This is a genomic window from Haloimpatiens massiliensis (assembly GCF_900184255.1).
Classification (GTDB): Bacteria; Bacillota; Clostridia; order Clostridiales; family Clostridiaceae; genus Haloimpatiens; species Haloimpatiens massiliensis.
In genome coordinates, this window is sequence record NZ_LT854640.1 from 2042059 (window position 1) to 2099729 (window position 57671).

A 57671-nucleotide genomic window follows, 5' to 3' on the forward strand; every position below is an offset into this window, starting at 1 on the left:
AATCTCCTGATTGGACAATATAAAAACTAGCAGGTATATAAATTTTCTGTCCAACATATATTGAATTACTTTGTAAATTATTGTACTCCCTTATTCTACTAGGAACTAAATTAAATTTTATAGCTATGGAATAAAGACTATCTCTAGGTTTAACATAATAAATAACTGGCAGCATGCTATCCTTCCTAAAAAATTATTACTCCTTACTATACTATGCTTTTATAGTAAAATAAGATACATGGAAAGAAATAACAAGTCAAAGATACTGGTATATTTTGTGTCAGACAAAGAAGCAGGTTCCGCCGCTAGTAGGACTATCGGTGGAACCTGCTGACGCAATATGACGCAAAATAGACTAGCATACTGACTTGTTATTTATTTGAATGTGCCTAAGTTATATTATGAAGTAAAACAATATTATTTTCTTAAAAATTCATTATGAAAAAACTACTGCCAACATAGCAATTATAAAACAAAATAATGCTATTTTCTTGAATTAGATGGTTCAAGTCTAACTTTATTTCCTTTAATTTTTATCCCATTAACATTTTTAATAACTCTTTCACTTAATTCCTCTGGCACTTCTACAAAAGAGTATTTCTCATATATATCAATTTTTCCTATTTCTTTACCCTTTATCCTAGCTTCTCTAGCTATGTTATTTACAAAATCTCCTGTAGTAACCTTTTGCTTTCTACCTAAGTTTACAAATAATCTTATCATGCCCTCTTCTGCACCGGTTTGCTTTCTTTCATCTTGAATATTATTTTCTAATTCTTCACTTTTATTATCCTGGTATTCCATATACATTTTTAGAAGTCCCGCAGCTAAAACTGTTTCATTAAAACCGTCCTTAGTTAACTGTTTAATATAATTGTAATATCTATTTGGAATTTGCTCTTCTGCAGCTTCTTTTACATCTTGAAGAAAACGCTTCGCTTTTATTTCTTCCACTTCTTCTTTATTAGGAACTTTTGCTTCACTTACCTTCATTTTAGTATATCTTTCTATTTCCTTTAACTTTCTTATTTCCCTTGAAGATATAAAACTAAAGGCTTTTCCTTCTCTTCCTGCACGTCCTGTTCTACCTGTTCTATGAACATAATACTCATCAAATTGTGGTAAATCATAATTAAATACCACTTCCACATCATCTACATCTATACCTCTAGCCACCACGTCTGTAGCTACTAGTATCTGTATTATTCCTTTTCTAAATTTATTCATGACCTTATCTCTTTGGTTTTGGCTTAAATCACCATGAATAGCATCTGCAAAAAATCCTCTTGACTGCAATTCAACTACTAATTCATCCACCATTTTCTTGGTATTGCAAAATACAACTGCAAGTTTCGGATTAGATATAACCATTAATCTAGTTAAAAGTTCTAATTTATCCTTTTGCTTTACTACAAAATATTTTTGCTCTATATTAGAAACAGTAAGTTGCTTTTTTATTACCTTAATTAATTTAGGCTCTTTCTGATATCTTTTAGTTATATCTAAAATAGCTTTGGGCATAGTAGCTGAAAATAATAGAGTTTGTCTTTCTTCTGGTGTTTCTTTAAGTATTGTCTCTATATCATCTACAAATCCCATATTAAGCATTTCATCTGCTTCATCTAAAGCTACTATATTTATATCTTTTAACTTAAGAGTTCCCCTTCTCATGTGGTCCATAACTCTTCCTGGAGTTCCTACAACCACTTGAGTTCCTCTTTTTAATTCTCTTATCTGTGCATCTATTGATCCACCCCCATATATAGGTGTTACTTTTAAATGCCTTTTATGACTAGAAAGTTTTTTCATTTCTTTTGCAAACTGTATTGCAAGCTCACGAGTAGGACAAAGTATTATACTTTGAAGTTTTTTACTCTCATCATCTATTTTCTCTATAATAGGAATTCCTATAGCTGCCGTCTTACCTGTACCTGTTTGTGCTTGACCTATTACATCTCTTCCTTCTAATACATATGGAATAGCTTTGTATTGAATAGGGGTTGCCTCTTTATATCCCATTTTCTCTATGGTCTTTTTCATTTCACTAGATAATTGTAATTGTTCAAAATTAGTATTTTCCTTCATTCTATATTTCCTCTCCAAATTTATTTGCATACACTAGAGCTTGGTTAAACTATAAACACCGCTATTAAGCACTATTAACTCTTATTGGATGTAAATCATACCCTACGCTCCATTGTTCAAAAGCTTTTGGAAATACTTTCTTATTTCTAATAACCTCCAATAAGATCACCACTATTTAAGTAAATTTACTAATATTCTATAATTTACAAAATTAAAAAACGATACTCAAATGAACATCGTTTTTATTTTACATAAATAAACCAAATATATTCACTTTAAATGCATACTAATTTAAAATAACATATTGAAAGCTTCGTGTCAATGTTAATCCAAAACTGTTTCTGTGTCATATATATTTTTAACTTTATACAAATAAAAGCTTAAAAAGAATCTTATTACTAAATCAATTCCCATAGCTATCCACACCATAACTATATTAGTCTTTAATACATAAGCTAAAAATAGTGAAGCTGGTATCCTTATACACCAAAGTCCTATGCCCGATACAATCATAGGAACTTTTGTATATCCCGCTCCCCTTAAGGCACCATTTAAAACTCCTGAAGCATTTTGTGCTATTTGCACTACACCCATTATTATTAAATACTTAACTCCTAAAACTATTATATTTTCCTTATCTGTAAGCATTCTTAAAACTCCATGAGGGAAAAATACTAAAATAATAGTAGTTACTGCAGTTATCATCATAGAACCCTTCATTATCTCTTTTAAATATTTTTTTCCTTTTTCTCCATCCCTAGCTCCTACACACTGTCCTATAAAAGTAGTAGCTGCTATACCAAACCCCGCAGCTGGCATAAACGATATGGATTCTGCTTGAAGTCCCAATTGATATGCGGCAAATACAGTATTTCCATACTTAAGCATTATCCTAGTGAGAATTATAGCTGATAATTGCCAAAATAATGATTCCATGGAAGAAGGAATTCCCACTCTATAAATACTTTTAACTTCCTGTAAATTAAGTTGAAAAAAATTCTTATTTAAAAGTGGATTTAACACTCCATTTTTTCTAAAAAACACATAAAAAGCTATGCAAGATCCTACAAATTGTGCCAGGACTGTAGCTACTGCTGCCCCTCTAAGTCCAAGCTTGGGAAATCCTAACTTTCCAAATATAAAAAGAAACCCAAATCCAATATTAACTATATTCATAACTAAAGCCATATAAAATGGTGTTTTTGCATCTCCCATACTTTGAAGCACTGAAATAGCTATGAGCATTATGGCTAAAAAAGGTAGTCCAAAAGATACTATCCTCAAATACTGTGCGGCATTACTTAAAAGTACAGCATCAGGCTTAAATATAGATAAAATTTTAGGTGCATTCCAAAATATAATCTGTTGTATTACTATAACTAATATTAAAGATGAAAGTATGGTTTGTTGTATTACATTTCTCAATTTATCCATCTTTTTTGCTCCATAGGCTTGAGCTACAAAAACTCCAGCTCCTATGGTTATGCCTTTAAAAATCGCCCAGACTATGTTAGCAATTCTAGACCCTATACCTATGGAACCTATGGCAATCTCCCCTAGCCTACCTACCATGGCCATAGAGAAAAGTCCAACAGACATCTCTAGTATACTTTCTAAAGTAATAGGTAGTATTAGATAAAAAATCTTTTTTCTTATTTCTTTTAATTCTTCCTTTTCCCTACATATCTCCACTTTTGAACTCCCCTTCCATGAATAAAACTAAACTTCAAAATAAATATACATATCCAAAATACTCTTTTCTCAAATTTAAAAATTCTAAGTTAAATTCCTTTCCATATTACTTACCCAGCTTTGGCACATAATTCTTAAATTGTATATTAGTTAAATAAAATAACTACAGATATAATTTTATAACTGACAAGGCTATATTATTCATTAACTGCATTTTCTGATTCTAAATTCTTCTGTTTTTTCTTAAAAAAATCCCATCTAGTCTCTGCTGTTATTATTGATAAGAATATAAATACACATCCTATTATTATTTTAACTGTAAGCTCTTCTCCAAGAAATATAACTCCAAATAAGCATCCAAAAAATGACTCTAAAGAAAGTATTATTGCTGCATGAGTCGAGGATGTGTACTTTTGAGCAATATTTTGTACAAGGAAGGCTATCAATGTACTAAATACACTTAAATACACTATAGATAACATAGCATCAGTACTTAAATAAGATAATTTAGGCTCAAATATTAAAGCAAAAATATAAGATAAAATTGCTGCCACACCAAATTGAATTACCGTAAGTACTATTGGATCTAATTTTTCAGCATAAAAGCCTATAGCTATTATTTGAGCAGCAAAAAACACTGAACATACGAGTGTAAGAGCATCTCCTAAATTAATTTTTAAATTTCCATGCATAGTCAACATTCCTATGCCTAGAAAAGCTAAAAAAGCTGCTGCAATAGAATAATTATCTGGTTTTTTCTTAATAACAATCCAACACAAAAAAGGAACTTCTACCACATATATTGCTGTAAGAAAAGCTTGCTTTCCAGCTGTAGTATATTGAATACCTATTGTTTGAAATGCAAAGGCTAAAAATAAAAATATACCTATTACACTTCCACCTATTAGATCTTTTTTACTAATTTTTTTAACCTTTTTCCAAAATACTAAACACATAAGTAAAAAAGATAAACTAAATCTCATAGCCATTATATAAAAAGGAGTTATTGAGTTAAGCGCATCCTTAACAACCACAAATCCTCCACCCCATAGCATTGCTACTAAAAGAAGCGATAAATCTGCAATCAGATTCTTTCTTTTTTCTACTTTTACCATGTAAATCTCTCCCTCCATTTTAAAATTCAAATAAAACATTTTAGGTACATGAAAATAAATAACAAGTCAAAGATGCTGGTATATTTTGTGTCAGACAAGGAAGCAGGTTCCGCCGCTAGTAAAACTATCGGTGGGTTCTGCTGACGCAGTATGACGCAAAATAGACTAGCATACTGACTTGTTATTTATTTGAATGTGCCTTATAGTGCTGCAATAAAAAAGAACTACTATTTCAACATAAAAAAATATGTACAATATGTTTATATTATAAAAAACTAATAGCATGCTTTAATCGTATTAATATTATCAGATAATGCATTGAAAAATCAATCTAAATTATTATAATATTATGATTTTTATTTCATAGTTATATATTCTTTAATTTAAATTTAATGGTACTAATTAAAATGGTATATTCATCTCCATCCTCCTAAATTATTAAAAAGATTAGAGCACACAAACATATCCTCTAATCTTTAGCATAAATACGCATACTATTTTAATATTATTAGTTCCTTAGTAGAATTAGTTAATATTTCATATCCTTTCTTCCTAACCACTATGGTATCTTCTATTCTAACTCCTCCCCATCCAGGCATATACAGTCCTGGTTCCAATGTAATAACACAATTTTCCTGTAGCGTCCTATCACAATACTTACCTAAGAAAGGCTGTTCATGCAATTCTCTTCCAACTCCATGCCCTATACCTGCATAATAATATTTTTCATAGTCTTTAATTATCTCTCTTATTCTATCATCTGGTGTTTTTCCATTTACCCCTGCTTTAATAGTTTTTAATCCTTCTTCTTGTGCCTGCTTAACTAAATTATAAATTTCTATTTTTTTATCATCTAAATGTCCTACACCTATAGTTCTTGTCATATCTGAAATATATCCATTATATAATGCCCCATAATCTAAAGTTATTAAATCTCCATCTTCAATAACTTTATTATCTGGCTTACCATGAAGAAGTGATGTTTTCTTACCAGATATTAAAATAGTATCAAATCCTACACCTGAAGCTCCTTCCTTTCTCATATAATATTCCAGTTCCAGAGCCACTCGACTTTCTGTCATACCAGGCTTTATAAAATTTAATATTTTCTCAAAGGCCACATCTGCAATTCTACAAGCTTCTCTTATGTTAGCTATTTCCTCTTCATCTTTTATGAATCTTAATTTTTCTACTAATCCAGAGGTTGGAATCAACTCTACACCATTTATTTTTTCTCTAAAATCTTCATAAAGTCCATAGGTCATCTTATCCTTTTCAAATCCTACAGATTTTAATTCTAACTCTTTAACTATCTGATTAACAGTATCACCCAAAGTTCCAACAGGTTTACCCCATTTTATAACTTTATAATCTGGACACTGTTTTTGAGCTTGTTCAATATACCTTCCATCTGTTATGAAAAAGTTTTCTTTCTCAGTTATGAAAACATATGAATCAGAGTCAGTAAATCCACTGATATATCTAACATTAGCTTCTCTCATTAAAAAAAGGCCTTCTATACCACTTTTTTTCATTTCAACTAAAAGGTTTTCTATCCTATTATGTATCTCCATAATAATTATCTCCCCCTTTTTAGTGTTAAAACCAAATTTACTATACTTATATCTTCTTATTTGTAACATTTTATTATGTTTTAAATATACTTCTCAACTATTTGGACATTTCTCTAGATTTGTCTGCACAAACTCTCATAGCTTCTATAACCGCACTTCTAAATCCTCTTTCTTCTAAAGCTGCCACTGCTTCAATAGTGGTTCCCCCTGGAGAACATACCATATCTTTTAAAGCTCCTGGGTGCTTTCCTGTTTCCAAAACCATTTTAGCTGAACCTAATACTGCTTGAGCTGCCATTTTGTAAGCTTTATCCCTTGGAATTCCCTCTAATACCGCTGCATCAGCCATAGCCTCAATGAACATAAACACATAAGCTGGTGATGAACCACTTACTGCTGTAACAGCATCCATGTATTTTTCCTCTAAAATTTCCGCCTTTCCAAAGCTCTCAAATATATTAACAGCTTCTTGAAGTTCTTCCTTTGTGACCTTACTGTTTGGAGCTAAAGCTGCCATTCCCTCTCCAACTAACGCAGGAGTATTTGGCATTACTTTTATAACCTTAATATCCCTTCCAAATAATTCTTCTGTTTCTTTTATTCCTTTTCCTGCCGCTATAGTTATTATAACAACATCTTCCTTAATAGCATCCTTTAAACCATCTATAACTATTTTGTATATATTTGGCTTTATTGACAATATAAGTATGTCTGCTTCCTTTGCTACTTCTCTATTATCTGTAGTAATCCTAATTCCAAATTCTTTTTTAGTTTCTTCTAGTCTCTTCTCATTTAAATCTCCAACTATAATATTTTCTGGAGCTGATATTCCTGCCTTTATAAGCCCTGCCATCATAGCTCCACCCATATTACCACAACCTATAAATCCAATTACCTTATTCATCCTAATAATCCCCTTTCAAATTATAAATTTCAGTGATTTTAACTTATAAAATTAAAATCATTTATTACCTTGTATTTATTTACATTTCAAATATTCTTTGATTTTCAGGTATATTACCACCTAATTAAGCTTACAATTAGGCGGCATAACTCTATATAATTAAATATTTTGCTCCGTCCTATCTATAATTTCATCTTGTAAATCCTTATTTAAATTGTTGAAATAATCACTATAACCAGCAACTCTAACTATAAGGTCTTTATATTTTTCTGGATGTTTTTGGGCATCAAGTAAAGTACTCTTGTCCACAACGTTAAATTGAATATGGTGACCATCCAATTTAAAGTAAGCTCTTACAAGACTTGCTAAACTATTTATTCCATCTTCACCATCTAAAACTTTAGGAGTGAACTTTTGATTTAAAAGAGTTCCTCCAGTCTTAATATGATCCATTTTTGCTGCTGATTTTATAACAGCTGTAGGTCCTAATTTATCTGCACCTTTAGATGGAGATATACCTTCAGAAAGCGGCTCTTTTGCCTTTCTTCCGTCAGATGATGCTCCCATAACAGAGCCAAAGTACACGTGGCAAGTGGTTGGCAACATATCTATTCTATAGTGACCACCTTTCATACTTTTTCTTCCAGTAACCTCTTCATAATAAGCATCAAATATTTCTCTCATTATGCTATCTGCATAATCATCATCATTTCCATACTTAGGGGATTTATTAAATACCAAATTGTGTACAACTTCATGACCTTTAAAGTTGTCTTCTAAAGCTTTTAAAAGTTCCTTCATAGTTATATTTTCTTTGTCAAATACTTGATATTTTATAGCAGCTAAACTATCTGATATAGTTCCTATGCCTACCCCTTGAATATAGTTAGTATTGTATCTTGCTCCCCCTGCATTATAGTCTCTTCCTTTTTTAATACAATCATCTATTATTATTGATAAAAATGGAGCTGGCATATATTCCATATACAATTTTTCTATAACATTATTTCCTCTAATCTTAATTTCAACAAAGTGATGAAGTTGTTTCTTAAACGCTTCAAAAAGTTCTTCATAACACTTAAATTCTGATGCTTCTCCCGTTTTGAGACCTATTTGTTCTCCTGTCAAATAATCTTTTCCATTCATTAAAGTTACTTCTAATATCTTTGGAAGGTTTAAATATCCCGTTAATATATAAGCTTCTTTACCAAATGCTCCTGTTTCCACACAACCGCTAGTTCCACCACATCTGGCATCTTCCAATGTTTTTCCTGCTCTTAACATTTCAGAAATAACTTCATCTGCATTAAATATAGATGGTTGTCCCCATCCCTTTCTAATTATTTCACAGGCTTTCTTTAGAAATTTATCTGGGTTCTTCTTACTTAATTGAATATTAGAACTTGGTTGCAAAAGTCTCATCTCATCTATAACTTCTAAAACCATGTAGGTTACATCATTAACCCCATCTCTACCTTCTTTGGTTAATCCACCACTATTTATATTAGCAAAATCAGTATAAGTTCCACTTTCAGCCAAAGTTATTCCTACCTTTGGAGGAGCTGGTTGATTGTTAAACTTAACCCAGAAAAGTTGAAGTAATTCTTTTGCTTTTTCTCTATCTATAGTTCCTTCTTCCAATTCTTTTTTGTAAAATGGATATAAATGTTGATCTAATCTTCCTGGGTTAAAGGAATCCCAAGTATTTAATTCAGAAATTACTCCTAAATGAACAAACCAATACATTTGTAGAGCTTCATAGAATGTTCTTGGAGCATTTTCTGGCACCCAATTACAAGTTTCTGATATTTTTAGAAGTTCTTCTTTTCTATTTGAATTCTTCTCTTTATCTGCCATCTTCTTAGCTAGTTTAGCATATCTTTTTCCATAAATTATAATGGCATCACAACATATCTTCATAGCCTCTAATTCATCTTTCTTATCTAGGGCTTCCACATCATTTACATAATCTATATTATTTAAAGTTTCCTCTATGTCTTTTTTGAAATCTTTAAATCCTTTATGATATATTTTTTCATCTGCCACTGTATGACCTGGTGCTCTTTGCTCCATAAATTCAGTAAATATACCTGCTTTATAGCAATCTTGCCACTGCTTAGTCATTCTTTCAAAGATTTTATGTCTCATAGATCTTTCTTCCCAAAAAGGTATTATTACCTCTTCTTGTATCTTTCTAGTTTTTTCATCTACTTTAAAAGATATCTTTTCACGCTTATCCATAATATCCAAATCTTCTAGGGTGTGACAGCAAAGCTCTGGGTAAGTTGGCGTAGCTGCTGGCTTTTCTCCTCTTTCTCCTACTATAATCTCATCATGATTTATGCAAAGTGTCTTTTTCTCCATTATATTTTTAAAAACCAAAGCTCTAAGTACTGGATTGGAGACCTTACCCTGATATTTTTGATAAACTTCATTCACAAGCTGGGCTCTTTCCATAGTTATGTATGGAACAGCCATTAAACTTTCCTCCTTCAATTTTCTAACTCTTTCATTCATGTATATATTACCCCCCTATCTTTACGTTTAATCCATAGCATTTAAAAATCTCTAAAATATCTTCCATTTCCTCTTTTGTTGGTTCCTTCTTATCTTTAAGCTTGTATTCCAGTCCCAGCCTATTATATTTATCCATACCGTATTTATGATACGGCAATAAATTAACTTTACTTATATTTAAATTTCTTAAAAATTCTGCACTTTTCTTTAAGTTCTCTCCGTCGTTTATGCCTGGTATTACAGGTATCCTAACATAAACTTCCTTGTGCATGTCTGAAAGCATTTTTAAGTTTTCAATTATACTCTCATTAGGAACACCTGTGTATTTCTTATGTTCATCACTGTCCATAAATTTTAAATCATATAAAAATAAGTCCGCCATAGAAGCTATCTTTGTAATATTTTCTGCTGTGGTAAATCCAGTGGTATCTATAGTTACATGAATTCCTCTATTCTTACTAGCTTCTACTAAAGCCTCTAAAAAATTCATTTGAGAAAAAGGCTCCCCTCCCGAAAAGGTAACCCCTCCCCCTGATTCATCATAAAAAACTATGTCTTTTTCTACTTCCTTCATAACTTCTTCCACAGTATATTCTTTACCACTTATATCTCTAGCATTATTTATACAAAAGTCTATACACTTTCCACACAATGTACATTTATCCCTATGATTAATAAGCTTGCCATCTTTTATCTCCACAGCTCCATTAGGGCATTTTTTAACACACATCCCACAGGATGTACATTTGTTTTTCCAGTATAAAATTTCCTTTTCCATACATTGACTTTCTGGATTGTGACACCACCAGCAATTCAATGGACACCCTTTCAAAAATACAGTAGTTCTTATACCAGGACCATCATGTATAGAATATTTTTGTATATTTATAATTTTCCCCCGTAACACCAAAATTCCCTCTCTTCCATATGTCATAATATAACCGTTACCTAATAACTTACATTTATTTAATAAATTTTTTACATTTATTACCTTTAAAGTGATTTGGTGTATTAACTGCTAATAGTTTTACCAATTTATTTGTATAGTTAGCCCAATTATGAGGAGTAGTAGAATTTATATGAATACTGTCCCCTGGGTAAAGTTCATATTTTTCATTGTCAAGATAAAGAGTAAGTATCCCCTCTAACACATATACAAATTCTTCTCCCTCATGGTTATAATTTGTTACGTCTTCCTCTGTATTACTAGGAAGTATTTGAACAAGTCTTGGAACCATAACCTTATTTTCCAGGTCATTGGTCAAATGATAATTTATAAATTGAGAGTTAACAACTTGAAAAATTTCCTGTTCATAACTTCTTAAAATACTTTTATTATTACTTTTTGGTATAGAAAAAAAATAAGACAAGTCTACCTCTAAGGCCTCTGCTATCTTTTCTAGTGAATCTACAGCTACATTTGTAAGACCTCTTTCTAATTGAGATAAAAATCCTATAGAGAGCTGCACCTTTTCACTTAGTTCTTTTAAAGTTAAGTTTTTGCTTACTCTAAGTTCTTTTATTTTTCCTCCTATATCAATTGCCATTTTACCCACCTCTTCTTATATTTCACATTTCTGAAATACTATTCTTATCTATAATTAAATTATACTATATTAATGTAATCATAACCACTATTATTTATTATTTTTTCACAAATATAAAAAAAGTTTAGTATGATGAAATAAATAGTATGATAACCTTTTATCTGAATAAAACACATTATGAGTTCAATAAATTAAGAATATTTTGACATTTGATTTAGAGCTGATTTTCTGATACAATTTATTATAATTATTTTTCGACATAATTAGTTAAGCATTATACTATACATGCTCTATTCATATATTACTTAAATAATATTTAAGTTTTTTTCTAAAATATTTTGCTTCACCTTTCTAACTACTGAATATCCATCTTCCATTTTATTCATTTCACTGTTTTTTAAAACTTTTATGAAATTATATAAATAACGAAAGGAGAATACAATAAATGATAAATACTTTACAAAATTTTATTTCTTTTGGAAACAACATACTTTGGTCTTACGTTCTAATAATCTTACTTATATCTGTTGGAGTTTATTTTAGTTTCAAATGTAACTTTGTTCAATTTAGATTTATAGGTGAAATGTTTAAATTACTAGGAGAAGGCGCTTCTAAATCTGTAACTTCTAAGGATAAAAAAGGAGTTTCTTCCTTTCAAGCCTTCTGTATAAGTACAGCTTCAAGAGTGGGAACTGGCAATTTAGCAGGTGTTGCTATAGCTATATCTATGGGTGGTCCTGGAGCAGTATTTTGGATGTGGTTAATAGCTCTAATAGGTTCCGCATCTAGTTTTGTAGAAAGCACATTAGCTCAAATTTATAAAGTAAAAGACAAAGATGGATATAGAGGTGGGCCCGCTTACTACATGGAAAAAGCCCTAAACAAAAGATGGATGGGAATTATTTTTTCAATACTTATAACAGTATGTTTTGGGCTTGTATTTAACTCTGTTCAGGCTAATACAATCTCTTTAGCTTTTGAAGGAGCCTTTGGTGTAAATAGACTAACAGTTGGAATTATTTTATCCCTATTAACCGCTTTAATAATTTTTGGTGGTGTTACAAGAATTGCAAAGGTTGCAGAGGTAATTGTTCCTATCATGGCAATTGCTTACATTTTAGTAGCTTTATTTGTTTTAACTAAAAATATTGCTCACATACCATCCATGTTCAAACTTATATTATCTGATGCTTTTGACTTTAATGGTATAATTGGCGGCGGTATAGGTGCTTCCGTAATGATGGGAATAAAAAGAGGTCTTTTTTCAAATGAAGCTGGTATGGGAAGTGCTCCAAATGCTGCTGCTACAGCAGAAGTTACTCATCCTGTAAAGCAAGGCTTTATACAAACTTTAGGAGTATTTACAGATACCATAATAATATGCAGCTGTACTGCTTTTATAATATTACTTTCAGGAAATTATACCGCAGAAGGACTTACTGGTATACAACTTACACAAAATGCTTTAGCTTCTCAAGTAGGCTCATGGGGAAATATATTTATAGCTGTATGTATCCTATTATTTGCCTATAGCTCTATAATAGGAAACTACTACTATGGAGAAACTAATATAGAATTTATCAAAGCTAATAAAATTTGGTTATTTATATATAGATCATTTGTAGTTATTATGGTTCTATTTGGTTCATTAACTGGAATACAATTAGTATGGGATATGGCCGATCTATTCATGGGATTTATGGCACTTATAAACTTAATAACTATAATCCAATTAGGTGGCATTGCATCAGCAGCATTAAAAGATTATGTTAATCAGAAAAAACAAGGAAAAGATCCTGTGTTTACTAAAGATTCTATAGAAGGATTAACTGGCTTAGAGTGCTGGGACGAATAAATTTGACAATTATAAGAAATAAATATCAATGAAAATCAAATAATGAATCTTAAAAAATAATAAGGAACATCCATAGATTTGTGTAAACCAATCTATGGATGTTCCCATTTTTAAATCCTAAATTTTCACTATATAATGGTCATTATCAAATTAATCATTAATAAACTTTTGTATAGAAAGTAAGGTTTTCACATCTATTTTCTTATGAGATTTAATAAGCTCCTTAGCTTCCTCTTTAGATAAAAGCATAACTTCAATATCCTCATCTGCTTCTAAATAATCCTGTGACATTTTTCCTGTACAAGTACAGTAAACCACTGCCACACATTCATCTGTCATACCTGTTGATACATATGCCTTATCCTTTGTATTATCATAATCAATTTCAACCAAATCAAGTCCTGTTTCTTCCTTTAATTCTCTTCTCACAGTATCTTCAAATTCTTCTCCACTATCTACAAGTCCAGCTGGTAATTCATATACATAATCATTAAGAGGTATCCTAAATTGTTTTATAACAACTAATTTATTCTCTGCCACATGATTAGCTACTATTATTACTGCATCTATCTTATCCTCTTTACCATAAAAAAATCTATCCTTCAATGTGCTTAAATCTTTCCTAGATGCAATAGACCAATTTCTATCATCACCATTTTTGTTTACATACTCTGCATCATATAGTTTTAAATATTTTGTATCTGCTAATGTTTTGATATCTTTTACTCTTGGTTTAGTCATAATTATCTTTAGCGAAAAGGATTTTAACGTACCAAAGTCGCTAAAATATTCACTTCCTTCCTATATAATGATTAACCCACAATAAGGTACAATGTAGTGGAATTATGAAATTTCTCCTCCATAACTTGCATAAGAGCTCGGAAGAATTTCTAAAATTAAATTTAAACAGTTCTTTTGCTTCTTATGCAAGTCATTCCAGAGAAATTTCATAATTCAGGTAATGTAATGCTTTTTGTGGGATAATCATATAATGTATTTATCTTTTATTGTGTATATATAATATTATAGCAAATATTTTCATCAGTTAAACATATTAAGCATATTAATCTTATACGTTTTAGCCTTGTTTCTATAATAATTATACTGGTGCCAATGCACATCATTTCTATTAGCATCTTCCTTATGTCTCTTAAAGTAATCTTTAACCTCTTCCTTTATATTAGAGTCCTTTACCTTTAAAAGTCTTTGTATTTGTGGAGCTGCATCATATGAAAGACTAATTAAATATTCTACATCTATCTTCGCAGTATTTTTATATCTTTCTATATTCTTCTTTGCTACCATTTTATCCAAATTAACAAAATTCATGATACAATACATAGTTATACCTATTATAAAGCTATATTTTAATATAGGAACTCCACATTTCCATATGCCTAAAAGTACCACTGCAAATATTAAAGAAAGCAATAATATAAATAATTCTACAAACACTCTAAGTTTAGTGTATCCAAATGCCCCTTCGTAAAGATTCATTCTATAATGTGCTGAAAATAACATATTATAAGTAAATACTATTAATATACTATAAAGAATATTGCACCAAATACTTATCTTTACATTGTCACTTTTAACATATTTTTTATTCAATAGAACTATAGTTAAATTAATTAGAGTTACAAGTATTAGTTCAAAAAAACCTTTTCTAGCATACTGTGCATAAGTAATCCCTTCCGGTAATATACCACTTCCCCCTGCATACAAATAGGAAAATTGCACTACAGAAAATATGCAGTAAACAAAATTAATAGTTACTACAATAGTTATAACAGTTATAGCTTCCCATTTACTCTTTTTTTCCATACTATTTTCATTTTTAAGTTTATCTTCGTACTTTAATCTAAAAAACAACCCAAATGTATAAACAGTAACCAACATTATTATACATAGATGACGTATAAAATTTTTAAAAGTCATATTTAAAAATAAGTCCTCTATATTGCTAAAATATCCTGCAAAAACCATATCTGCAGAAGATAATAAAAATATAATTACAAACAATAAAGGTATAGAAATTAACATTCCTTTAAAAATGTACTTTAGGTTGGAATTTTTATAGTTTTTCCTATTTTCATTCTTTCTTCTATCTTTGAAGCTTTCTATGCAAAATCTATAAAAAATAGTTATGGATAGAAAGACAGTTTTAAATATCTTGTCTAACACATTACTTATTAAAATATTGTCTAAATCACTTTTACTATATCTTATAGAAATAAGATATCCAACTCCTAAAACAGGAATCACCAAAAGATTTAGAAATGCCAATTCTCCATTATTAAAAATAGTATAGCTAAAAGATAATACTATACATGGAATTAAAAACACATAACTTATCTTTCTTTTTAAATTAACATTAGGATACAATAAATTAACACCAGCTATTAAAAAAATAGTATTATATATGAATACAGAGATTCCAATAGAGTAATCTTTAAAAAAGTAATCATACAAAACCCCTATAACTAAGCACCAAATTATAGTTTTGTACTTTATATTAGCCTTATCAAACTCATCACCAAAACCAGTAAAATATTTATAAAGTTCACCCTTAGGCTTTTCAGATTTTTCTCTATTATTTTTTCCAAATTCAATATTCATATTTTCACCCATCTTTTGCTCATATTCATTATTTGCATTATGCTCTACCTTTTGTTTATATTCATTATTTGCATTATCATCTATATTGTTCTGAAATTTACTATTTTCATTTAAATTACCATATATATTATCCCCCAAGCTTCTCCCCTCCCAATTCTCAATTACTAATTATCCCCTCTCCGTAATCTTTTGTTACTTTTTCATATTAACCATTAATTCAACTTTAGCAGTTATAAAATCACAATTTAAAATTTGAAATTTACAGGTAAGTAATAGGTAATAGCTAAGAACTAAGAAGTAAAAGCTAAGAAGTAAGAGTTAAGGATAAAACTCAAAGAGTTTTTTATAATTAATTTGTAAGTAACAGGTACTAAGTAATAGTTGTGGTGAAAATTCAGCTTTGCTGAATTTTTTAAAGAACCTCTTACCTTTACCTATTAGTTCTTACTTTTTCACTCTTACTTCTTACTTTTTACCTCTTACCTACTCTACAAATCCCTATTTTACATTCTAAATTTTAAATTAAAAACCCTTATTAATCTGATGTAGAGCTTGAACTTTATGTGTGAAAGTTGAGTTATTAATTATTACAAATTAGTTTTCTTCCAAGTATTCTAAAATATCTCCCGGCTGACAATTAAGGGCCTTACATATGGCTTCCAGTGTAGAAAATCTTATAGCCTTTGCTTTGCTATTTTTAAGTATAGATAAGTTAGCATTAGTTATACCTACCTTATCTGAAAGTTCTGACAAAGATATCTTTCTTTTAGCCATCATTACATCTAAATTAACAATAATAGGCATATGCATCCTCCTTAAATAGTAAGATCATTTTCTTCCTTTACCTCTACAGCTTTTTGAAAAACCTTAGCTAACACCAAAATAAAACAACCTGCAAAGAAGAAAATTAAAAATTCCATATCTGTGTGTATACCTGCTTTATCTATAAATATAAAATGATAGCTTCCATATTTTACATTTATGCAAAAATTAATAAGATAGCAAAAAGCAATTATAAAAGAACTTATAGATATAATTGTCAAACTTTTTACATTTTGCCTTACAAAAGGTTCCACCTTAATAACAGAATCCATTATTTTTCTCAAATTATATAAAATAGCCATAAGAGCAGTGGACCCTATTAAAAATAAAGAATATATAACTATTTTTTTGCTTAAATTTATTGAATTAAAATCTTTAACAAGGGTATTAATAGATATCCATATAAAAAGACCTATGCCCACAATCAATAATACATCTAATATTATTTTTAAAAAACTTGATAGAGATTCTTTTCCGTAATATTTCATTTTATACCTCCTTTTAATTCAGCTTCATTAATCTTTAACCCTATTGTGATTATATACCTTTTTTTCTCTTAAATCAATATGTTTTTATTGTTTATCAATAATAATATATTGATTTTAAATATGCTTTTTTACTACTTTTTTACTACTAAATAATAAAATATGCTTTAACAATAATATAGAATAAATTAGTCTATCTATTATTTTCCTCATTTTTCTTTATGTTTTAATATATTCTAATAAAATTTGACTTTTTTCTACTTTTTGCTATAATTATTATACAAAATATTGTTTAAAAAACAATTATAAGGAAGAAAATTGGTAATACATATACGTATAAGGAGGGAGCCTTAATGAAATTTTTAAAGGATTTAAAAATATCTGTAAAACTCATATCTACTTTTGTAATAACATGTCTATTAATGCTATGTATTGGCTTAGTAGGTGCATCAAGTATGAGCAAAATCAACAAATCTTCAAACTCATTGTACGATGATAACATAGTAGCAATTACATCTATTAATTATGTAGATAAAAATTTATCAACTATTTATTCAAATTTGGAACTAATGCTTTACATAAATGATAAAAATGAAATAAAAAAATTGGAGAATGAAATTAATGAACTCACAGATTATGACAATAAAAAAATAGAGTTGTATAAATCTAGTTTTACTAGAGATGCAGATAGAAAACTTTTTAGTGAATTAGAGCAAGACCTTAAAGAATACAGAATCATTAGAGAAGAATTCATTAAATTAATTATGGATGATAAAAAAAATGAAGCAATAAATAAATTTTCTGATGTTACACAAGTAAGAAATAGTCTTAAAACTAAAATGGATAATTTAGTAGAATTAAATAATACTTGGGCAAAGGATACTTTGGAAAACAATAAATCTATTTTTTCAAACTCACTAAAATTATCTGTTTTTATTAATGCTATTGCAATTTTGCTCTCAATAATATTTGCATTCTTAATAGTAAAAGCTATTAAAACACCTTTAAATAAAATAAGAGAGTTAGCAAATAGATTATCTAATTACGATTTTTCAACTTCTATAACTTTATCTAGTATGGATGAATTTGGACAAACAGCTCTTGCTTTAAATAAAGCTCAAGAAAACGTAAGTAACCTTGTAAAAAATATTATAGATGATGCTAGCGATATAAGCGCCTCTAGTGAAGAATTATCTGCAACTGTCGAAGAAATGACTTCAAAATTTGAAAACATAAATGAAACCACAAAAGAAATCAATTCTGAAGTACAAGAAACTAGTGCAGCAGCAGAAGAAGTATATGCATCTATACAAGAAGTAGACTCAAGTGTATCTATTTTATCAACTAAAGCTGTTGATGGAAGTAGCAATGCACTTCAAATGAAAGAACGAGCTGTTAAAGTTAAAGAAAATAGCGAAGCTGCTATTAAAAATACAAAAGCAACCTATGATAATATGGAAAAACAAATTTTAGATGATATAGAAAAAGGCAAAGTTGTTGAAGATATTAAAATTATGGCAGATACCATAGCAAGTATAGCTGAACAAACTAATCTACTAGCACTCAATGCAGCTATTGAAGCTGCAAGAGCAGGAGAACAAGGAAAAGGCTTTGCAGTAGTTGCAGAAGAGGTAAGAAAACTTGCTGAACAATCTTCTGTTGCAGTAAAAAATGTTAAATCCACAATAGAAAAAGTACACTCAGCTTTTAAAAGTTTGTCTGGAAACAGCAATAGTTTACTAACATTCATGAATGATACAGTAGTTCCTGAATTTGAAAAATTTATATACATAGGAGAACAATATGAAAAAGATGGCATATTTGTAACTGATATATCTGAGGAGTTAGCTTCCATGACAGAAGAAATTACAGCTACAATAAATCAAGTTAGTGAATCAGTTCAAAGTATGGCACAGATGGCTCAAAATTCATCAGGAAACTTAAACGAAATATATGGAGGGGTTAACGAATCTAGTCAGGCTATGACTCAAGTAGCATCTACAGCTCAAAGCCAAGCGGAACTTGCACAAAAACTTAATGAAATAATCCTAAAATTTAAAATATAATAAAGGAGCTCACTGTAAGCATTTATGCATCTACAGTGAGCCTTTTATAACTATACCAAATTAACTCTCCCGCTAACTATATTCACCTACCTTTTTCATAAATTGTAAAAACACTTTCTCTATAGGCTATACCTAATAAACCCTAACTTCTTCACCAATTTTATTTTTCTCAGGAATTAATTCCTCAAGGTAGAAACTAACTTCCAACTGTTTATCCGTATTCACATTATCAAATTCTATTACATACCCCTTATCATCATTGGAATCTCTATAGGCACATGAAAAATATTGTTTTACACCATAATTATCTGTGCTCGTGTCTCCAAAATACTCATGTAATCTAACATTTGTTGCAAATTCCTTTGCGTATTTATCGCTTCTAAAATATAGCTTAACTTTATTGTTACTTCTTTCTATCTTATAAAACTCTCCTTTAGTGCCATCAGTAAATGTTAAATCTTTATTATATTTAATGTTTTTATCTAAACTTTCATTTTCCAAACTTTTTTGTATTCTTTTATTAACCTCTTCATGTTCCTTATCACTAAATTTCATATTATTCTTTACAAGTATCACGCTAATTTTGTTTGCGGACTTTATCTTCTCATAAGTAGCTGCTGGAAAGGAAATATGACCCTTGCCTTCTTTAGCACCTCCTTCATTTAAAGTATATATCTTATCATCTAATTTAAGAAGCAAATCCCCTTTCGTTAAGCACTGAATATGCTATTTTAAAAATTAAATTAGCATATTTGTCTACTAAAACATCCAATGATTTTGTATCCTTATTTTTAAGCCTTTTTATCAATTCCTTATCATTCATAATTTTTATCTCTCCTAAATATATTGAAAGTACTTTCAAACTCTTCACTAATTAAGTCGTATAAAAAACTAACATCTCTCGCTAAATTTAAAAATTTATAAAAAATCATACTAAATCTTGTATTTTATAAGCTTCATGATTAACTGATGAATCATAACATTTATATAATTACTAAATTATAAATAAAAAAGTCAGCATGCTTTTATAAAGCATGCTGACTTTTTTATTTATTCTTTTATTTATAAAATATGCAGTGAAAACATTAAAAATTTATTTTAATTCTGGAAAATATCCTTTATTCGCTTCTATATAATCATCTAGTATTTTTTTAGCAATATGAACTGAAGGAACTAATGGATTTAATGATAATGCTTTTAATGCTTTTTGGTATGAACCTTCTAACGCTGCATCAACTGTTAATTTTTCATAGGCATTTACAACTTCCATTAATCCTTTTTGGAATGTTGGAATCTCACCTACAGCAATTGGCTCATATCCTTGCGCATTAATAATTGCAGTACATTCTACTATTGAATCACTGGAAAAGTTTGATATAACTCCATGGTTTGGAACATTGATTATAAACTTTTCATTTGTATTGTTAGCTATTGCCGATGCAATATCCACTATAAAATCTCCATGAATTGTGTCTGTAAGTACATTTCCTTTTGCTGTTCCCTTCTTTACCCCTTCTCTACACAAATCAAAAGTTTCTTTTTCTCTGTGATCAATACAGTAATCTGCTCTCGTATAATTCGGATCTTCTTCTGCAAACATTTCGTCTTTATAATAGTAATATTGTAAATAACTTGTTGGTAATGCATCATCGAAATGTCCTACAAATTGCTTTAATCTCTTAGCTGTTTTTTCCCAGTACGGATCCGTATAAACATCTGCTTGTAATCCTGTTTCTTTTATCATATTAATAAGTTCTGGTAATTTATCATCACCATTTCTATCATACATATGAGTAAACCATCCTAGATGATTTAATCCAAAATAAGTATATTGGAAATCACTTGGTTCACCACCTAACATATGCGCCATATCTTTTTGTTGCCATGGTGGTACATCACATATACAAATATCTTTAACCTCTGGAACGGCTCTTTTTATTGCTTCAGCAACTATAGCTGTTGGATTGCTATAGTTTATTATCCAGCTATTAGGAGCATATTTTACTACATCTTTAGCTATAGAAATCATTTCTGGTATTTCTCTCATAGCAAATGCAAATCCTCCAGGACCACAAGTTTCTTGACCTACTACTCCATACTTCATTGGAATCTTTTCGTCAATGCTTCTCATTTTTAAACACCCTGATCTAATTTGTGCTAAAAGAAAATCCATTCCTTCAAAAGCTATTTTTCTGTCTGTTGTTAGTACCAATTCAACTTCTGGCGCTCTTTCTTTTACTAAGATATCCATAAAGTCTCCTATAATATGAAGTCTTTCCTCATCATTGTCTATCAGTGTTATTCTTTTTAATGGTAACTTGTTTCGTTTTTCCAACAAGCTATTTACCACACCTGGAGTATATCCACTACCAGCACCGATGATTGTAACATTGTACTTTTTCATTTAAACTTCCTCCTTAATAGTTAATTTTTATTAAATCAACATATCCTTTCAACAGCTTGTACCTTTAGCTGTGAAGTTGAATCATTAATTTAAAAAATTTATATTATAACACTTACTAAGGAGTGAGCAAAAGATACACTAGAAAATGATTTAAGTACATACCACCTTTATCCGATATCTAGCTATTTTCTCACATGTTAGTTAAAAAGTGTATAAACCTTAATATTATCTTTTATCAATTATTTCAAATATATCCACTAGTTCGCTTACCAATGAATGTGCAAAAGATGCACTAGAGTAATGATCCTCAGCATGAACAACTAAGAAATTTACTGCATCGTTTTCATTATTAGTAGCTGAAGTTAACACCTTCATATGAACTTTTGATGCTTCCATAAGTTTAGCTGATGCTTCTTTAAGAAGTTGTTTAGCAGCATCATAATTTCCTTCTTTTACTTTTTTTAATGAATACATTACATCACTTTTAGAATCACCTGCTTGAGATATTATTTCAAATACTTGCTTTTCTAGTTCCTCATTCATTATATTCATCCCTTTCATTACTCTATTAAAATTAGAAATCAAAATCATCATTAATTGCTGATTCTACTACCTCTTTTTCCTTCTGCAATTCTTCTTTTTCCATCATCTTAAAGAATGGATAGTATATTGCTGTCATAATAAAGATATTTAAGAAAACTACTACAACAGCTTTCCAATCTAATGTTAGTAAAAATGCCCCTACTCCTGGTGGCATAAATCCTGGTGGTTCCATTGTTGGTTTACCAATTAATCCACTGGAAAATGCTAAGAAATCCATTATTCCAACTATTACTGGTCCAAATACAAATGGTATAAACATAAATGGATTCATAACTATAGGTGTACCAAAGATTACTGGTTCATTTATACCAAAGATAGATGGTACTATTGCTACTTTACCCATACTTTTTAAACTTTTAGATCTGCTTTTCATCATAAGTAATACTAAGCCTAATGTTATTCCTGAACCTGTTACCTGAAGGAAACTATAGTAAAATCCTATAGTAAAAATATGTATTGGATCTTGACCTGCTGCTATTCTTGTTGCATTTTCAGCCATATAATTTGCAGCTATTGGCATCCATATACTTGAAGTTATCGCTGCTCCATGTAATCCAAAGAACCATAATAACTGAGTAATTAATAATATTATTATCACGGCTGTAACACTATCTAAACTACTTATTGCTGGAGCAAGAATGTTCATTACTAATTTAGGGAATGGCTGCCCAGTTGTATTTCTAATAATCACCGAAAATGTTGTAAACAAAATTATACAAACTATCATTGGAAGTAAGTTATTAAAACTTTTACTTACTATACTTGGTACTTCTTTAGGTAATTTAAATACCAAATTCTTTTCATTCATAAATCTTGTAATTTCTACTACTAAAAGTCCAACTATTATACTTACAAATAGTCCTTGTGCATCTAAATACCCTGTCTTAATAGCTCCATCTGCCACTTCTGCACACAATATAAATTGTATAATTACTGATGTTATAGCAACTTCTGTAGCATTCAATTTATATTTTCTGGCTAAAGATAATGCTATAAAAAAAGCTGCATAAAGTGATATAATTCCCATAGTGAAATTAAAAGGGAACATAAATACACCTAAATTATTGCCAATAAAATCTTTTACGGCTCCATTTGGCAGCATGTTCTTCAATGCTATAAATAAAAGACTTAAAGAACCCACTATAAATATTGGGACTATGCTCATCATTCCTTCTTTAACAGCTTGAAGATGAATTTGTTTTTCTACCTTTTCTGCTATGGGCACTAAATACTTCTTTAGGGTTTCTTGAACTCCCCCATTTTTTTTACTCATTTTTTCAACTCCTTTACATTTATTCATATAAATCTATTTAGTTTTCAAAATAGCCTATTATATTTTAATATTTCAATGCAAAGCTTTTCATTTTTCCTAGTAAAACTTTTTTGTATGCACCGTTTACATCAAATAAAAGCACATTAACATCAGCTGATTTTATATTTTTAATTAATCATTAATATTCTTAGCAAGTACTGTGCCAATATTATAATAACTTTTAAAAGTAGCTTATACTGTACACTTTGTTTAATTTATATATAATGTGTTTATGCTTTTAATAATTTGTTTAACAATTATAATGCTTTTTAAAACACATTTTATATTTGTGTTTATATTTTGTTTTAAACAAAAATAAATACTCTACTGCTTGTAATCTATTATTTAAACAAACAATAAAGTATTTATCATAAATCTTGTTTTTTATTTATTAAAATTTATTATTAATACTGCCATGAATTAAATTTAAATGCTGACTCAACAGTATTTTCTGGATCATATTTATTTAAAATCTCTTCATAACGTTCTTTATAATCATTATCTATTTCCTTTTGAGGTGTTACAACACTTGCTTCATGTAAGAAATGTAATGAACCACGTCCCATAGCAGCTCCTCTTACTGTATGTTTATCTAATGCATAATCAGGAATTTCTGGTACATATCCCATAGCAAAACTTTTAATTACAATATTCTTTAGTAAGTCACTTGAACGATCTTTTTCACTTGCACATAAATAACGAATTGCATGAATAAAATATATAGGGCGATCTCCGTCAGCATAACCATATTCTTTACGCATTTGATTTAAATTATTAAGCAAAATAGCTGCACTAGGATCTCCCATACCAATGTCCTCTACTGATATTGTTATTAATCTTCTCCATAGCTTTTCTTCCATTTCTGGAGATGTTATATACATTTCATAAGCAAATTCACATGCTTTTTCTGTTAAACCTCGTCTAATTGATTTCTGCAAACCTGAAATTACCTCATCTGCATTTAAACCATTCCTTGTTTTAATTCTAGCCCATGGGTCTTTAATAAATTTTTTTTCCATAACACAACGTCTCCTTTATATGTTATTAATCAAAATGCTTGACTATCTATTATTTTTATATAATTGAATTGCAGCTTTTAAAACAGCTGGTGCATCCATTCTTCCATAATCCTGTGTATTTATAACAGCTACCCCTATAGAATATGGTGAGCATATTTCTCTTACTTCGTCTTCCTTAAACCTTATTTGTGGTCCTATAAGAACTACGTCCATTTTACTAGACTCAAGATAATTTTTTAAATTTTCAATAGATGTTGCGTCTATATTAAATTCCTTTGTTTTTAGTTTTTCATGTTCTTTGGTAAAAGCTTTCATTTTACTTACTAAAACTCCTGTAGATGCTCCATTAGCGCAAACTAAAAGTATGTTCATATTAGCTCCTCCTTTTCGTATTTGTTAGTGTAAAGTTTTTTTACACTATTTTTATAAAATTTCTTTATATATCAAGGGTTACAGAGTTTTTTAAATAAAAAAACAATGACCCCCTTTTTTATGCTATAATTGAATCGCCAAAACACAAAAATAACATGAAAGGATGTCATTGCTATGGATTCAATTATAACTTATTTAATTTCCTATAATCAATATCTTTTAAAAATAATTTATCAATTACTTATGTTTATTTGTAAATACATTCCTCTTAAGCAGTGGGCTTTTGAGGATTCACATAGTCCCGAATATCAAAAATTCAAAGTGGATAAACTACCTAAAATTGTTCGTTTTGAAAAGGTAGACTATCAACTTCTTTTAGCTTACTATAAACATAAATATAATAAACTAACCAAACCTGTTCAGAGACGTAATGGGAAGTCCGTCCCTGAAAATATCCTATGTCCTAAATGCGGTGCCCCTCACCAGTATATCTACGATAATAATGGCTCTAGAGGTCAATACCAGTGCAAGGTTTGTGGTCAAAATTTTAATGAAAGTAACCACACTACTAAACCTATAGTATTTAGTTGTCCTTATTGCGGACAAACTCTTTCTCCAAAGAAAGATCGTAAGCATTTTAGAATACATAAATGTGTTAATCCTAAGTGTTCCTACTACCGCAAGAACTTAGACAAACTGCCTAAAGACTTAAGTGACGCTGATAAACACAAGTACAAGCTCCACTACATCTATCGTGAGTTCACCATAGATTTCTTCAAAATGGACTTACATGAACTTCCTTCTAGAGCAATTAACTTTAAGTATAAGAAGTTCAATGCCCACATTATGGGGCTTTGCCTTACTTATCACGTTAATCTTAAGCTATCTACTAGGCAGACAGCACATGCCTTGGAGGAAGTACATGGTATAAAGATTTCACATACAATGATTGCTAATTATGCTATGACTGCTGCCGCAGTTATAAAGCCATTTGTAGATACTTTTGACTATAATCCTTCTAACATCCTTTCTGCTGATGAAACATACATTAAGGTAAAAGGCATAAAGCATTATGTTTGGATTATCATGGATGCTTGTAAAAAGTCTATTCTTGGCTACCAAGTATCCGATACTCGTGCTGTAGGTCCATATATCCTCGCTATGCGTATGGCTTTTGAGAAGTTTAAAAACTTCCCTAATAAAGCCTTAAAATTCATTGCAGATGGCTATAGTGCCTACCCTCTTGCAAGTCAGCAGTGTAAACTCGTTAATGGCTGGGACTTTGATGTTACTCAAGTTATCGGACTCACCAATAATGATGCTGTATCCACCGAATTTCGTTGGGTAAAGCAAGTAGTAGAACGGCTTAACCGCACCTTCAAGTCTTCTTATCGCGTTACCTGCGGTTATGGAAGCGAGAATGGTGCACTTTATGGCGTTTCCCTTTGGGTTGCCTATTATAACTTTCTACGTCCTCATCCTTATAACTACTGGAAGCCACTAAATGAGATAGATATTTTAACTAATGCGGGCAATATGCCTGCTAAGTGGCAATTACTTATTTACCTTGGTCAACAAACAATATTAAAGATGCAAACTGAAAATTCTGCTTAATTTAGTTGTAAAGTAAATATGGGATATTTATTAACCACTACGTGAATAACTCAATGTAGAGATTACTAATATCAAAAATTTTCCTTCACTCAAAAGGATTTTTTGTCATGCCTAAAATTCGTTATTTCATCTTCAAATCACAAAGTATTTTATTATTCTGCGCCCTTCGGGCAAAACATTTTTAAACTTAGCTTTTTCATATTTCACTTTACACTATCTCGTATTTTCTAAAATATTAGTAATAACTATTTTAGCAATTATTGTGCCAAAGTAATTTTATACTCATAGAATCACTCTATATAGTATCTTTTTATTACTCTAAGCAAAATGTGTTTAAATCCTTGTACTATTCGTTTAATAAAATTTCTACTTTCTTAAACAAATTAATACTAAGTGTTTAAATAAGGTACATGAAAATAAATAACAAGTAAAGTTAATTTTCACTAAATAAAAACCAACCTTACTTGTTATTTACTATATAACGTCAGATAAAATACATAAAATTCCATAGCACTCATTCTCATCAATTTGAATTTTATATTTTTTCTCTAACTTATTCATTTCTTTTTTTATTATATAAAGTTTCTCCTTATTTTTCTTTAGCTTTTCAGCTGAAAATTTCTCACTTATTCTTGTATTACCAACTAAACTATCTATCATAAAAGAAATATGCATTGCAAGACCAACAACCATATCATACTGTTTTTTTATACCAAATACATATAAAAGATTATCAATAGTTTCTTTAACATCATCTAATACTTTAGAATAATTTGTGTAATTCAATGAGCTTTTTAACCCTTCACAAATATCATTATAACCCATACTTATCTTAATAATATTCTTTAACTTATCAATACCTTTAGCACTTTTTAATTCATTCGTTTTAAAATACTCTACACCATCTATATTTAAAGAATATTCATCTATAATTACTATAACATTTTTCTCTTCAATAATCTTGTTTACAGCTTTACAAAAATTCTGTTCATTTTCGTGAGGAATAAGTACTATATCTATATCTTCGATGCATGTAGCTAAATTTTCTTTTATAATTCTTTTACTTTCTTTATCCAAACCTTCAGAAATATTATATCCTATAATTATTATATTCTCCTTCCGCTCTTTACTAATCCTTCTAATAGCACCATTTTTCATTATTTCTATTATAGAATTATATACCTCTGCAAGTGAAAAACCTACATTTAATTTTTGCATAGCCTCTAATACTATTAAAGTGGTTACCATAGGAATAGACCTAACCTCTATACCAAGCTCTTCCTTAACAATGCTATCAAAAGAATTTAGTGAACCCATATCCGTTAATAACAACATACCATCTTTAGCATTAATAGTCTTTATAGTTTTTTTAAATTCCTCAATAATTTGCTTATAACTTTTATTAAGGTTCATATCAAATGAATAAATATTTCCTTCACCTAATATATCTTTAACAACCTTTACCATACTGCTTGCTGTACTATCACCATGCATAGCTACAATAACACTTATATTATGATTAATTATTGTATTTTCTTCTGCTAAATCTTTAGCTAAAAATAAAGTAATATACGCGGCATCCTCTATAGATAAAAATATATTAAATTCATTTTCTATTATATTAACTATTTTTAAAGCTACTTTAAATTGCTCTTTATTCTGCTGTCTTACTTCATTTATATCCAGCTTATTAGGATTATTTTTAAACAAATTATTATCAATAATGTAATTTATATAAATTGCCATATGATAAAACTTTTTTTCGCTTAGTACTACTGATAGTTCATTTTGTATTACATCTTTTATATTCTGACAAAGCTCAAAAAATTTTGTATTCATAAATAATTTTTCTATAAGAGCATTATCTACTATACCTTCTCTAAAAAGTGATAATTGTACTTTACTTTCATCATCACTTTCTTCTTTTTTTACTTCTTTAAATCCAAGATTTTCTTCTTTTCCTGATGGATAAAATATATAATAATCTATATCCTTTGGAATTAAAATCTCTACCTCATATGCTTTACCTCTATAGTTGCTTTTTATCCTGCCTAATGAGCTACTAAAATAATTTGAATTCAACTCTAAAACTTCACTAAAATTCTTTATGCAATTAAGATATGCATTTGCTACAGCTAATCTAATATCACTTTGCAATTGACCTACATTATTTTTGCATTCATAAAGCAATAATGACTTCATAATTTGTCTGTGTGCCTTAATAGGCTTATTTACCCTTAAAGCCTCTTTTTTTAAAAAGTACTTAACAAGCTCAATCCTCTCAACTAAGCTTCTCTCTCTTAGTGGTGGAATTTCAATAACCATAGGAATTCTTCTATTAAATGTATCTAACATAGTGGATTCAGGATTTTCAGTGGTTGCTGCTATTATTAATACCTCTGAACTTATTTCCTTAGAAGACTGTCCCATTCTTTTAAAAACACTCTTATCTATAAATGTAAACAACATTTCCTGACCTTCTGGTGGTAGTCTATGTACTTCATCTAAAAATAAAATTCCTTTATCTGCAACTTCTAAAAGTCCTTTTTTAGAATTCTGCGCCCCGGTATATGCTCCTTTTTCTACTCCAAAAATGTGGGCCATTAAAAGCTGAGGATTATTAGCATAATCAGCACAATTAAATGTAACAAATGGAGCACCTTCATCTCTAACTCCAGCTTCTATCGAAAAATCATACATATACTTTGCCAGCATACTCTTTCCAACACCAGTTTCACCATAAATAATGGAGTGTAGTCCATATGGAGGATATAAAATTGCGGCCTTAGCCTTTTCTACTACCTTTTCTAAACTATGCCTCTTACCAATAAGAGTAGAAAAGCAACTCTCACTATAGCTCTGTTTCTCTCTGTTTATTTTTTCAATTGGAATGAAATATACTGGTCTGGATTTAATTTTTTCAACTAATGCATCTTTACACAATTGATTTAAATAATTACTTACATTAGCCCTGCTAATTTTAAGTTTGCTTGCAATATCTTCAGCAGTTATTCCTTTATTAGAACCTTTATACAACTGTTTTAAAATATTATATACTTTTTCTTTATTCCTCATTTGCTCCACACCTTTTAGTAAAATATTTAAGTATAGCTGAATTAAACTAAAAGCACTACCAAAATATATTAAAAATTTCGATAGTGCCTATTTTATTAGTATATTTATCAGCATTTATTATGCCAATATTTGATTATATTATCCGCTATTACATATTACTATCATTCACATTATTTAACCATTTTTTAACTGGCCCTATAACACTTTGGATGCATCCATCTTCAAATGGATTCTTTAGGTTTGCAAGTTCTACAAGTTCTAAGAACGACTTACTTCCGCCAGCTTTACATAATGTTAAATAATCTTCCCAAGCCTTTTCTCTATTTTCATTAGCCTTAACCCAGAATTGTAGAGCACAAACTTGAGCTAATGTATAATCTATATAATAGAAAGGTGATTGGAATATATGACTTTGTCTAAACCAGAATCCTCCTCTATTTAAGAAATCACTATCTTCATAATCTTTACTTGGCAAGTATTTTTTCTCAATTTCTCTCCAAGCTTTCTTTCTCTCCCCTGGAGTAGCTTCTGGGTTTTCGTATACAAAGTGTTGGAATTCATCTACAGTAACCCCATAAGGTATAAATGTTAAAGCACTTCCTAAATGAGAGAATTTATATTTTAACTCATCTTCCTTAAAGAATAATTTCATCCAAGGCCAAGTGAAAAACTCCATGCTCATAGAATGTATTTCTGCTGCTTCATAAGTTGGAAATGCATATTCTGGTACCTTAAAGTTTCTACTTGAATATGCTTGAAATGCATGTCCTGCCTCGTGAGTAAGTACATCTACATCTCCAGAAGTTCCATTAAAGTTAGAAAATATAAATGGTGATTTAAATTTACCTATGAAAGTGCAATATCCTCCACCAGCTTTTCCCTTCTTGCTAACTAAATCCATAAGCTCGTGTTCTACCATAAATGTAAAGAACTCATTAGTTTCATCTGACAATTCTTTGTACATTTGCTTTCCATTATTTAATATCCAATCAGGATCTCCCTTCGGTACTGCATTACCTGTTAAGAATTTTAATGGTTCATCATAATATTTAAGCTCTTTAAATCCTAATCTTTTAGCTTGTCTTTCCTTCAATTCTTCTGCCACAGGAACTATATAATCTAATACTTGTTTTCTATAATTAGCCACCATCTCTGCATTATAATCGGATCTCATCATTCTTATATATGCAAGCTCCACGAAATTATTATATCCTAATTTTTTAGCCATTCTATCTCTTACTTTTACCAATTTATCATATATTTCGTCAAACTTGCTTTCATTTTCCACATAGAAATTAGTAGAAGCTTCGTAAGCTCTCTTTCTCATTTCTCTATCTTTTGACTGTATGAAAGGTTCAAGCTGAGATAAATTTCTCTCTTCTCCTTCAAACATTATCTTAGCTGAAGCCTTCAGTTTATCGTACTCTGTAGTTAATTTATTTTCTTCCTTTAAATACTCTATTATCTTTAAATCAAAAGATTTTAACTGCATTTCTGCCAATGTGAAAAGCTGTTTTCCCCATTTTCCCTCTAATTCTTTTCTAAATTTTGAATTTACTAAGGTTTCATAGTACTTAGATATTAATCCTTCGTACTCTGGCATATTTTCATCCATAAACTCTTTTTCTTTTTCATAAAATTCATCTACTGTGTTTATGGAGTTTCTTATGCCAACTAATTCAGCCATAGATTCTACATCACTTCTTAGGGAGTTTATTTCTTCCATTATTTTATCTTGCTCTTCTAAAGATGCTGCTTCCCTAAAACTACTAATTAGTTTTGTAAAATCTTTTTCTACTTTTTTCATATCTGGTCTTACATATTGGTAATCTTTAAATTTTAGCATAAATTATTCCCCCTCTTTATTAAACTTTACAATGATACCATTTTACCACACTTAAATCTTTTTTTAAATTTCTATTTTCAGTTATTTTCTCTAAATTCATATTATTTTCACAATTCACGCATATTGGACTTTTATTGGAACCATAAAGACCTTAATGGAAGGACTGAAATGGACCGAATTTTTAAGGATAAATTATAAATAAAGAGATACTAAAGTATTATCCATGTATATCCCTAAAATATAGACAATATGACCATTGTCATACCTCATATAGGGATGTACAATAAAGATGAAATAGAGATAAAACTAAATAATAAGTTTTTGGTTTTCTTTTGAGAAATTAAAAGGGAATGTGGTGAAAAACCACAGCAGCCCCCGCTACTGTAATAGTGGACAACTCTTAACAGCCACTGGTTAAAACCGGGAAGGCAAGAGGCGGAAGAAACTAGAGCCAGGAGACCTGCCTAAAACTTACTGTTAAAATTTTTCGGAGGGAAGAATTACAGAAGTATAATGGTAACATTGTGAGCCAATTTATAGAGTTCTACTTTGTGCTTTATAAAATTATCTCCTAAATGATTAACTGTTATCTGCTGTAATGACTTCGCTTAGAAGTCTTTTTATTTTTCAATTAGTTAAAATAGCACATATAAAACAAAGAAGGAAGGAATTTTTATGAATATCAAAAATTTTAAAAGACTACTATGGGTAAGCTTAGGAAGTTTAATATACGCTTTAGCTATAAATATCTTTATATCTCCACATAAATTATTAAGTGGAGGCATAGCCGGTATATCATTACTAGCTCAATATATGAGCAATATTCCCTCAGGTTATTGGGTATTCATATTAAATATACCTGTGTTTATATTAGGACTCAAAAAGATAGATAAAGATTTTATATTTTTTAGTTTAGTAGGAATGTTAACTATGTCTCTTTTCTTAGTACTAACAAAAGACATCTCTTCTTTGGTAACAATAGACGATCTAGTAATGTCAACCGTATTTGGTGCCGTACTAAGTGGCCTAGGCATGGGAATCATATTTAGAAATAGAGCTTCTCAAGGTGGAACAGACATAATAGCTGTAATCATAAGACAAAAAAACGGTGCTAAAATGTCCACATTATATTTTATACTAAATGGCCTAATAGTAGTTATGGGAGTATTTGCTACAAATTTAAAATTAACATTGTACACAGTATCTCTAATGTATATAAAATCTCTAGTAATTGATAAAGTTATAGAGGGGTTTGACCAAAAGAAAATAGTCATGATAGTTACTTCTAAAGCAGAACAAGTATCTCAAAAAATTATGAACAACATAGGCAGAGGTACCACTTATCTATATGGAGAAGGTGCTTATACTGGAGAAAAGAAAAAAATCATATATTGTCTATTAACAACTAAAGAATTAAATAATGTAAAAAAATTAGTAGATGAAATAGATAAAGAAGCTTTAATATCAATATCAGAAGCAGAAGAAATCAAAGGAAGAGGTTTCCTAAAACCTGCCCTATAAGCATAAATTGCAGGGCAATTTATGGCTTAAGTGTGCTAGTGTGCTAGTGGCTAGAGGACTAGAATTTAGTTGTAGTGGAGAGTTGAGAATTAATAATTAATAGTTAATAATGAAGGTGAATTTTTCTTCATCCCATTACGAAAAATTTGAAATTTAAGATAGCTAATATAATTTCACGTTGTGAAATTATATTAGCTATCTTTTTTGGCTTAACTTAAATCTTTTATTGGCGGTATTCAGTCTAAATACGTAGATATGGTCAAAAACTCTTAAAGGAGTTTTATTATAGTATTTAAAATCTAAAATCCAGTCCGTGCTTAAACTTTAAAAATTACTACTAAATCATTTAACGATTGGTAATTGGGACTAGAGACTAAAAGAAAGGCTACCCCTAAAAAATAATATAGTAAGCCTTTGCTTTTTTCTTACAATTAAATATGTTATAATATGTAATATATATATTTTTTTGTGGGAGGTAACTAATTATGTATGACCCATTTTATAACCCAATCGAAGAAATCCTTGGAAAAATATTTATAGGTGCTTTTTTAATTTTTCTTATTATAATATCAATTCTAGGAATCAAATATCCTAAAGACATATTTATGTTCCGTTTAAAATCAAAATTTAAATTTGGAGCCGAACCTAATGAAAATGCTATAAATTCTACAAAACTATTCTTTAAAATATTTCTTGTAATATGCTTAATATTTTTTTTACTATTAATATTTTTGTAAAAAATCAACTACTTTCTTTATAATTTATTTAATTTCTATATTTTCCTATTTGTATATAGAAGGAGGCCATTTACAGTGAACACATTAAAAAAACTTACGTATAGTAAGAAATTTATTATCTACTTTACTATATTGTATATTGCCATAATTGCTGGTTTAGCAGTGTGTAATATAAATCATATAGATGACTATAAAAACAAAACTCTAGGATATTTTTACAACATAACAACAGTGACTAAAAATAATGAAAAAATGTATAAATGGCATTTAGGTGTACCTAGTAGCAAAGATACGAGATATATAATACAAACATCAGCAAATGAAAAGGAACTTAGAGAGTTTAAGAACTCATTAGATGCTACAGACGAAAAAAAACATGGAATTTTATTAAAAATTTCATGTTTAATATATTTCATAATAAGTCTAATTATTGAATGCAATAATAAAAACATAAAAAATATGCAATTCTTAAAAGGATTTGATGTATCAGCTATAATGTTTATATTTATTATGATAATAGAAACATTCTTCCAACTAGATAGCTTATTAAGGAATGTACTAAATGCCTACAATTTAATACCCTAAAATAATATATTGTGACATAATAAATTGAAGAAAAATCTGATTTTAATTCCGTAATAAATGTATAATTGGGGACTGTTCACAATACGCCAAGAACTTCTAAATGTCTCACAGTTAAAGACCCTAAAGCTTTCAAACTCACTCGTTCCTCGTTCAAACATGAAAGCTTCTTAACGGTTCTTTAACTGTGAGACATAAGAAGTTCTAAGGCTAGTTCAATAGTCCCCAATTCTACATTTATTACTACATTAAAATCAGATTTTTAGTTTAATATGTTTATGGTTGGAGAGAAAAACCCTACTAAAGAATAATTTTCCTCCACTACGTTACGGAAAATCTTTAATTTATAAAACAAATAAAAAGGCTCCCATAATCTTTTTATGCGTAGCCTTTCGTTTAGGACTTAAATCCCGGTTATTAATAATATTTTCACTAATTGGGAGATACAATTAGTCACTTTAATTAGGTACTAGTAAATACATAATTATTAAAATAAAATATTAGATAAAATTTAATATATTTTGCCATAATGCATTAGCTTGTCTAAATTTTAGCTTTAATATTTAGACTATTGAGCTAGCCTTAGAAATTTTTTGTTTTCAAATTTCAATACCCGTTAAGAAGCTTTCATGTTTGAGCGCCGTTAGAAGCGAGTTTGAAAGCTTTAGGATATTAAAATTTGAAAACATTAGAATTTCTTGGCGTATTGCGAACAGTCTAATAAAATATATTTATTGTGGACTTAAAGACAGATTTTTCTTATTGCACTTACGTCACAATATTCTTTTATAATGGTGCTTCAGCCTTAGACTTCACTGTTTTTTTATAAGTTTTACTCTCAAATACCTCTTCCGACAAACTCTTTCTTAAAGATACCATAGACATTATCATGACAAATGCAAATGGAAAGGCTGCTACTATAGAAGCTGTTTGTATCATTTGGAGTCCACCAGCTAATAAAAATGCTATAGTTAATGCAGATTGCAGTATTCCCCAAGTAATCTTCTTAAAATTGCTAGGATTTAAACTTCCTTTACAACTCAACATACCTAAAACAAAAGTAGCAGAATCCGCTGAAGTTACAAAAAATGTACCCAAAAGACATATAGCTATAATTGAGATCAATTTTCCCAAAGGATAGGTATTAATAACAACAAAAAATGCAGTTTCTGCATTTTTTATGGCTGATAAAGCTATACTTTTATCTACCTGAAATCCCATAGTTCCGAATATAGCAAACCATAAAAAGCAAACTATAGAAGGTACGAGAAGCACTCCTAATAAAAATTCTTTTATAGTTCTTCCTTTAGAAATTCTAGCAATAAATATACCTACTGGTGGTGCCCAAGCTATCCACCAACCCCAGTAGAATATAGTCCATTTTTTATACCATTCTCCTTTTACAAATATATTATTATTACTTATTAAAAGATCTTTTGCATACACCCCTAATCCTTGGAATAGTTTTTTAAACATCTCTGATGTAGGGCCTACTATTACAACCAACACCACGAGTATAAGTGCCAATATTAAGTTTAAATTAGACAAACCCTGTATCCCTTTATCTAAACCTGAACATGAAGACATAATAAAGCAAACTGTAACTATACCTATTATAATCAATTGAGTAGTAATGCCCATTGGCACATTAAAAAGATGATTTAATCCTGAATTAATTTGAAGAGCTCCAAGTCCTAAAGAAGTTATAACTCCAGCTACTGTAGCAAATATAGTAAATATATCAATAACATTACCTATCCACCCAGAAGCTTTTTCTTCACCTATCAGTGGAATAAGCAAACTACTCATTAATGCCGGCTTCCCTTTTCTAAACTGAATATATGTTAATGCTAAAGCCAAAACCGCATAACAAGACCAAGCTGAAATACCCCAATGCAAAAATGATTTAGACATAGCAAATGTTTTTGCCTCTTCTGTAAAACCTTGAATATTATGAGGGTGAATGTAGTGATTCAATGGTTCTGCTACACCCCAAAAAATTAATCCTATACCCATTCCTGCACTAAATAACATGGCAAACCAAGACGTTAAACTATATTTAGGTTCATCTTCATCCTTACCTAATTTAATATTTCCATATTTACTAAATCCAATCCATATACAAAATACAAAAAAAGATATCATAACTAATATATAAAACCAGGAAAACTTATTTAATAAGAAATCCAATACCTTGTTATTAATATTTTCAAACCTACGTATATTAAAAAACGCATAAATTAATAAACATACTAAACTAATTAATGAAATATAAAAAACCTTATCTTCTTTTATTTTTTTAATCATACACTTCCCCTTTCTGACAACTTCATTTTTTTATCAGTTCGTTAGTTTTGACAACTTGATTATAACATAAGACATGTCAGTTGTAAAATTTTAGATTTTTCAAAATTTATTTTATTTTTACAATGAATTTTGATATAGTATATAATGTATGAGTATAAAATACCTTGTAAAGTGAGGAGAATTAAAATGACAAATATAGACTCTCCACGATATATTAGAATCGCCTTAGATCTAGCTTATAGAATATATTCAGGAGAATTTAAAGTTGGAGAAAAAGTGCGTGGGCGTTCAACCCTATCCAGTAAATACGGTGTATCACCTGAAACTATAAGACGTGCTATTTCCCTATTAAAAGATATGAATGTGGTAACTGTTTCTGAAAAAAGTGGAATATACATAAAATCTTACGAAAATGCATATTTATTTATTCAAAAATTTAATGATGAAAATAATTTAAAGCAATTAAGACAAAAAATTAAGGAACTTAAAGAAAAAAAGGATAAGATAGAAGTGGAACTTAACAAAAACCTAGATCTACTTTTAGAATATTCAATTCAGCTTGAAAAAGCCGACTCTTCTAATCACTATGAGATAGAAATTCCTAACGATTCACATATAGTAAATAAAACCATATGCGATACAGAATTTTGGAAACACACTAATGCCACTATAATAGCCATAGAGCGAAATAGTGAAATCTATGTATCTCCTGGCCCATATTTTATTTTTAAAGAAGGAGATATAATTAAATTTATATGTAATGAAGCTAACATTAATAAAGTAAGATCTTACATTGAAGTAACTGAATAAGCATAAATTGCTACGCAATTTATGGCTTAAGTGTACTCGTTGGCCAGTGTGCTAGAGGGCTAGTAAAGGATAATTTTTCTTTATTACATTACGAAAAATTTTACAATTTAAAAAAGATAACATAATTTCACAACGTGAAATTATGTTATCTTTTTTGGCTTAACTTAAATTTTTTATTGGCGATAGCCAGCGAAAATACTAAAACTAAAATTTATACAACCCTATGCCTCACGGCAAAATGAATTAAATTTTAGCTATTATGCTATTTTGATAAGTATCATATAACTTTTCGAAATGCTACGCCTAAAAAATATTATGAGCGCCCTCTTTTTTATAAATTAAAGATTTTCCATAGCACAGCGGAGGAAAATAATCCTTTAGTAGGCTTCTCCTCCCAAACCACATACATATTAAACTAAAAATCTGATTTTAATGTAGTAATAAATGTGGAATTTAGGACTATTGAACTAGCCCTAGAACTTCTTATGTCTTACAGTTAAAGACCCGTTAAGAAGCTTTCATGTTTGAACGAGGAACGAGTGAGTTTGAAAGCTTTAGGGAATTTAACTGTGGGACATTTAGAAGTTCTTGGCGTATTGTGAACAGTCCAAAATTACACATTTATTACGGAATTAAAATCAGATTTTTCTTCAATGTATTGCTTCACAATATTCTTACACTGTATCTCTAATTATCAGCTCTGGCTTAAAATAAATTTGTTTTTTTTCATCCATATGTTCTATAGTATTTATCAAAAGCTTACATGCTTCCTTTCCCATATGGTATATGGGTTGACCTATTGTAGTGAGCTCCGGCTGCACAAAGCTTGATATTCTTATATTGTCAAATCCTATTATAGAAATATCCTCTGGTATCCTATATCCTGCTCTTAATAAAACTTTCATGCCTCCTAAAGCCATGGCATCATTTCCATAGAATATAGCATCTACACTTACTTTAGATTTTAATATGCTTTGTGTAACCTTAATTCCTCCTTCTGTTGTAAAATCTCCTTCGAAAATAAGCTCGTCCTTATAGATATTTCTCTTAGTCATTGATTTTTTATATCCATCCAATCTTTTTTTTGACACACTTAATTCCATAGGACCTGTTACAAATGCTATACGTTTTTTCCCATTTTGTAATAGATAATCCACACCTTGTTCTACTCCCTCTTCATTAAGGCAATAAACTCCATTAAATTCTTCTACATTTTCCATGTATCTATCTACTAATACAAATGGCACATTATTATTTTTTAATATATTTATACTTTCTTCTTTGCCTACTCCAGTTAAAAATATTATGCCATCTACTAATTTACTTATTAAAAGCTTTATATACTGTTCTTCCTTATCATTTTTATTATCTGTATTACAAAATATTACATTGTAATTAAATTTATTAGCTACATCCTCTATGGCTCTAGCTATTTCTGAAAAAAATGGATTCTCTATATCGGGAAGAATTATACCTATGGTTTCTGTTTTTTTAGTACTTAAGCTTCTAGCTACAGAATTAGGTATATAATTTAATTCTTTTGCTGAATTAAATATCTTTTCCCTAGTACTTTCTGATACATTTATTTCTTTATTATTCAAAACCATAGATACAGTAGCCTTAGATACCCCTACTGCTTCTGCTATATCTTTCAAAGTTGTTTTTCTCATAATATCTCCTCAAATCCCTAGGGTGTTATATTTTTTCTATATTTTAACATCATCTTACTAAATCAAAGTGCCAGAATCAACTAGACATCCTATGAATAATCCAGGATTTATTTAATAAATCCTGGACTTTAAATACGTTCCTTTGCTTGTAAATTTCTACTAGCATAAATAATATTCATTTCTCAATTATATTTTACTTTTATTGCTTACTATGAGCAAGTATAATTTTATAAAATCAAATTAGGTACATGAAAATAAATAACAAGTCAAAGATGCTGGTATATTTTGTATCAGACAAGGAAGCAGGTTCCGCCGCTAGTAGAACTATCGTTGGGTTCTGCTGACGCAGTATGACGCAAAATAGACTAGCATACTAACTTGTTATTTATTTGAATGTGCTTACCTATAATTATTTAGCATTTTCTTTAGTTACTAACATAAGTTCAACTGGTATTAATTTTTTAACCTCTTCACCTTTTGAAGCTTTAACGGCATTTTCTATTGCTATTGAACCCATTAATTTTGGCTGCTGTGCTACTGTTGCTGTCATATCTCCAGCTTTAACTGCATTTATAGCATCTTGATTTCCGTCAAATCCTACAACTATAGCTGTTTTCTTAGCTGCTTTTAAAGCCTTTACTGCACCTAGTGCCATTTCATCATTGTGAGCAAATATAGCATCTATTTGTGGTTGAGCTTGAATTATGTTTTCCATAACAGATAAACCCTTTTGTCTATCAAAATCTGCTGCTTGTTTAGCAACTAAGTTTATTTTCTTATCTTTATCAGCTATATTGTGGAATCCCTTACCTCTATCTCTTGTAGCTGAAGCTCCTGGTATCCCTTCAAGTTCTACTGCTTTAACTGCTGATTTATCCTTTAACTGATCTGCTATAAATTTAGCCGCCATTTCTCCACCTTTAACGTTATCAGATTCTATGTGAGATGCAACTTCTCCACCATTTGACTTTCTGTCAACTGTTATAACAGGTATTTTTTGATCATTAGCTGCTTGAACTGCATTTGCCACAGCATCACTATCTGTAGGGTTTATTATTATAGCAGAAACCCCTTGTTGAACTAAATCTTCAACATTTGATCTTTCTGTATCCGCTGAATCCTGAGAATTTAAAACTACTATTTCATATCCTAATTCTTTAGCTTTGGCTTCTGCTCCTTCTTTCATGCTTACAAAGAATGGATTGTTTAAAGTGGATAATACCATTCCTATTTTCTTATTTTCCTTCTTAGTCTCTCCAGCTTTTTGTCCACACCCTGCCATTAATCCAGTTGTCAAAGCTAATGATGCTAAAATTGATAAAACTCTCATTTTTCTTTTCATACGTTAGCCCTCCTATTTTTCTTTTTTATATTAATTAAAATTAATCTGAATACAATTTTTCCCATGCTAATCTTTATTAATTTATTCTTATAATACATTATCTTACAAATTGTGTATACGCAGTTATTTCTCATTTATAAAACATAGGAGACTTCTGCTAGCTACACTAAAAACCTTAGAATAGAATATATTCATAAAATAGAATTTCAACTTATTATTTCTTTCCGCTGTTTACTTTTCTGTCCATAAGTACTGCTAACAATATTACAATACCTTTTACAATGGACTGATAGAATGGTGAAACATTCATAAGGTTTAATCCGTTATTTAATACTCCTATTATTAAAGCACCTATTATAGTTCCTGTTACTGTTCCTTCTCCACCTGCAAGACTTGTTCCACCAAGTACTACTGCTGCTATAGCATCTAGTTCAAATCCTGAACCTGCATTTGGTGAAGCTGAACCTATTCTACTTGTTACTATAATTCCACTTAAAGCTGCAGCTATACCTGATATTACATAAACCATATTCTTAATTTTTGTTGTGTTTATTCCTGATAATCTTGCTGAATCTTCATTACCGCCTAGTGCATATAAATATCTTCCATATCTAGTTTGGCTTAAAATATAGAATGCTATTACAAATACTACTATAGTAAATATTACTGGTATTGGAATTTGATCTAATAATCTACCATTACCTATAAAACCAAAGCTTTTTCCTAAACCTGATATAGGTTTTCCATTAGTAAATACATAAGTTACCCCTCTAAATATTGTCATAGTAGCAAGAGTTGCTATAAACGCTTGTATTTTTCCTCTTGAAATAATTATTCCATTAACTAATCCTACTACTGCACCTAATGCTAGTGCCGCAACCACTGCTAAAAATACATTTCCAGTACTCTTTATAATTACTGCCGCTACAGCACCACTTATGGCTAATATGGACCCTACAGATAAGTCTATTCCACCAGTTAAAATTACAAATGTCATACCTATAGCAAGAATTGCATTAACTGAAACTTGAGTAAATACATTTCTTATATTGCTTACAGATAAAAATCTAGGTTCAATTATAGCTATAGCTACGCACAATATTAAAAATACAACAAGTGATTTATATTTAATTAATGTATTTTTTACATTACTTTTCATAATTCTCTCCTCTTTTCATATTTCATTTATAGAGTTCAATTTTTACAATTATTTAATTCCTACTGCACATTTCATTATAGACTCTTGGCTTGCCTCTTCTCTATTTAGCTCACCAGTTATATTTCCTTCATGCATTACAAGTATTCTATCGCTTATTCCAAGAACTTCAGGCATATCAGAAGATATCATTATTACTGCCTTTCCACTTTCTTTTAATACATTTAGAACATCGTATATTTCCTTTTTAGCTCCTACATCTATCCCTCTAGTTGGCTCATCTATTATAAGCACTTTTGGAGATAACATAATCCACTTAGCAAGTATTGCCTTTTGTTGATTACCTCCACTTAAATTCTTTATAAATTGCTCTGAACTAGGTGTCTTTACTGATAGTTTTTTAATGTATTCTTCTACGTCTTTCTTTTCCTTTTTTCTATCTATAACTTTAAATGAGTTTTCATATTTTTTAAGATTTGCAAGGGTCATATTATCCCCAACAGACATTCCTAAAACTAAACCTTCCTTTTTTCTATCTTCTGATAGATAGCATATTCCATGGTGTATAGCATCTTTCGGAGATTTTATCTCTCTTTTTTCTCCATCTATAAATATTTCTCCGCTGGATTTTTTGTACTCTCCAAATATAGTCTTTGCCAGTTCTGTTCTTCCAGAACCCATTAAACCTGCTATACCCAATATTTCTCCTGCTTTAACCTGTAGAGAAGCATTTTTTACCTTATTTAAATAGTTTAAATCTTTAACTTCTAACAAAATTTCTCCAGTATCTACTTTTTTGTAAGGAAACTGTTCCTCTAGTTTTCTTCCTACAAGCATTGATATAATATCATCATTGGATATATCTGCTACCATGGCATCTCCCACATATTTACCGTCTCTTAAGACTGTAATTCTATCACACATCTTGAATATTTCTTCCATTCTGTGAGATATATAAATTATAGCTATGCCCTTATCTCTTAGTTTTTTTATAACAGTAAATAGATTCTTAGTTTCTACATCTGTAAGGGCTGTTGTAGGTTCGTCCATTATGATTATGCTGGCATTTTTAGTAAGAGCTTTTGCTATCTCTATCATTTGCATTTCTCCAACACTTATATCTCTTACCAAAGTATCCGGATCTATATTGCATCCTATTTGATTTAAGAAATCCATACTTCTTTCTTTTAATAATTTCTTACTTATTCTCCTAGAAACTTTATTAAATTTTTCATTTCCCAAGAATATATTTTCCCAAACGGTTAAGTTAGGAAGCACACTTAACTCTTGATGTATTATTGTTATTCCTTTGCTCTCTGCATCTTTTATTCCAGTTATTTCAGTTTCTTTTCCTTCTATAAGTATCTTTCCTTCATCTTTTTTGTAAACTCCACTTAATATCTTCATAAGTGTTGATTTACCCGCTCCATTTTCACCTAGAAGTCCAAGAACCTCTCCTCCATAAGCAGAAAGTTGCACATTATCTAAAGCCTTTACCCCTGGGAAGGATTTTGATATATTTTGCATTTTGAGTATAGGTGTTTTACTCTTCATAATTATCCTCTCCTTAAAATTAGCAACTTTTTCTAAAAAACCACTCCTGATTTTAATATTATATTTGCATAAGGCGTTTGTTCTCCTGTTCTCACTACAGCCTTGCAATTTTTAAGTTCTTTTTTCAATTCTTCATGAGTTACAAATGTAATTTTTACATGGCCTATTTCTTTCTTTATTTCTTCAAATATCTCTGGGCTTACTTCCTTTGTTTCTTTAGCTATTACCACTTCTTCTACTTTTAATTCTGCTAAAACAGCTTTAAGTGTATCCATAAAACTTGGTAAATTCTTTACTAAAGCTAAATCAATTCTTCTTGTTTCCTTTGGTATAGGAAGTCCACAATCCCCTATAGCTATGGAATCAGTATGTCCCATTTTTGATATTTCTTCACTAATAGAACTATTTAATAATGTTGTCTTTCTCATGGCTAGTCCTCCCCGTAAACTTCTATTATTTCTTTTAAATATGGAATGGAAGGCTGAGCTCCTTCTCTCTGAACAGCTATACTAGAGCATTTATTTCCGAACTTAACTGCCCTTTTAATCCCTTCAAAACATAAATTATCAGCATTTAATTTACTTGAGAACCCTCCAATGAATGTGTCTCCTGCTGCAGTGGTATCTACTGCTTTAACTTTATAAGCCTCTACAATTTCTGATTTATCCTCTGAAATCACAGCTGCACCATTTGCTCCAAGGGTTATTATTGTATATTTAACACCTTTTTCCATAAACTTTTTTGCTGCTTCTTTAGCACTATCTAAATCCTTTACAGTCACACCAGTAAGTTCATAAGCTTCTGTTTCATTAGGTACAACTATGTCTGTATATTTTAAAAGCTGCTCTGGAATTTTTTTAGCTGGTGCTGGATTCAATATTGTAACTTTTCCTGCACTCTTAGCCATTTTAAAAGCCTCTATAGTAGTTTCTACTGGTGTCTCAAATTGTGATATTAATATTTGACACTCCCTTATAACTTTTTCAGCTTTCTCTATTTCTTCTTTTTTTATACTCATGTTTGCTCCCGCTGCAACTATTATAGAATTGTTCCCATCTTGATCTACAGAAATTACTGCTGTACCTGTAGGATTTTTTTCATCCTTAAATATAAAATTTACGTTTATATTATCCTGTACTAAGCTCTTAGTAAGTGTCTCACCAGTGCTATCACTTCCAACCTTTGATATCATATAAACCTCAGAGCCCAGTCTCTTTGCTGCCACTGCTTGATTGGCACCTTTTCCTCCTGGAACATTTTGAAGGTCATTTGCAAATATAGTTTCTCCTACCTTAGGCATATTATTTACTTTTAAAACTATATCCATGTTCATGCTTCCAAGCACACACACTCTATTCATAATCTTTCCTCCTTTTATTCCCAAGTGCAAAGTTTCTTCCACTAGCTTTTTCTTAAGTAGAAAATTTTTTAATTTAATTCTATAATTCAAGTGCCTCTATTTTGATTATTTGCAATTTATGCTTGTACTATACTCAATGTATTATTTAGTTAATCGGTTTACTAAACCGATTAACTAAATAATACATTATAAATTTATACCTGTCAATAACTTAATGTAAACATTTAAATAATAACTTTCTGAAAATTTTGTTAAAAAAATATCTATTATAGATAAGTATCCAATTGTTAACTCTCTTGTATAAATGTATAATAATATTATATAGGTAAGAGACCAGCTAGTAAAAGTCAATAAGTTTTTATAAAAAGTTTTATTAATAAAAATAGGCATCACAAAAAATCCATTGAAAAATACGAACAATGGGAAATGGCTCCTAATTGTTTTAGCCGTTAGGCTGCTTGTTCTGATTTAGTGTTTAGATACATTTTTGAATGTATCTTGGGGTCACGTAGTTCATACTCTTTTTGATTTTTAAGAACAGAGAATATGTAGTTAATTAGCTTATGCATTATTGCAACTAAGCCTACTTTTTTACTTTTACCTTTCATATTCTCATTATAGAAACTTAGTAGAACTCTATTTATAGGTTCACCGTTTGTATTCTTACGTATGGATGCTAACGCGACAGCGTATAAGGCCCTACGGCCTATTCTGGTACCTCGTTTGGACATGACGTTTCTGTCACTATTAAACTTACCAGATTGGCTAACAGAAGGGTCTAAGCCAAAATAAGCAACTAAATGTTTAGGTTTAACAAAACCTTTAATATTGCCGATTTCACTCATTATTGTGATGGCAGTTAGTTCTCCAACACCTGGTATTGAGTAAAGTAATTGTACATTTTTCTTAAATTCATCAGAGATTCTATTGCTATTCATTAATAGATGAATTTCTGTTAATAGATTTCCAATTTGGATTTCTAATGATTCTATTACTGAAATAGTATTAATTATTTTTACAAATAAACTTGGTGATTTAAGACCAATGTAAACAGCTTCCTCAGCAGCATCATATAGCTTTTTATAAGTTTTTTCACTATTTGCTAGTCCCCTTCGAGAATTGCTTGAAATGAGGTTAATAAGTTCATCTCTATCAGCATTTATAATTGCTTCAGGACTAGAATACTTTTTTAATATAGCTATTAGTAATGTCTGAAAATACAGAGCTATAACTAGGAAATATAACTCTTAAATCAGTAGAAAGCTTCTTTTTAAATGTAGATTTGCTATCAGTAAATTTATAGTAATCTCTACAAAGAGACTTTAAAGTGTAAATTTCAACATCAAAATTAGAAGAATATTTAACATTTTGAAATTTACCTATAGTAGCAATGGTTAATGCATCTTTTTTATCATTTTTCACTTTTCTTATGTCACCATTCTTGTTACAATTAGTAATGAGTGGATTAAGGATACATACTTCAAATGTATCTTTAAGAAAGTGGAAAAGAGTAAGATGGTATACGCCAGTAGATTCCATGAAAATGCCAGTTTTCATGTTAAACTCTTCTTCCACTTTTTTTATTTGATCTACTAGGTAATCAAAACCATTTCTACTATGCATAATCTTAAAAGGCTTTCTATAAATTTCACCGTCAGGTGCTAGTATAGCAACTACTGAGAAGTCTGCTGATACATCAATTCCAACTGTTGGTCTATAAAAAAATTTACTCATATATATTATCTCCTTTACTTATGAGATAGAATAGATATTCCATTTCTATCAGTAATTTTGTAACCTTGTTTGTGACACAGGTAATTCCCGAAGGGAAACCTAACCAGCTAAACACAGAATTCTCACTGATGGAATGATACTCTCTTCTACGGGTAATAATGACTCGATAGAGTCACTTCCCAGGTAAGAACCATCTATCTTCTATTCAAGAGATATTATATCAAAATATTTAACTGTATAGGTTTCAATTTAGATTTAATAGAAAACTTAATCTAGATATGAAATGAACGCCCTATCGGGCAGAAATAATTAGAACGATAATAAAAAGATTTGTTGTAATGTTCGTTAGAATAATAGATAGTTTTCTATTGAATGTTATGACTACATTATACAAGGTAAGAAGTAAGAACTAAAAGGTTAAAATTCATAGAGAATTTCTTAAATTTATATTTTATGGGACTTTGGCACTAAGAATAATTTATACAATACATTGTATATAAATTCCTTAATACGGCAGTCCCAAAAGGAGTTAGTCAATAGCTGCTAAATTAATTGAAAAAGTGTTTAAATGTGTTAAAATATACTCATACAGAAAGGTGTGAGTATATGAAATATATAACAAATTATAAACCAAAAGATTTTGCTGAATTATTGAATATATCAGTAAAAACATTGCAACGTTGGGATAGAGAAGATATACTCAAAGCAAAGCGTACTCCAACTAATCGAAGATACTATACTTATGACCAATATTTAGAGTTCAAAGGATTGAAAAATAATGTAGATAGAAAGATAGTTATATATACAAGGGTATCTACTAATAATCAAAAAGATGATTTAGTTAATCAAATTGAATTTCTAAAAAATTTTGTAAATGCTAAAGGTATTATCGCTGATGAAGTTATTAAAGATATAGGAAGTGGACTAAACTATAATCGTAAAAAATGGAATAAGCTTTTAGATGAATGTATGGAAAATAAGATAGATTCTATATTCATTACTCATAAAGATAGATTTATACGATTTGGTTATTCATGGTTTGAAAGATTTTTAGGTAAATTTAATACTAAAATAATAGTAGTGAATAATGAAAGTCTTTCACCACAAGAAGAGTTAGTTCAAGACATTATATCAATACTTCACGGTTTTAGTTGTAGAATATACGGTTTTAGAAAGTATAAGAAAAAGATTAAGGAGGATCAAGAAATTGCTAAGAGCGTACAAAACAGAAATACACCCAACGGAAGAACAGAAAAAAAAGATTAATCAAAGTATTGGTGTTTGCAGATGGCTATATAATCAATATTTAGCTAAAAACCAAGAATTGTATAAGCAATTTAAAGAAGACTTGATTTCTAAAAAAGAAGCAATGTTAAGTGCAAATAACTTTGATAAATATATAAACAACGAAGTTAAAGTTTTAGAAGAATATAATTGGATAAACTTATGTGGCTCAAAGGCTCGTAAAAAAGCTATCTGTAATGCTGAAACTGCATATAAAAGATTCTTCACTGGTAAATCTAAGTTTCCAAGGTTGAAGAAAAAAAATAAATCTGATGTTAAATTATATTTTCCTAAAAATAATTTAACAGATTGGAAAATAGAAAGACATAGGATTAACATACCAACTCTAAAATGGATTAGGATAAAAGAATTTGGATATATACCTATTAATTCAAAAGTTGTTAGTGGTACAGTATCAAAGAAAGCTGATAGATATTTTGTATCAGTAATAGTTGAAGAAAAACTAACAATTGAAAATAAATCTTATACAGAAGGAATAGGTATAGACCTTGGACTTAAAGAGTTTGCAGTTATCTCTAATGGTATTCATAAAAAGAATATTAATAAAACTGCTAATGTTAAGGAGATAGAAAAGAAACTAAAACGTGAGCAAAGAAAGCTTTCAAGGAAATATGAGAGCTTGAAATTAAGAAATAAAAAAGAGAAAGGAGAAGCTACTCGTCAAAATATCCAAAAGCAAATAGTTAAGGTACAGAGAGTTCATCAAAGATTATCTAACATTAGAACTGATTATATTAATAAAACAATAAATGAAATAGTTAAGCAAAAACCAAGCTATATAACTATTGAAGATTTAAATGTTAGAGGGATGATAAAAAATAAGCATTTATCTAAAGCAGTAGCACAGCAAAAATTCTATGAATTTAGAGTTAAACTTGAATATAAATGTAAACTAAATGAAATTGAATTAAGGATTGTTGATAGATTCTACCCTTCAAGTAAAACTTGTAGTTGCTGTGGAGCATATAAGAAAGATTTAAAACTATCTGATAGAATATACAAATGTAGTAATTGTAATGCTTCTATAGATAGAGATTATAATGCTTCAATTAATTTAGAAAATGCAAAAATATACGAAGTTGCATAATCAAGCAATCGTATATATGTACCCAAGGCTATTTGGGGAATTAACGACTGTGGAGGTGCTATACAAACGAAAGTAGTATATTCTTATGAATTACAAAATCGAGTACGTTGAAGCAGTAATAATCTCGATATGGGTATATTTGTCCATATTTTGAGTAGCAGTGAATATTAAAATGTTAAGAGAAATTATGAAAAAATACAGAGACAAAAATAATTATGACTTAAGCTGTTCTGAAACCATGATTTATGCTGCTAATGAAGCTTACAATTTAAATTTAGATGAAAAAACTTTAAGAGCTATGGCTCCTTTCAGTGGCGGCATGTGGACAGAAAATGCCTGCGGTGCTCTTACTGGTTCACTAGCAGTTTTAGGAATTTTATTTACCGACAAAGTAGCTCACAACAGCGAACATTTAAAAGAATTAGTTATTCAGTTTCAAGAAAAATTTCAAGATAAACTAAAAAGCAAAATGTGTATAGACCTTAAGCCCTTACATAGAACAGAAGAGGACGGCTGCAACTCTATAATGTATGAAGCTGCAGATATATTAGATGAAATCGTTACTAGAGAAATGAAAAAATAATAGAAATCTTGAATTATGAAATTTCTCCTCCATGACTGGCATAAGAGCTCGGAACAATAAATTTAGATGGTTCTTTTGCTTCTTATGCAAGTCATTACAGAGAAATTTCATAATTCAAGTAATTTAATACCTTTTGTAGATAATCATTTTGTGAAATATAAATAACCATAAAAACTGCGCCAAAAAATTAATATTCTCAAATTTTTTGCCGCAACTTTTATTCATAAATTTTAAATTTCCTTTCTACTAAAGAATATACTAGAAACTACACAGCACCCTATATTTAAAACTACCATTAAAACTATACCTGACAAAGGTGAAATACCATTGTTATTCAAAGTCTGTTTTAAATTACCACTAAATAATGAAAAAACTTTGCTGTAAGTCACATAGGTGTATTTAGTAACCCCTCTCATACCTTTTGTACCAAATACATAGTATATTAAAAACATATTTAAAATTACCCCTATGGTAGTTGAAATAGTTGATGTAGTTGATAATTCAGATATGGTAAAGGAAATTGATGCTACAGTTATTAAAAGTAATATGAAAAACATTAGTTGTCTTATAATCATAGAAGCTGCAGAAATATAAATACCTGAATTAATAACATACTCTAAAATGTTGCTAGTATTATTTATAATATATGTCATATTGTATATATATGGATAGTTAGGATTTCCAAATCCGTCCTTTATTCCAACAATAATAAACCCTATAAGCATAGTTGATAATACTATAATAATAATTGAACAAATCAAAGAAAGGTATTTACCCAACAACACTTTTTTTCTTGAAATAGGTTGTACCAACATAAGTTTTATTGTAGAATCTTCATATTCTTTAGTAAATATGTCACTACTAAATAAAGCTATTAAAAAAATAGCCCCAACAGTAAATGTACTAGCAAAAAATTTCAACATAAATGTAAAAGAATTTTTTTTACCAGTTTCCTCTGGTATTTTATTTTGCTCCAAATAAGTTAAAAACCTAAGCTCTCTTTTATATCTATTCAAATCAAATGAAGTATTTAATTTACCATAAGATATTTCTTTCATTTCAGATTTAAGTATATTTATTTTAGCCTTTATCTTATCCATTTCCTTAGAATTTTTATCTAAAAGAATATCATAATTATTCATTTGTTCTTGCTTATTTTTTAAATATTTTTCATATTCTTTCTTCTCACCGGGAGATGTATTTTTGTCTTCCAGAGTATATTTTATACCCTCAAGTCCACTCTTAGCTGAATTGTAACTATTCATAAAATTACTATTCTCTGTATTTAATGTTGAAGATATAAAATGGTCTGTCTGTATCATATTAACTTTATAATTAAAAATAAGCATTAGAATGAATATAATCCATATTATATAAGTTTTCTTTTGTGAGAAAATTTTTTTAAGTTCTATCAAAAATATATTTCTCAAAACTATCATCCTTTCATAATTAAATCCATATATTTTTTTTCAAGATTTACATCTTCTTCTAAAATAGAGTTCATATCTTCTATATCTAGAATTCTCCCTTTATTGATAAAAGCTACTCTAGTACACAAATGTTGTATTTCAGATAGTTGATGCGACGATATAAATATGGTGATTTTATTTTCAGATGATAGTTTTATAAGAAAATTTCTTAATTCAATAACTCCTCCAGGATCTAAACCATTTGTAGGTTCATCCAGTATTAATAACTTAGGATTTCCAACCAATGCACATCCTATAGCAAGTCTCTGTTTCATTCCTAAAGAATAAGTTTTTACCCTATCATTTATTCTATCTTTTAAACCAATTATATTAATTATATCAATTAGCTCTTCAAACTTAACCCCTCTTAGCCTAGCTACAATTTTTAAATTATCCATTGCCGAAAGATAACCATATAAAGATGGATTTTCAACTATCGCACCTATATTTGAAAGAGCTTTGTCATGTTCATTAAATAAATCAATGTCATTAATAAATACTCTTCCTCTATCAGATTTTATTAGTCCTGTAATGATTTTTATAGTAGTGGTCTTTCCCGCACCATTGGGTCCTAAGAATCCAAATATTTCTCCCTGATCAACAGATAAATTAATGTTGTCTAATATAATTTTGTTGGATATTAATTTTGATATATTTTCCAATCTTAACATATTCATAACAATAACCCCCTAATACTTACGCATATTAATGTCATTATACTTAAAATCCTAACACCTTATTTTTCATAATTTTCTCTTTAAGAAATATATTAATAACACTATTTGTAATAATAAATAATCCTATTTACTTTATGATAACATATTATTAATTACTTTTTTGTAAAATACAGGCTTTCAAAAAAAAAAAAAAAAACGGTATGTTTTTACATATTACCGTTTTTTCATTAACATTTAATATTAATAACTCTACTTTTACACATAATTTTTAAGTTCTACATTAAATGAATAAAGGAAAGACAAATATAATTCAATTTTATCTAATAATGTAACTTTTGTTATATTACCTTTTCTTTTTCCATATCATTTTGATTTTCTATGTTTTCTTCTCCGGCTAAAAATCTCTCACCAGCAGCCTTTATACCTATGGCTCCTAGAGGTGCTGTTATCAATATGGATAAAACTGCTATGGCAAGTATCACATCTCCTGAAGGTACTCCCATGGATAAAGGAACTGCTCCCATGGCTGCTTGAACTGTAGCCTTAGGTGTATAAGCTATAACACAAAACACCTTTTCCTTTAAAGTTAAATTCGTTCCCATAAGTGAAATCCAAACCCCTATGCTTCTTCCCACAAGACCAAGTGCAATTATTAAAATTCCTATAGCACCAGCTTTTAAAGCCACAGCTATATTTACCTCTGCCCCAACTAGTACAAATAATAAAATTTGAGCAAAAATCCATATAAAGCTGAAACACCTAGATAAAGTATCCCCTAGTCTAGCGTCCTTATTATTAATTATATACCCTAATGCCATTACCCCAAGAAGAGATGCTATCTCCACTTTGCCTTTAAGAATAGCCTCAAGTGACACCATCAATATAGAAAATGCCAATACAATAAGAGTTTTTTTAGTATCATTAATGTTGTTTTTTGTAAATAACCTTAATAAAAATAAGCCGGTTATTACTCCTAAAATTATTCCAAGTATAATGGAAAGGGGTATATTAAAAATCTTTAAAGCTACATTTACACTTTTTCCTCCGTAAAATCCTGCAAAGGTTGAAAATATGGTTATGGCAAATACGTCATCTATGGAAGCTCCTGCCAGTATAAGAATTGGAATGCCTTTTTTCATTCCCTTTCTTCTCTCTATAAAACCTATCATTTGTGGAACCACCACCGCTGGTGAAACCGCTGCAAGAATAAATCCTAACATTCCTGCCTCTATAAATGGTATTTTTAATAATTTCCATGCTACAAAAGCTATGGTGAATCCTTCTAAAATTCCAGGTATACAACTTAGTTTAGCTGCTGGAACCCCTATTTTCCTAAGCTCCTCTTTAGTTATGCCCAGCCCTGCTCTAAGTAAAATAACTATCAAAGCTATTTTTCTTAAATCCCCAGAAATATTTAGTAAATCTGGAGATACAATATTAAATACATGTGGTCCCATAAGTATACCTAGAATTATCATTCCTAATAATCCCGGCAATTTCATCTTTTCAAAAATCCAATTTACTAAAAGACCTAATAATACTATAATTGCTATACTCTGAGCCATTTGCTTTCCCCCTTAATATTTTGATTTAAATTTGTTTTTAAGATAACATACTCCTTTTAATTTATAGTTTCTCAATTTGCCAGTAAAATATAAAAACTCCTACACCTTAATTTTATAAAGTGTAGGAGTCATCAGCATTCTAGCGGTTATGGCGGATCTCCATCGCCTATTAATTACTATTTCATAATATCATAACTATTACATTGGTGCAATAGAAATTAGTGAACCATTTTATTCAATATTTAGATAGAATACTATGTTCCTAAAACATAACTATCTCACTTAATTATGAATTACTTTACCCATCTGTAATTAATTCTTTAATCAATCTTTTTATTTATAAAAGCTAAATTAAATATAAATATTATTAAAGTAATTAATAATATTAAATACTTTCCTTTTTCAAACCCACCTCTAGTTAAACTAAAAAGATATAACTTTTTGGTGTATTTGCCTTTGGTGAAAAACTCTATAAAGTAATATGCAAATGAAACTAAATATCCCATGGATAAGTTATTAGTAATATTTACAACAGTAAATCCTATCATGCCCAAAAAATTAGCAGATATCCATATGCCTAAAGTAACTTTCCAAAGGTTGAAACTACTTCCTTTAACTTTTGCCAAACACATAATACCTAATATGCATAAAAACATAAAAATTATCATTATAAAAGTTCTAATTAATATAATTTTCCACTGAGATGTACGCTTTGAATATACTATCTCTACCATATTTGTTTTGCTTTCTATATTTATCATATAGGGTATAAGTATTATACCTATTATTGAAAGATATTGCTCCCCTATGGTAGCTATATTCATATAATCTAAAAGCTTAAGGCTAAATATAATCGGAGTTAACAAAATCATAATCCCAGCAATAATTACATTTAAATTGAAAAGTATCTTAATATTATATTTAGAAATATTAAAATATGTGCTTATAAACTTACACTTAGTGGATGTGTTCACCTACAGCACCCCTTTTCCTAGACCATATAAATGATGTAATGACAATCAATAAAATGGATACTATAATGTAAAAAATTCTATTTACACATATGGCATTTTGAAATTTTATATACTGTGAATGTTCTCCAAATGTATTAAATCTTATGATGAACTTACTTAATCCATAATCTCCACCTAATGTTCTTATGGATAATATCCATAAAATAAATTGTGCAAAAATAGCCACTATACCATTGTTAAAAATCACTGACAATAGCATACCTAAAGCTACTGTAAAAAGTATTGTAGGCAAAATCCAACATAAAGTATATTTATAAAAAGCCATTATATCTATGGAATAATTATTTGCTTTAGCAAAACTTTTAAAAACAAAGGTTGCATGACTTGCATACAAAATATAAATTAATAATATTCCAAGGCATAAAGCTGCATATTTAGAAATTATATAAACACCGCTTGAAACACTTCTGCTGCAAATTAACTCTTCCATTCTACTTCTTCTATCTTTTATAAGTATAAATGCCGCTAAGAATACTGGAAACAATCCTGCTGTAATGCCCATGTAGTCAGAGAAATATCTGGCACCAGCATTAGTTATTTTATCCTTATAAATTATATCCTCAAAATCATTAACAGCCTCTTTATAAGTCTTTTCTTCTGATAGCAAATGACTTCTCATCTTGTCACCGTAATATGTGTTTCCTCCTAATTTTTTATCTAAATCCCTAACTATTTTTAAATATTCATCATAAGATACCTTTATTAAGCTGCTATCTTCACTATCTAAGAATTCTTTTGGGGCTATTTCCTCCATAGCTTTTTTTAAATATTTTTTTTCCTTAAGGTTTAATTTTTCTTGAACATTTAAAATCACTCTTACCTTAGTAAAACTTCCTTCTTCATAATTTCTCCACATTTGAAGATACATCTGTTTAATTTCTTTATTGTGGTCAGTTATATTTTTATGTCCGTAATAGGGACGCATACCATTTATTTTATATTCTTCTGGTGTCATTGGCTTAGAACATTTTTTTAAAACACCTGAAGGTGAAAATTCACTAAAGTAGAAAAATCCTATGATTATTACTAATATACAAAAGGTGATATTTTTAAATAAGTATTTAAATTCCTTTTTTAGTAAATTCCAAAACATATATTACACCTCCTTCATAAGCTTCATGTAAGCATCTTCTATAGAAGGTTTAACACTCTTTGCATCTTCTAAAGGCTTTTCCTTTGATATTATTTTAAGCTTTATAGTATCTCCTTCTGAAACTGTAGATATAATAGGAAATTTATTTCTTACTTCATCTAAGTGTTCCCTTGCTATATTTGATATCCAAACATATCCTTCAGCATTTTCTAGTAAATTTTTGACTTTACCCTGATATAGTATACTACCTTCATTTAATATAGCTAAGTTTTCGCAGGTAAACTCAACATCTTCTACTATGTGAGTAGATAATATAACTATTCTATCTTCTGAAAAGTCTCTTAAAAGATTACGAAATCTTATTCTTTCTTCCGGATCTAATCCTGCAGTAGGTTCGTCTACAATTAGAACTTCAGGCTCATGAAGTATGGCTTGTGCAATACCTAGTCTTCTTTTCATCCCACCTGATAAGGCTTTAACTTTAGTCTTCATGTGATTTTGAAGATTAACTTTATAAAGTAGATGTTCTATTCTCTCCTTCCTAAACTTTTTATTGTTTATACCTGATAAAATAGCTAAATAATCTAATGCTTCATATACATTCATATTAGGATAAATGGAAAACTCCTGAGGAAGATATCCTACTATACTTCTTATATTTTTTTTATTATTTATATCTATATCATTTATTTTTACAGTTCCTTCTGTTTTCTGTATAAGGGTAGTTAATATTCTCATTAGTGTAGTTTTACCTGCTCCATTAGGACCTAAAAGGCCAAACATTCCTTCATTAATGTCTAAATTAATGCCCTTAAGCACTTGCTTATTTCCATAGGATTTTTTTAAATTATTTATTACAATTTTCATATATTGCCCTTCTTTCCTCCCTATACTCATAAAAACTAATAAACGAAAATATAACTAAAGACACACAAATTTCAACAGCTATATTAAAATTTGTTACTTTAATTAAAATAAAACTCATTATTAAAACCATTGATAAATTTGCAGCCATATTTATGGTTTTTATTCTATGTCTTCTAGAATTTTCTTTTACTACTTCTTCTTCAGCTTTTAAATATTCTAAGTACCTTGCTTTTGCAAAGACTCCCTGCAAAAATTTTTCATCTTCCATAGACATATTTTTCAATACCCACACCTCTCTTTTTCTATAGATACTCTTAACTTTTTCCTTGCCCTATAAATCAAGATTTTTATCTGCATTAAGTTTTTACCCATAATTTCTGCTGCTTCTTTATAACTAAAACCCTCAAAATCTATTAAATAAATTACATTTCTGTATTCATCCTTGAGCTCATAGATTTTATCTTTAAGCATTTTTCTTTTTTCTTGGTTTAATATACTTTCAACCGTATCATCTTTAGAAATATCATTGTGTATCTCAGATAAAGGTACAGTAGATTTTTTTCTAATATAATCAATGCTTTTATTTCTTATTATTGTAAATAAATAAGTTTTAAATTTATATTTTTCGTTGTACTTTTCCTTATAAACATAGATATATCCAAAGCTTTCCTGCACAATATCTTCTGCAATATAATAATCATGAACATAGCTTTGAGAAAAAGCTACTGCTGATTTTCTGTATTTTATAACAATTTTCTCAAAGCTCTCCAGGTCTCCATCTTTGAATTTTCTCATAAGATGCAAATCTTCCTCCATGCTCTCCCCCCTTTGCCTTTTGCAATGGACCGTAATATCTTATATAGACGTCTAATTTAAAATACTTACACTACTTATTCGTATAAACCTCAATAAGGTTACACATAAATGTTAATTATTTAAAAGTTTTTATTAAGGTCAACTCTCTAATACTGCACAATACATATTTAATCTAATCTATTATTCACCTAAACAATACTCTTCCATATTCCACTCTGCTGTTACCCAATCTTTGTAAAATTCTCTTTCGTGACAAACCAAAAGTACAGTTCCTTCAAAATTTATAAGTGCTTCTTTTAAAATTTCTTTAGCACTTACATCTAAGTGATTGGTAGGCTCATCTAACACAAGCCAGTTGCTTTCTTTCATCATAAGCTTGCAAAGCCTTACCTTAGCCTGTTCTCCTCCACTCAACGCACACATATTTTGCATTATGTGGTCTCTCTTAAGTCCACACTTTCCAAGAGCCTCTCTTATTTCCGCTTGCGTTTTTTCAGGATATTCATCCCACACCTCATCTATAGGAGTGATATCTTTAGGCTTCACTTCCTGCTCAAAATAAGATGGGTAAATATGAACTCCAAAATTTATATCACCATACAAAGGAGATATAACTCCCATTAAAGTTTTTAAAAGTGTCGATTTTCCTATACCATTACAGCCTGTAATAGCTACTTTTTCTCCCCTTGTAAGCTTTAAATTTAAGTTTCTTATTATAGGATATCTATAACCTATATCCATAGAATTACTTTCAAATATAAGCTTTCCTGATTTTCTAGCTTCTAAAAATGAAAAATATGGCTTTGGTGGTGTCTTAGGTTTTTCAATTCTTTGTATCTTATCTAGCTTCTTCTGCCTGCTTAAAGCCATTTTACT

The 57671-nt window shown here is 29.5% G+C and carries 48 protein-coding genes, 1 pseudogene and 2 riboswitches (2 of these 51 only partly in view); of the genes and pseudogenes, 10 read left to right on the plus strand and 39 right to left on the minus strand.

The genetic code is table 11. The features are described 5' to 3' along the window. From C1715_RS17765 to C1715_RS17805, 9 genes are all read right to left on the minus strand, one after another. Window positions 1-175: the 5' portion of a glycosyl hydrolase family 18 protein gene (locus tag C1715_RS17765; protein ID WP_102401679.1), read on the minus strand. Its footprint begins 1334 nt before the window's first position; 175 of the gene's 1509 nt are visible here — the first part of the coding sequence; the start codon lies at window positions 173-175; its stop codon lies off the left edge, out of view. Between the two features lie 308 nt (window positions 176-483). Next, window positions 484-2085 carry a DEAD/DEAH box helicase gene (locus C1715_RS17770; RefSeq protein WP_102401680.1) on the minus strand — a complete coding sequence of 534 codons (1602 nt, stop codon included), beginning with the start codon at window positions 2083-2085 and terminating at the stop codon, window positions 484-486. A gap of 324 nt (window positions 2086-2409) precedes the next feature. After that, window positions 2410-3777 carry an MATE family efflux transporter gene (locus C1715_RS17775; protein WP_242971994.1) on the minus strand — a complete coding sequence of 456 codons (1368 nt, stop codon included), beginning with the start codon at window positions 3775-3777 and terminating at the stop codon, window positions 2410-2412. Window positions 3778-3974: 197 nt separating this feature from the next. Beyond that, entirely contained in the window at window positions 3975-4892 is a 918-nt protein-coding gene (locus C1715_RS17780; RefSeq protein WP_102401681.1) for a DMT family transporter, read from the minus strand. Window positions 4893-5386: 494 nt separating this feature from the next. Continuing rightward, window positions 5387-6466, minus strand: a complete 1080-nt coding sequence (locus C1715_RS17785) for a M24 family metallopeptidase (protein WP_102401682.1) — start codon at window positions 6464-6466, stop codon at window positions 5387-5389. 97 nt (window positions 6467-6563) lie between these two features. Beyond that, window positions 6564-7370, minus strand: a complete 807-nt coding sequence (gene proC, locus C1715_RS17790; RefSeq protein WP_102401683.1) for a pyrroline-5-carboxylate reductase — start codon at window positions 7368-7370, stop codon at window positions 6564-6566. A 159-nt stretch (window positions 7371-7529) separates the two neighbouring features. Next, window positions 7530-9887, minus strand: a complete 2358-nt coding sequence (gene hypD / locus C1715_RS17795; RefSeq protein ID WP_102401684.1) for a trans-4-hydroxy-L-proline dehydratase — start codon at window positions 9885-9887, stop codon at window positions 7530-7532. A 7-nt stretch (window positions 9888-9894) separates the two neighbouring features. After that, a complete protein-coding gene (locus tag C1715_RS17800; RefSeq protein WP_102401981.1) occupies window positions 9895-10794 on the minus strand; it encodes a trans-4-hydroxy-L-proline dehydratase activase in 900 nt (299 codons plus the stop codon). A 55-nt stretch (window positions 10795-10849) separates the two neighbouring features. Continuing rightward, complete coding sequence (locus tag C1715_RS17805) at window positions 10850-11434, minus strand: helix-turn-helix domain-containing protein (RefSeq protein WP_102401685.1); 585 nt, start codon at window positions 11432-11434, stop codon at window positions 10850-10852. 448 nt (window positions 11435-11882) lie between these two features. Here C1715_RS17805 and C1715_RS17810 point away from each other — a divergent pair, with 448 nt between their 5' ends. Further along, window positions 11883-13289 (plus strand): alanine/glycine:cation symporter family protein, encoded by a 1407-nt coding sequence (locus tag C1715_RS17810; protein ID WP_102401982.1) that lies wholly within the window; start codon window positions 11883-11885, stop codon window positions 13287-13289. A 150-nt stretch (window positions 13290-13439) separates the two neighbouring features. Here C1715_RS17810 and C1715_RS17815 read toward each other — a convergent pair whose 3' ends face one another. The 4 genes from C1715_RS17815 to C1715_RS17830 form a co-directional block, all read right to left on the minus strand. Beyond that, entirely contained in the window at window positions 13440-14030 is a 591-nt protein-coding gene (locus tag C1715_RS17815; protein ID WP_102401686.1) for an NUDIX hydrolase, read from the minus strand. 300 nt (window positions 14031-14330) lie between these two features. Continuing rightward, a complete protein-coding gene (locus C1715_RS17820) occupies window positions 14331-16046 on the minus strand; it encodes a DUF4153 domain-containing protein (RefSeq protein WP_102401687.1) in 1716 nt (571 codons plus the stop codon). A gap of 456 nt (window positions 16047-16502) precedes the next feature. Further along, window positions 16503-16712, minus strand: a complete 210-nt coding sequence (locus C1715_RS17825) for a helix-turn-helix domain-containing protein (RefSeq protein WP_102401688.1) — start codon at window positions 16710-16712, stop codon at window positions 16503-16505. A gap of 11 nt (window positions 16713-16723) precedes the next feature. Continuing rightward, window positions 16724-17218, minus strand: a complete 495-nt coding sequence (locus tag C1715_RS17830; protein ID WP_102401689.1) for a DUF2975 domain-containing protein — start codon at window positions 17216-17218, stop codon at window positions 16724-16726. Between the two features lie 350 nt (window positions 17219-17568). Between C1715_RS17830 and C1715_RS17835 the strand changes: the two genes are divergently transcribed. Then, window positions 17569-19281, plus strand: coding sequence for a methyl-accepting chemotaxis protein (locus C1715_RS17835; protein WP_102401690.1), 1713 nt, complete (start codon window positions 17569-17571; stop codon window positions 19279-19281). Window positions 19282-19413: 132 nt separating this feature from the next. Here C1715_RS17835 and C1715_RS17840 read toward each other — a convergent pair whose 3' ends face one another. The 7 genes from C1715_RS17840 to C1715_RS17865 form a co-directional block, all read right to left on the minus strand. Then, window positions 19414-19980: a hypothetical protein gene (locus tag C1715_RS17840; RefSeq protein WP_102401691.1), complete on the minus strand. Its 567-nt coding sequence runs from the start codon at window positions 19978-19980 to the stop codon at window positions 19414-19416. Continuing rightward, the gene (locus tag C1715_RS20135) at window positions 19970-20104 is read right to left on the minus strand and encodes a hypothetical protein (RefSeq protein WP_278320127.1); all 135 of its coding nucleotides are present in this window, start codon (window positions 20102-20104) and stop codon (window positions 19970-19972) included. Before C1715_RS20135 ends, C1715_RS17840 begins: the two co-directional genes overlap by 11 nt. A gap of 270 nt (window positions 20105-20374) precedes the next feature. Further along, on the minus strand, window positions 20375-21685 hold the full coding sequence (locus tag C1715_RS17845; protein ID WP_102401692.1) for a family 4 glycosyl hydrolase: 1311 nt from the start codon (window positions 21683-21685) through the stop codon (window positions 20375-20377). A 225-nt stretch (window positions 21686-21910) separates the two neighbouring features. Continuing rightward, a complete protein-coding gene (locus C1715_RS17850) occupies window positions 21911-22228 on the minus strand; it encodes a PTS lactose/cellobiose transporter subunit IIA (protein WP_102401983.1) in 318 nt (105 codons plus the stop codon). Between the two features lie 31 nt (window positions 22229-22259). Then, complete coding sequence (locus C1715_RS17855) at window positions 22260-23561, minus strand: PTS sugar transporter subunit IIC (protein WP_102401693.1); 1302 nt, start codon at window positions 23559-23561, stop codon at window positions 22260-22262. Window positions 23562-24004: 443 nt separating this feature from the next. Further along, window positions 24005-24619, minus strand: coding sequence for an AAA family ATPase (locus tag C1715_RS17860; protein ID WP_102401694.1), 615 nt, complete (start codon window positions 24617-24619; stop codon window positions 24005-24007). 42 nt (window positions 24620-24661) lie between these two features. Further along, entirely contained in the window at window positions 24662-24991 is a 330-nt protein-coding gene (locus tag C1715_RS17865) for a PTS sugar transporter subunit IIB (protein ID WP_102401695.1), read from the minus strand. Between the two features lie 174 nt (window positions 24992-25165). Between C1715_RS17865 and C1715_RS17870 the strand changes: the two genes are divergently transcribed. After that, entirely contained in the window at window positions 25166-26605 is a 1440-nt protein-coding gene (locus C1715_RS17870) for a DDE-type integrase/transposase/recombinase (RefSeq protein WP_102401696.1), read from the plus strand. Window positions 26606-27079: 474 nt separating this feature from the next. On the opposite strand, the gene C1715_RS17875 is transcribed toward C1715_RS17870, so the two are convergent. After that, entirely contained in the window at window positions 27080-29680 is a 2601-nt protein-coding gene (locus C1715_RS17875; RefSeq protein WP_102401697.1) for a sigma-54-dependent transcriptional regulator, read from the minus strand. A 148-nt stretch (window positions 29681-29828) separates the two neighbouring features. Then, on the minus strand, window positions 29829-31526 hold the full coding sequence (locus C1715_RS17880; protein ID WP_102401698.1) for a M3 family oligoendopeptidase: 1698 nt from the start codon (window positions 31524-31526) through the stop codon (window positions 29829-29831). 305 nt (window positions 31527-31831) lie between these two features. Continuing rightward, a riboswitch (cobalamin riboswitch) is annotated at window positions 31832-32008 on the plus strand. Between the two features lie 193 nt (window positions 32009-32201). Here C1715_RS17880 and C1715_RS17885 point away from each other — a divergent pair. The 3 genes from C1715_RS17885 (at window position 32202) to C1715_RS17895 (ending at window position 34369) form a co-directional block, all read left to right on the plus strand. Continuing rightward, window positions 32202-33047, plus strand: coding sequence for a YitT family protein (locus C1715_RS17885; RefSeq protein ID WP_102401699.1), 846 nt, complete (start codon window positions 32202-32204; stop codon window positions 33045-33047). Window positions 33048-33532: 485 nt separating this feature from the next. Next, complete coding sequence (locus C1715_RS17890) at window positions 33533-33784, plus strand: DUF6199 family natural product biosynthesis protein (RefSeq protein ID WP_102401700.1); 252 nt, start codon at window positions 33533-33535, stop codon at window positions 33782-33784. A gap of 75 nt (window positions 33785-33859) precedes the next feature. Continuing rightward, window positions 33860-34369 carry a hypothetical protein gene (locus C1715_RS17895; protein ID WP_102401701.1) on the plus strand — a complete coding sequence of 170 codons (510 nt, stop codon included), beginning with the start codon at window positions 33860-33862 and terminating at the stop codon, window positions 34367-34369. 783 nt (window positions 34370-35152) lie between these two features. Here the strand turns inward: C1715_RS17895 and C1715_RS17900 are convergent. After that, window positions 35153-36673 carry a BCCT family transporter gene (locus tag C1715_RS17900; RefSeq protein ID WP_102401702.1) on the minus strand — a complete coding sequence of 507 codons (1521 nt, stop codon included), beginning with the start codon at window positions 36671-36673 and terminating at the stop codon, window positions 35153-35155. A 186-nt stretch (window positions 36674-36859) separates the two neighbouring features. Between C1715_RS17900 and C1715_RS17905 the strand changes: the two genes are divergently transcribed. After that, window positions 36860-37483 carry a TrkA C-terminal domain-containing protein gene (locus tag C1715_RS17905; RefSeq protein WP_102401703.1) on the plus strand — a complete coding sequence of 208 codons (624 nt, stop codon included), beginning with the start codon at window positions 36860-36862 and terminating at the stop codon, window positions 37481-37483. A gap of 674 nt (window positions 37484-38157) precedes the next feature. On the opposite strand, the gene C1715_RS17910 is transcribed toward C1715_RS17905, so the two are convergent. The 7 genes and pseudogenes from C1715_RS17910 to C1715_RS17945 all read right to left on the minus strand — a co-directional run bounded on the left by C1715_RS17910 (window position 38158) and on the right by C1715_RS17945 (window position 46299). Then, complete coding sequence (locus tag C1715_RS17910) at window positions 38158-39153, minus strand: LacI family DNA-binding transcriptional regulator (protein ID WP_102401704.1); 996 nt, start codon at window positions 39151-39153, stop codon at window positions 38158-38160. A gap of 409 nt (window positions 39154-39562) precedes the next feature. Then, complete coding sequence (gene rbsB, locus C1715_RS17915; RefSeq protein WP_102401705.1) at window positions 39563-40495, minus strand: ribose ABC transporter substrate-binding protein RbsB; 933 nt, start codon at window positions 40493-40495, stop codon at window positions 39563-39565. Between the two features lie 214 nt (window positions 40496-40709). Next, the gene (locus C1715_RS17920; RefSeq protein WP_102401706.1) at window positions 40710-41654 is read right to left on the minus strand and encodes an ABC transporter permease subunit; all 945 of its coding nucleotides are present in this window, start codon (window positions 41652-41654) and stop codon (window positions 40710-40712) included. Window positions 41655-41702: 48 nt separating this feature from the next. Further along, a complete protein-coding gene (locus C1715_RS17925) occupies window positions 41703-43205 on the minus strand; it encodes a sugar ABC transporter ATP-binding protein (protein ID WP_102401707.1) in 1503 nt (500 codons plus the stop codon). Between the two features lie 32 nt (window positions 43206-43237). Further along, the gene (rbsD, locus tag C1715_RS17930; RefSeq protein ID WP_102401708.1) at window positions 43238-43633 is read right to left on the minus strand and encodes a D-ribose pyranase; all 396 of its coding nucleotides are present in this window, start codon (window positions 43631-43633) and stop codon (window positions 43238-43240) included. 2 nt (window positions 43634-43635) lie between these two features. Further along, window positions 43636-44565, minus strand: coding sequence for a ribokinase (rbsK, locus tag C1715_RS17935; protein WP_102401709.1), 930 nt, complete (start codon window positions 44563-44565; stop codon window positions 43636-43638). A gap of 449 nt (window positions 44566-45014) precedes the next feature. After that, a pseudogene (locus C1715_RS17945) lies at window positions 45015-46299 on the minus strand (IS110 family RNA-guided transposase). A 615-nt stretch (window positions 46300-46914) separates the two neighbouring features. Here C1715_RS17945 and C1715_RS17950 point away from each other — a divergent pair. From C1715_RS17950 to C1715_RS17960, 3 genes are all read left to right on the plus strand, one after another. After that, window positions 46915-47565, plus strand: a complete 651-nt coding sequence (locus tag C1715_RS17950; protein WP_102401984.1) for an IS607 family transposase — start codon at window positions 46915-46917, stop codon at window positions 47563-47565. Continuing rightward, window positions 47507-48691, plus strand: a complete 1185-nt coding sequence (locus tag C1715_RS17955) for an RNA-guided endonuclease InsQ/TnpB family protein (RefSeq protein ID WP_102401711.1) — start codon at window positions 47507-47509, stop codon at window positions 48689-48691. Before C1715_RS17950 ends, C1715_RS17955 begins: the two co-directional genes overlap by 59 nt. A gap of 187 nt (window positions 48692-48878) precedes the next feature. Beyond that, window positions 48879-49274 carry a C-GCAxxG-C-C family (seleno)protein gene (locus C1715_RS17960; protein WP_242971995.1) on the plus strand — a complete coding sequence of 132 codons (396 nt, stop codon included), beginning with the start codon at window positions 48879-48881 and terminating at the stop codon, window positions 49272-49274. Between the two features lie 230 nt (window positions 49275-49504). Here the strand turns inward: C1715_RS17960 and C1715_RS17965 are convergent, their stop codons facing one another. The 9 genes from C1715_RS17965 to abc-f all read right to left on the minus strand — a co-directional run. Continuing rightward, window positions 49505-50704, minus strand: a complete 1200-nt coding sequence (locus C1715_RS17965) for an ABC transporter permease (RefSeq protein ID WP_180964135.1) — start codon at window positions 50702-50704, stop codon at window positions 49505-49507. 5 nt (window positions 50705-50709) lie between these two features. Beyond that, window positions 50710-51420: an ABC transporter ATP-binding protein gene (locus C1715_RS17970; RefSeq protein ID WP_102401714.1), complete on the minus strand. Its 711-nt coding sequence runs from the start codon at window positions 51418-51420 to the stop codon at window positions 50710-50712. Window positions 51421-51758: 338 nt separating this feature from the next. Beyond that, complete coding sequence (locus C1715_RS17975; RefSeq protein ID WP_102401715.1) at window positions 51759-52985, minus strand: cation:proton antiporter; 1227 nt, start codon at window positions 52983-52985, stop codon at window positions 51759-51761. Between the two features lie 115 nt (window positions 52986-53100). Further along, window positions 53101-53161, minus strand: a riboswitch (Fluoride riboswitch). 144 nt (window positions 53162-53305) lie between these two features. Next, on the minus strand, window positions 53306-53959 hold the full coding sequence (locus C1715_RS17980; RefSeq protein WP_102401716.1) for a hypothetical protein: 654 nt from the start codon (window positions 53957-53959) through the stop codon (window positions 53306-53308). Further along, a complete protein-coding gene (locus C1715_RS17985) occupies window positions 53943-55112 on the minus strand; it encodes an ABC transporter permease (protein WP_102401717.1) in 1170 nt (389 codons plus the stop codon). Before C1715_RS17985 ends, C1715_RS17980 begins: the two co-directional genes overlap by 17 nt. A 3-nt stretch (window positions 55113-55115) precedes the next feature. Continuing rightward, entirely contained in the window at window positions 55116-55979 is an 864-nt protein-coding gene (locus C1715_RS17990; protein WP_102401718.1) for an ABC transporter ATP-binding protein, read from the minus strand. Beyond that, window positions 55960-56247: a hypothetical protein gene (locus C1715_RS17995; RefSeq protein ID WP_146005411.1), complete on the minus strand. Its 288-nt coding sequence runs from the start codon at window positions 56245-56247 to the stop codon at window positions 55960-55962. The genes C1715_RS17990 and C1715_RS17995 overlap by 20 nt, the downstream gene beginning before the upstream one ends. Window positions 56248-56258: 11 nt before the next feature. Continuing rightward, the gene (locus C1715_RS18000; protein WP_102401720.1) at window positions 56259-56795 is read right to left on the minus strand and encodes an RNA polymerase sigma factor; all 537 of its coding nucleotides are present in this window, start codon (window positions 56793-56795) and stop codon (window positions 56259-56261) included. Between the two features lie 180 nt (window positions 56796-56975). Beyond that, window positions 56976-57671: the 3' portion of a ribosomal protection-like ABC-F family protein gene (abc-f, locus tag C1715_RS18005; RefSeq protein WP_102401721.1), read on the minus strand. It continues 855 nt past the right edge of the window; only the last 696 of its 1551 coding nucleotides appear in the window; its start codon lies off the right edge, out of view — the gene reads right to left on this strand; it ends in the stop codon at window positions 56976-56978.

Bases quoted from the DNA above. Each gene is read 5' to 3' on its own strand.
- C1715_RS17770 (WP_102401680.1), bottom strand. From the start codon at position 2,085: ATGAAGGAAAATACTAATTTTGAACAATTACAATTATCTAGTGAAATG.
- C1715_RS17780 (WP_102401681.1), bottom strand. From the start codon at position 4,892: ATGGTAAAAGTAGAAAAAAGAAAGAATCTGATTGCAGATTTATCGCTT.
- C1715_RS17785 (WP_102401682.1), bottom strand. From the start codon at position 6,466: ATGGAGATACATAATAGGATAGAAAACCTTTTAGTTGAAATGAAAAAA.
- proC (WP_102401683.1), bottom strand. From the start codon at position 7,370: ATGAATAAGGTAATTGGATTTATAGGTTGTGGTAATATGGGTGGAGCT.
- hypD (WP_102401684.1), bottom strand. From the start codon at position 9,887: ATGAATGAAAGAGTTAGAAAATTGAAGGAGGAAAGTTTAATGGCTGTT.
- C1715_RS17805 (WP_102401685.1), bottom strand. From the start codon at position 11,434: ATGGCAATTGATATAGGAGGAAAAATAAAAGAACTTAGAGTAAGCAAA.
- C1715_RS17815 (WP_102401686.1), bottom strand. From the start codon at position 14,030: ATGACTAAACCAAGAGTAAAAGATATCAAAACATTAGCAGATACAAAA.
- C1715_RS17825 (WP_102401688.1), bottom strand. From the start codon at position 16,712: ATGCCTATTATTGTTAATTTAGATGTAATGATGGCTAAAAGAAAGATA.
- C1715_RS17830 (WP_102401689.1), bottom strand. From the start codon at position 17,218: ATGAAATATTACGGAAAAGAATCTCTATCAAGTTTTTTAAAAATAATA.
- C1715_RS17835 (WP_102401690.1), top strand. From the start codon at position 17,569: ATGAAATTTTTAAAGGATTTAAAAATATCTGTAAAACTCATATCTACT.
- C1715_RS20135 (WP_278320127.1), bottom strand. From the start codon at position 20,104: ATGAATGATAAGGAATTGATAAAAAGGCTTAAAAATAAGGATACAAAA.
- C1715_RS17845 (WP_102401692.1), bottom strand. From the start codon at position 21,685: ATGAAAAAGTACAATGTTACAATCATCGGTGCTGGTAGTGGATATACT.
- C1715_RS17850 (WP_102401983.1), bottom strand. From the start codon at position 22,228: ATGAATGAGGAACTAGAAAAGCAAGTATTTGAAATAATATCTCAAGCA.
- C1715_RS17855 (WP_102401693.1), bottom strand. From the start codon at position 23,561: ATGAGTAAAAAAAATGGGGGAGTTCAAGAAACCCTAAAGAAGTATTTA.
- C1715_RS17860 (WP_102401694.1), bottom strand. From the start codon at position 24,619: ATGGAAAAAAAATTTATTAAAGACCCATGGGCTAGAATTAAAACAAGG.
- C1715_RS17865 (WP_102401695.1), bottom strand. From the start codon at position 24,991: ATGAACATACTTTTAGTTTGCGCTAATGGAGCATCTACAGGAGTTTTA.
- C1715_RS17870 (WP_102401696.1), top strand. From the start codon at position 25,166: ATGGATTCAATTATAACTTATTTAATTTCCTATAATCAATATCTTTTA.
- C1715_RS17875 (WP_102401697.1), bottom strand. From the start codon at position 29,680: ATGAGGAATAAAGAAAAAGTATATAATATTTTAAAACAGTTGTATAAA.
- C1715_RS17880 (WP_102401698.1), bottom strand. From the start codon at position 31,526: ATGCTAAAATTTAAAGATTACCAATATGTAAGACCAGATATGAAAAAA.
- C1715_RS17885 (WP_102401699.1), top strand. From the start codon at position 32,202: ATGAATATCAAAAATTTTAAAAGACTACTATGGGTAAGCTTAGGAAGT.
- C1715_RS17890 (WP_102401700.1), top strand. From the start codon at position 33,533: ATGTATGACCCATTTTATAACCCAATCGAAGAAATCCTTGGAAAAATA.
- C1715_RS17900 (WP_102401702.1), bottom strand. From the start codon at position 36,673: ATGATTAAAAAAATAAAAGAAGATAAGGTTTTTTATATTTCATTAATT.
- C1715_RS17905 (WP_102401703.1), top strand. From the start codon at position 36,860: ATGACAAATATAGACTCTCCACGATATATTAGAATCGCCTTAGATCTA.
- C1715_RS17910 (WP_102401704.1), bottom strand. From the start codon at position 39,153: ATGAGAAAAACAACTTTGAAAGATATAGCAGAAGCAGTAGGGGTATCT.
- rbsB (WP_102401705.1), bottom strand. From the start codon at position 40,495: ATGAAAAGAAAAATGAGAGTTTTATCAATTTTAGCATCATTAGCTTTG.
- C1715_RS17920 (WP_102401706.1), bottom strand. From the start codon at position 41,654: ATGAAAAGTAATGTAAAAAATACATTAATTAAATATAAATCACTTGTT.
- C1715_RS17925 (WP_102401707.1), bottom strand. From the start codon at position 43,205: ATGAAGAGTAAAACACCTATACTCAAAATGCAAAATATATCAAAATCC.
- rbsD (WP_102401708.1), bottom strand. From the start codon at position 43,633: ATGAGAAAGACAACATTATTAAATAGTTCTATTAGTGAAGAAATATCA.
- rbsK (WP_102401709.1), bottom strand. From the start codon at position 44,565: ATGAATAGAGTGTGTGTGCTTGGAAGCATGAACATGGATATAGTTTTA.
- C1715_RS17960 (WP_242971995.1), top strand. From the start codon at position 48,879: ATGAAAAAATACAGAGACAAAAATAATTATGACTTAAGCTGTTCTGAA.
- C1715_RS17970 (WP_102401714.1), bottom strand. From the start codon at position 51,420: ATGAATATGTTAAGATTGGAAAATATATCAAAATTAATATCCAACAAA.
- C1715_RS17975 (WP_102401715.1), bottom strand. From the start codon at position 52,985: ATGGCTCAGAGTATAGCAATTATAGTATTATTAGGTCTTTTAGTAAAT.
- C1715_RS17985 (WP_102401717.1), bottom strand. From the start codon at position 55,112: ATGTTTTGGAATTTACTAAAAAAGGAATTTAAATACTTATTTAAAAAT.
- C1715_RS17990 (WP_102401718.1), bottom strand. From the start codon at position 55,979: ATGAAAATTGTAATAAATAATTTAAAAAAATCCTATGGAAATAAGCAA.
- C1715_RS17995 (WP_146005411.1), bottom strand. From the start codon at position 56,247: ATGGAAGATGAAAAATTTTTGCAGGGAGTCTTTGCAAAAGCAAGGTAC.
- C1715_RS18000 (WP_102401720.1), bottom strand. From the start codon at position 56,795: ATGGAGGAAGATTTGCATCTTATGAGAAAATTCAAAGATGGAGACCTG.